General features: G+C 62.7%; 53 protein-coding genes (1 of these 53 cut by a window edge). 30 read left to right on the top strand and 23 right to left on the bottom strand.

The features are described 5' to 3' along the window. The 4 genes from CD932_RS06975 to CD932_RS06960 form a co-directional block, all read right to left on the bottom strand. Positions 1–883: the 5' portion of a cation:proton antiporter gene (locus tag CD932_RS06975; RefSeq protein ID WP_094441997.1), read on the bottom strand. The gene continues 305 nt to the left of window position 1, outside the view; only the first 883 of its 1,188 coding nucleotides appear in the window; the start codon lies at positions 881–883; its stop codon lies off the left edge, out of view. A 303-nt stretch (positions 884–1,186) separates the two neighbouring features. Then, entirely contained in the window at positions 1,187–2,356 is a 1,170-nt protein-coding gene (locus CD932_RS06970; RefSeq protein WP_094441996.1) for a VWA domain-containing protein, read from the bottom strand. After that, positions 2,350–2,973, bottom strand: a complete 624-nt coding sequence (locus CD932_RS06965; RefSeq protein WP_094441995.1) for a GNAT family N-acetyltransferase — start codon at positions 2,971–2,973, stop codon at positions 2,350–2,352. The genes CD932_RS06970 and CD932_RS06965 overlap by 7 nt, the downstream gene beginning before the upstream one ends. 9 nt (positions 2,974–2,982) lie before the next feature. Then, positions 2,983–3,852 (bottom strand): MoxR family ATPase, encoded by an 870-nt coding sequence (locus CD932_RS06960; RefSeq protein WP_094441994.1) that lies wholly within the window; start codon positions 3,850–3,852, stop codon positions 2,983–2,985. A 221-nt stretch (positions 3,853–4,073) separates the two neighbouring features. Here CD932_RS06960 and CD932_RS06955 point away from each other — a divergent pair, with 221 nt between their 5' ends. Further along, entirely contained in the window at positions 4,074–4,403 is a 330-nt protein-coding gene (locus CD932_RS06955; RefSeq protein WP_094441993.1) for a cytochrome c, read from the top strand. Between the two features lie 11 nt (positions 4,404–4,414). Next, the gene (locus CD932_RS06950) at positions 4,415–4,756 is read left to right on the top strand and encodes a cytochrome c (protein ID WP_094441992.1); all 342 of its coding nucleotides are present in this window, start codon (positions 4,415–4,417) and stop codon (positions 4,754–4,756) included. Here the strand turns inward: CD932_RS06950 and norR are convergent. After that, positions 4,753–6,297, bottom strand: a complete 1,545-nt coding sequence (norR, locus tag CD932_RS06945; RefSeq protein WP_094443505.1) for a nitric oxide reductase transcriptional regulator NorR — start codon at positions 6,295–6,297, stop codon at positions 4,753–4,755. The genes CD932_RS06950 and norR overlap by 4 nt on opposite strands. Before the next feature lie 149 nt (positions 6,298–6,446). Here norR and nirK point away from each other — a divergent pair, with 149 nt between their 5' ends. Genes nirK through CD932_RS06930 form a run of 3 tightly spaced genes read left to right on the top strand, consistent with a single transcriptional unit; the run spans position 6,447 to position 10,901 of the window. Next, positions 6,447–7,907: a copper-containing nitrite reductase gene (nirK, locus tag CD932_RS06940; protein WP_094441991.1), complete on the top strand. Its 1,461-nt coding sequence runs from the start codon at positions 6,447–6,449 to the stop codon at positions 7,905–7,907. A 26-nt stretch (positions 7,908–7,933) separates the two neighbouring features. Beyond that, positions 7,934–8,611, top strand: coding sequence for an iron-sulfur cluster repair protein YtfE (ytfE, locus tag CD932_RS06935; protein WP_094441990.1), 678 nt, complete (start codon positions 7,934–7,936; stop codon positions 8,609–8,611). 13 nt (positions 8,612–8,624) lie between these two features. Further along, positions 8,625–10,901, top strand: coding sequence for a nitric-oxide reductase large subunit (locus tag CD932_RS06930; RefSeq protein ID WP_094441989.1), 2,277 nt, complete (start codon positions 8,625–8,627; stop codon positions 10,899–10,901). Positions 10,902–10,909: 8 nt separating this feature from the next. On the opposite strand, the gene CD932_RS06925 is transcribed toward CD932_RS06930, so the two are convergent. Together CD932_RS06925 and CD932_RS06920 are read right to left on the bottom strand one after the other, a co-directional pair. After that, positions 10,910–11,332, bottom strand: coding sequence for a DUF1841 family protein (locus CD932_RS06925; RefSeq protein WP_094441988.1), 423 nt, complete (start codon positions 11,330–11,332; stop codon positions 10,910–10,912). Between the two features lie 60 nt (positions 11,333–11,392). Further along, positions 11,393–11,860: a DUF1203 domain-containing protein gene (locus CD932_RS06920; protein ID WP_094441987.1), complete on the bottom strand. Its 468-nt coding sequence runs from the start codon at positions 11,858–11,860 to the stop codon at positions 11,393–11,395. A 446-nt stretch (positions 11,861–12,306) separates the two neighbouring features. Between CD932_RS06920 and mqo the strand changes: the two genes are divergently transcribed. Continuing rightward, positions 12,307–13,911, top strand: coding sequence for a malate dehydrogenase (quinone) (mqo, locus tag CD932_RS06915; protein WP_094441986.1), 1,605 nt, complete (start codon positions 12,307–12,309; stop codon positions 13,909–13,911). A 323-nt stretch (positions 13,912–14,234) separates the two neighbouring features. Here mqo and CD932_RS06910 read toward each other — a convergent pair whose 3' ends face one another. After that, positions 14,235–14,867: an RNA pyrophosphohydrolase gene (locus CD932_RS06910; RefSeq protein WP_094441985.1), complete on the bottom strand. Its 633-nt coding sequence runs from the start codon at positions 14,865–14,867 to the stop codon at positions 14,235–14,237. A gap of 205 nt (positions 14,868–15,072) precedes the next feature. Here CD932_RS06910 and CD932_RS06905 point away from each other — a divergent pair, with 205 nt between their 5' ends. Beyond that, a complete protein-coding gene (locus CD932_RS06905; RefSeq protein WP_094441984.1) occupies positions 15,073–16,806 on the top strand; it encodes a proline--tRNA ligase in 1,734 nt (577 codons plus the stop codon). 14 nt (positions 16,807–16,820) lie between these two features. Then, positions 16,821–17,429 (top strand): lytic transglycosylase domain-containing protein, encoded by a 609-nt coding sequence (locus CD932_RS06900; RefSeq protein WP_094443504.1) that lies wholly within the window; start codon positions 16,821–16,823, stop codon positions 17,427–17,429. A gap of 72 nt (positions 17,430–17,501) precedes the next feature. Here the strand turns inward: CD932_RS06900 and CD932_RS06895 are convergent, their stop codons facing one another. Both CD932_RS06895 and ffh read right to left on the bottom strand, forming a co-directional pair. Then, the gene (locus tag CD932_RS06895) at positions 17,502–17,927 is read right to left on the bottom strand and encodes an SWIB/MDM2 domain-containing protein (protein WP_094441983.1); all 426 of its coding nucleotides are present in this window, start codon (positions 17,925–17,927) and stop codon (positions 17,502–17,504) included. 289 nt (positions 17,928–18,216) lie between these two features. Beyond that, positions 18,217–19,584, bottom strand: a complete 1,368-nt coding sequence (gene ffh, locus CD932_RS06890) for a signal recognition particle protein (RefSeq protein ID WP_094441982.1) — start codon at positions 19,582–19,584, stop codon at positions 18,217–18,219. Positions 19,585–19,773: 189 nt separating this feature from the next. Between ffh and CD932_RS06885 the strand changes: the two genes are divergently transcribed. From CD932_RS06885 to CD932_RS06850, 8 genes are all read left to right on the top strand, one after another. Then, entirely contained in the window at positions 19,774–20,283 is a 510-nt protein-coding gene (locus CD932_RS06885; RefSeq protein ID WP_094443503.1) for a sigma-70 family RNA polymerase sigma factor, read from the top strand. Next, positions 20,280–21,260: a FecR domain-containing protein gene (locus CD932_RS06880; protein ID WP_176460904.1), complete on the top strand. Its 981-nt coding sequence runs from the start codon at positions 20,280–20,282 to the stop codon at positions 21,258–21,260. Before CD932_RS06885 ends, CD932_RS06880 begins: the two co-directional genes overlap by 4 nt. A gap of 155 nt (positions 21,261–21,415) precedes the next feature. Beyond that, the gene (locus CD932_RS06875; protein WP_094441981.1) at positions 21,416–21,694 is read left to right on the top strand and encodes a hypothetical protein; all 279 of its coding nucleotides are present in this window, start codon (positions 21,416–21,418) and stop codon (positions 21,692–21,694) included. Beyond that, positions 21,691–23,397 (top strand): PepSY domain-containing protein, encoded by a 1,707-nt coding sequence (locus tag CD932_RS06870; RefSeq protein ID WP_254926492.1) that lies wholly within the window; start codon positions 21,691–21,693, stop codon positions 23,395–23,397. Before CD932_RS06875 ends, CD932_RS06870 begins: the two co-directional genes overlap by 4 nt. Then, a complete protein-coding gene (locus tag CD932_RS06865) occupies positions 23,394–23,732 on the top strand; it encodes a DUF3325 domain-containing protein (RefSeq protein ID WP_094441980.1) in 339 nt (112 codons plus the stop codon). Before CD932_RS06870 ends, CD932_RS06865 begins: the two co-directional genes overlap by 4 nt. A gap of 23 nt (positions 23,733–23,755) precedes the next feature. Then, positions 23,756–24,961 carry an efflux RND transporter periplasmic adaptor subunit gene (locus tag CD932_RS06860; RefSeq protein ID WP_094441979.1) on the top strand — a complete coding sequence of 402 codons (1,206 nt, stop codon included), beginning with the start codon at positions 23,756–23,758 and terminating at the stop codon, positions 24,959–24,961. Then, complete coding sequence (locus tag CD932_RS06855) at positions 24,958–26,925, top strand: MacB family efflux pump subunit (RefSeq protein ID WP_094441978.1); 1,968 nt, start codon at positions 24,958–24,960, stop codon at positions 26,923–26,925. The genes CD932_RS06860 and CD932_RS06855 overlap by 4 nt, the downstream gene beginning before the upstream one ends. Positions 26,926–27,036: 111 nt before the next feature. After that, positions 27,037–28,026 carry an ABC transporter substrate-binding protein gene (locus CD932_RS06850; RefSeq protein ID WP_094441977.1) on the top strand — a complete coding sequence of 330 codons (990 nt, stop codon included), beginning with the start codon at positions 27,037–27,039 and terminating at the stop codon, positions 28,024–28,026. Positions 28,027–28,085: 59 nt separating this feature from the next. On the opposite strand, the gene CD932_RS06845 is transcribed toward CD932_RS06850, so the two are convergent. Together CD932_RS06845 and CD932_RS06840 are read right to left on the bottom strand one after the other, a co-directional pair. Then, on the bottom strand, positions 28,086–28,862 hold the full coding sequence (locus CD932_RS06845) for an alpha/beta fold hydrolase (RefSeq protein WP_094441976.1): 777 nt from the start codon (positions 28,860–28,862) through the stop codon (positions 28,086–28,088). 183 nt (positions 28,863–29,045) lie between these two features. After that, on the bottom strand, positions 29,046–29,471 hold the full coding sequence (locus CD932_RS06840; protein ID WP_094441975.1) for a MarR family winged helix-turn-helix transcriptional regulator: 426 nt from the start codon (positions 29,469–29,471) through the stop codon (positions 29,046–29,048). Between the two features lie 269 nt (positions 29,472–29,740). Between CD932_RS06840 and CD932_RS06835 the strand changes: the two genes are divergently transcribed. From CD932_RS06835 to CD932_RS06815, 5 genes are all read left to right on the top strand, one after another. After that, the gene (locus CD932_RS06835; RefSeq protein ID WP_094441974.1) at positions 29,741–30,544 is read left to right on the top strand and encodes an inner membrane protein YpjD; all 804 of its coding nucleotides are present in this window, start codon (positions 29,741–29,743) and stop codon (positions 30,542–30,544) included. Continuing rightward, positions 30,541–30,798: a PP0621 family protein gene (locus CD932_RS06830; protein WP_094441973.1), complete on the top strand. Its 258-nt coding sequence runs from the start codon at positions 30,541–30,543 to the stop codon at positions 30,796–30,798. The genes CD932_RS06835 and CD932_RS06830 overlap by 4 nt, the downstream gene beginning before the upstream one ends. Before the next feature lie 132 nt (positions 30,799–30,930). After that, on the top strand, positions 30,931–31,977 hold the full coding sequence (locus CD932_RS06825; RefSeq protein WP_094441972.1) for a sigma-54-dependent Fis family transcriptional regulator: 1,047 nt from the start codon (positions 30,931–30,933) through the stop codon (positions 31,975–31,977). A gap of 647 nt (positions 31,978–32,624) precedes the next feature. Next, positions 32,625–35,585 (top strand): ribonucleoside-diphosphate reductase subunit alpha, encoded by a 2,961-nt coding sequence (locus CD932_RS06820; RefSeq protein ID WP_094441971.1) that lies wholly within the window; start codon positions 32,625–32,627, stop codon positions 35,583–35,585. A gap of 67 nt (positions 35,586–35,652) precedes the next feature. Next, complete coding sequence (locus tag CD932_RS06815) at positions 35,653–36,804, top strand: ribonucleotide-diphosphate reductase subunit beta (protein WP_094441970.1); 1,152 nt, start codon at positions 35,653–35,655, stop codon at positions 36,802–36,804. A 79-nt stretch (positions 36,805–36,883) separates the two neighbouring features. Here CD932_RS06815 and CD932_RS06810 read toward each other — a convergent pair whose 3' ends face one another. From CD932_RS06810 to CD932_RS28725, 3 genes are all read right to left on the bottom strand, one after another. Next, positions 36,884–37,264, bottom strand: coding sequence for a hypothetical protein (locus tag CD932_RS06810; RefSeq protein ID WP_094441969.1), 381 nt, complete (start codon positions 37,262–37,264; stop codon positions 36,884–36,886). A gap of 161 nt (positions 37,265–37,425) precedes the next feature. Then, a complete protein-coding gene (locus CD932_RS06805) occupies positions 37,426–38,307 on the bottom strand; it encodes a DMT family transporter (RefSeq protein ID WP_094441968.1) in 882 nt (293 codons plus the stop codon). 668 nt (positions 38,308–38,975) lie between these two features. Continuing rightward, positions 38,976–39,737, bottom strand: coding sequence for a hypothetical protein (locus tag CD932_RS28725; RefSeq protein ID WP_176460903.1), 762 nt, complete (start codon positions 39,735–39,737; stop codon positions 38,976–38,978). 28 nt (positions 39,738–39,765) lie between these two features. On the opposite strand from CD932_RS28725, the gene CD932_RS28720 reads away from it, so the two are divergent. Further along, positions 39,766–40,122 carry a hypothetical protein gene (locus CD932_RS28720; protein WP_176460902.1) on the top strand — a complete coding sequence of 119 codons (357 nt, stop codon included), beginning with the start codon at positions 39,766–39,768 and terminating at the stop codon, positions 40,120–40,122. An 83-nt stretch (positions 40,123–40,205) separates the two neighbouring features. Continuing rightward, positions 40,206–40,739, top strand: coding sequence for a YggT family protein (locus tag CD932_RS06795; protein ID WP_254926491.1), 534 nt, complete (start codon positions 40,206–40,208; stop codon positions 40,737–40,739). A gap of 113 nt (positions 40,740–40,852) precedes the next feature. Here CD932_RS06795 and CD932_RS06790 read toward each other — a convergent pair whose 3' ends face one another. The 8 genes from CD932_RS06790 to CD932_RS06755 all read right to left on the bottom strand — a co-directional run bounded on the left by CD932_RS06790 (position 40,853) and on the right by CD932_RS06755 (position 47,820). Continuing rightward, positions 40,853–41,791: a carbohydrate kinase family protein gene (locus tag CD932_RS06790; protein WP_094441965.1), complete on the bottom strand. Its 939-nt coding sequence runs from the start codon at positions 41,789–41,791 to the stop codon at positions 40,853–40,855. Positions 41,792–41,802: 11 nt separating this feature from the next. After that, on the bottom strand, positions 41,803–43,071 hold the full coding sequence (locus CD932_RS06785) for a DUF3426 domain-containing protein (protein ID WP_094441964.1): 1,269 nt from the start codon (positions 43,069–43,071) through the stop codon (positions 41,803–41,805). Between the two features lie 8 nt (positions 43,072–43,079). Continuing rightward, the gene (gene prmA, locus CD932_RS06780) at positions 43,080–44,024 is read right to left on the bottom strand and encodes a 50S ribosomal protein L11 methyltransferase (protein ID WP_094441963.1); all 945 of its coding nucleotides are present in this window, start codon (positions 44,022–44,024) and stop codon (positions 43,080–43,082) included. Then, positions 44,021–45,448 carry an acetyl-CoA carboxylase biotin carboxylase subunit gene (gene accC, locus CD932_RS06775; protein ID WP_094441962.1) on the bottom strand — a complete coding sequence of 476 codons (1,428 nt, stop codon included), beginning with the start codon at positions 45,446–45,448 and terminating at the stop codon, positions 44,021–44,023. The genes prmA and accC overlap by 4 nt, the downstream gene beginning before the upstream one ends. A 102-nt stretch (positions 45,449–45,550) precedes the next feature. Then, complete coding sequence (gene accB / locus CD932_RS06770; protein ID WP_094441961.1) at positions 45,551–46,012, bottom strand: acetyl-CoA carboxylase biotin carboxyl carrier protein; 462 nt, start codon at positions 46,010–46,012, stop codon at positions 45,551–45,553. 90 nt (positions 46,013–46,102) lie between these two features. Next, positions 46,103–46,540 carry a type II 3-dehydroquinate dehydratase gene (aroQ, locus tag CD932_RS06765; RefSeq protein WP_094441960.1) on the bottom strand — a complete coding sequence of 146 codons (438 nt, stop codon included), beginning with the start codon at positions 46,538–46,540 and terminating at the stop codon, positions 46,103–46,105. 83 nt (positions 46,541–46,623) lie between these two features. Further along, entirely contained in the window at positions 46,624–47,175 is a 552-nt protein-coding gene (locus CD932_RS06760) for a TlpA disulfide reductase family protein (protein WP_094441959.1), read from the bottom strand. A 21-nt stretch (positions 47,176–47,196) separates the two neighbouring features. Then, complete coding sequence (locus tag CD932_RS06755; protein WP_094441958.1) at positions 47,197–47,820, bottom strand: hypothetical protein; 624 nt, start codon at positions 47,818–47,820, stop codon at positions 47,197–47,199. A gap of 112 nt (positions 47,821–47,932) precedes the next feature. On the opposite strand from CD932_RS06755, the gene mpl reads away from it, so the two are divergent. The 7 genes from mpl to CD932_RS28715 all read left to right on the top strand — a co-directional run. Then, positions 47,933–49,321 carry a UDP-N-acetylmuramate:L-alanyl-gamma-D-glutamyl-meso-diaminopimelate ligase gene (gene mpl, locus CD932_RS06750; protein WP_094441957.1) on the top strand — a complete coding sequence of 463 codons (1,389 nt, stop codon included), beginning with the start codon at positions 47,933–47,935 and terminating at the stop codon, positions 49,319–49,321. Next, complete coding sequence (locus CD932_RS06745) at positions 49,318–49,902, top strand: YqiA/YcfP family alpha/beta fold hydrolase (RefSeq protein WP_094441956.1); 585 nt, start codon at positions 49,318–49,320, stop codon at positions 49,900–49,902. Before mpl ends, CD932_RS06745 begins: the two co-directional genes overlap by 4 nt. After that, entirely contained in the window at positions 49,899–50,504 is a 606-nt protein-coding gene (locus CD932_RS06740) for a chorismate lyase (protein ID WP_094441955.1), read from the top strand. Before CD932_RS06745 ends, CD932_RS06740 begins: the two co-directional genes overlap by 4 nt. 2 nt (positions 50,505–50,506) lie before the next feature. Beyond that, complete coding sequence (locus tag CD932_RS06735) at positions 50,507–52,564, top strand: ribonuclease catalytic domain-containing protein (protein WP_094441954.1); 2,058 nt, start codon at positions 50,507–50,509, stop codon at positions 52,562–52,564. Between the two features lie 303 nt (positions 52,565–52,867). Next, on the top strand, positions 52,868–54,382 hold the full coding sequence (locus tag CD932_RS06730) for a TolC family protein (protein WP_094441953.1): 1,515 nt from the start codon (positions 52,868–52,870) through the stop codon (positions 54,380–54,382). Continuing rightward, positions 54,379–55,167, top strand: coding sequence for an efflux RND transporter periplasmic adaptor subunit (locus tag CD932_RS06725; protein ID WP_369679813.1), 789 nt, complete (start codon positions 54,379–54,381; stop codon positions 55,165–55,167). The genes CD932_RS06730 and CD932_RS06725 overlap by 4 nt, the downstream gene beginning before the upstream one ends. A gap of 33 nt (positions 55,168–55,200) precedes the next feature. Next, positions 55,201–57,203 (top strand): DUF4347 domain-containing protein (locus CD932_RS28715; RefSeq protein WP_176460901.1); only part of this gene is annotated, 2,003 nt, incomplete at its 3' end.

Genomic DNA, 57,203 nt, shown 5'->3' with positions numbered 1-57,203 from the left:
CCGTCACGCTGGCCCATTCCAGGGTCGAGGCGGCGTAGACGAACAGCAGCACCGTCAACAGCTCGCCGAGCGCGCCGAAATTGCGCTGCGCCTGGCTGAAGGCCACGCGGCGGTGGCGCGCCACCAGGCCGAAGGTCAAGGTGGCCAACAGCGGCGACAAACTGGTGGTGTAGGTCAGGGCAACGAGCAGCATCACCGACAAGGCAAACGCCACGGTGGCGTCCTGCGCCATATTGCCCAGGCGGCGCAGCATGGCCGGCACGACGATGCCGAACACGGTGCCGGCGGCCACCGAGGCGGCCAGCACGGCGGCGCTGCTGCTGGTCGCTTCGATCAGGTCGGTCGAGCTGTGGAACATCCAGAAGCCGACGATGATATTGAAGGTGAACACCGCCAGCACGCAGTTGAGCGCCGTCAGGTGCACCAGGCGTTCGGTTACCTGGCCCGAGCTGCGCTCCTCGTTAATCACGCGCATGATGGTGGCGGGCGAGGTCGACATTGACAGGGAGGCGAGCAGCAGCGCCGTCATGCGCGAGGTATCGAATTCGAGGGCGATGAAATACACGATGGCAAAGGTGCCCAGCGCCTCGACCAGGCCGGCCACCGCGATCCACGGGTTGTTCTTCAGCCAGCGCAGGTTGATGCGGTAGCCGACCTCGAACAGGATCAGGCCGAAGGCCACGTCGGCCAGCACCAGCATGGGGCCGGCGTCCATCTGCGGCAGGATGCCGACCTGCGTCTGGGCCAGGATAAAGCCGATCACGCCATAAAAGCTGATGCGCGGCAGGCCCGTCCAGCGGTGGCCGAATTCGCCGACGACCCAGGCCAGCGTAATGGCGAACGGCCAGGACAGGTCGGCGGCGATAGCGAGGAGACTTTGCATGCTGATTCCTTTGTAGTAGCGCTGGCACCGGCCGGCAGCATCAAGGCTGGCGCGGCAAGAACATGGTGACGCGATAGTGCATGGTTGCGAGGGCGCTGTTGCGTGCTTCCTGATGCGCAGATTCTACCGGAGCGCAAGGCGCGCACGCTGTACACAATGTAGCCAATCGAACGGTGCGCCGGCAATGCCGGCCGCGCAGGGGTGTTGCATGGGCGGGTTGGTCCGCCCGGCGATGTCGTGCAGCAGTGTACGGCATGGCGGCCTGCCGCCGCCATGGACTTTTTGTTATACGCCCTTGCCTACTTATTTACTGAGCAGGCGCATGCCCCGTTCCAGGCCATCGATCGACAGCGGGAACATGCGCTCGTTCATCAACTGGCGCATCACGCCGATCGACTGGCGGTACTGCCACAGGCCTTCCTGCTCGGGATTGAGCCAGATGAATTTCGGGAAGGCCTGCGTAAAACGCGCCAGCCAGGTCGATCCCGCTTCCTCGTTGTTGTACTCGACCGAGCCGCCCGGGTGCAGGATTTCATAGGGGCTCATGGTGGCGTCGCCGACAAAAATAAGCTTGGTGTCGGCCGGGTATTTGCGCAGCACGTCCCAGGTGGCAAAACGCTCGGCGTTGCGGCGCCGGTTGTTCTTCCACAGGTAGTCGTAGACGCAGTTATGGAAGTAGAAAAACTCCATGTTCCTGAATTGCGTTTTCGCCGCCGAAAACAGTTCCTCGGTGCGCTCGATATGGTCGTCCATGCTGCCGCCCACGTCGAACAGCATCAGCACCTTGATGCGGTTCTTGCGCTCGGCGCGCATTCTGATGTCGAGGTAGCCGGCGTTGTTGGCGGTGGCGGCGATGGTGGCGTCGAGCGCCAGTTCGTCCTGCGCGCCTTCGCGCGCGAATTTGCGCAGTCGCCGCAAGGCCACTTTCAGGTTGCGCGTGCCCAGTTCGCGTTCGCCGTCGTAATCCTGGTAGCTGCGCGCCTCCCACACCTTGACGGCCGTGCGGTTGCCGCCCTTGCCGCCGATGCGGATGCCTTCCGGGTTGGTGCCGCCGTTGCCGAACGGCGAAGTGCCGCCGGTACCGATCCACTTGCCGCCGCCTTCGTGGCGCTCTTTTTGCTCCTTCAGCAGTTCGTTGAGGCGGTCCATCAGCTTGTCGTAGCCGAATTTTTCCAGCTGCGCCTTCTGCTCGTCGGTCAGTTCGCGCTGCATGCGTTTGAGCAGCCAGTCGAGGGGAATCGCCGCATTCGTGTCAAAAGCGGCGTTGACGCCCTTGAAGTACTGGCCAAAGGCGCGGTCGAACTTGTCGAAATGGGCTTCGTCCTTGACCAGGGTCAGGCGCGCCAGATAGTAAAAATCGTCCATCGACGCGTCGATCACGTTCTTTTGCAGCGCTTCCAAAAGGGTCAGGAATTCCTTGATGGAGACGGGAATCTTCGCATCCTTGAGCGTGAAAAAGAAGTCGATCAGCACGGCGTTTCTCCGGCACGCGGCAGCGCCACGATGGGCCGCTGCGCCAGCTTGTAGCGCAGGTGGGCGGCGATTTCGGGCCATTCGCCGCGCGTGATGCTGTACATGACGGTGTCGCGCACGGTGCCGTCGCGCCGCAGCGCATGGTGGCGCAGCACGCCATCCTTTTTCGCGCCCAGGCGCTCGATGGCCGCTTGCGAAGCATGGTTGAAGTTATCGGTACGCAGGCCCACCAGTGCGCAATCGAGGGTGTCGAAAGCGTGCGTGAGCAGCAGCAGCTTGGCGGTGGTATTGACATGGCTGCGCTGGCAGCGCCTGGCGTACCAGGTGTAGCCGATTTCCAGGCGGCCTATCTCGTGCAGCACGTCGTGGTAGCTGGTGGTGCCCAGCACGTCGCCGCTGGCGATATCGATTACCGCAAACGCAAGGCGCGAGGGGCGCATTTCGATGCCCTTGAAGATATACTGTTCCACCTGGTCCGGCTCGGGCACGGAGGTCACGCGCAACTGCCACAGCTGGCCGTCGGCCGCCGCCGCGCGCAGGCCTTCGGCGTGGTGGAGCGCCAGCGGTTCGAGGCGGATGCCGTTCAATTCAAGGCTGACCGGTGCAATGGCTTTCACGGCCCCTCCTTAGCGGTTGGTGCGCGACATGAACATCAGGCGCTCGAACAGGTTCACGTCCTGCTCGTTTTTCAGCAGCGCCCCGTGCAGTGGCGGCACCACGGTTTTCTGATCCTGACTGCGCAGCGCTTCGGCAGGAATGTCTTCGGCCAGCAGCAGTTTCAACCAGTCGAGAAATTCCGAGGTCGACGGCTTCTTTTTCAGCCCCGGCACGTCGCGCACGGCGTAAAAGGTTTGCAGCGCCTGCGCCAGCAACTCCTGTTTCAGGTGCGGGTAGTGGACGGCGACGATCTGCTCCATCGTGTCCTTGTCCGGGAATTTGATGTAATGGAAGAAGCAGCGGCGCAAAAAGGCGTCCGGCAGTTCCTTTTCGTTGTTCGAGGTGATGATGACGAGCGGGCGATGCAGCGCCGTGACCATCTGCCGCGTTTCATAGACATAGAATTCCATGCGGTCCAGCTCGCGCAGCAAGTCGTTGGGGAACTCGATATCGGCCTTGTCGATCTCGTCGATCAAGAGCACCACCGGTTCTGGCGCCGTGAAGGCCTGCCATAGTACGCCCTTGACGATGTAGTTCTGGATGTCGCGCACGCGCTCGTCGCCCAGTTGCGAGTCGCGCAGGCGCGACACGGCGTCGTATTCGTACAGGCCCTGCTGGGCCTTGGTGGTCGATTTGATATGCCACTGCATCAGGGGCATGTCCAGCGCCGCTGCCACTTCCTCGGCCAGCATGGTCTTGCCGGTGCCAGGCTCGCCCTTGATCAGCAGCGGGCGCTGCAGGGTCAAGGCGGCATTCACGGCCAGTTTCAGGTCGGCGGTGGCGACGTAGTTGTCGGAGCCTTCGAAGCGGTGGCCTTGCTGTGGGTGCTGTGCTTGCATGAGCGATCCTGCCAAAGTAGGGAAAGACCGAGTATAAACAGAACCGTGGCGCGCCGCCACGCCAGCGGCTTGTGCCCGTATGCGCACAAGCGATTTTATGTAGGTGGACTTGCAAGAATATCTTGGTTAGAATCGGCAAGGAACAGTTTCATTGTCAACATATAAAATCAAAAAAAACCAGCCTTCGCGTTTCTCCGATTACCTCTGCTCACTTTGCCACTATGAAAAAAATATTTGCACTTCTCGTGCTTGCCGGCATAGCAAATGCCGTCACAGCGGCTGATATCGTCGGAAACGCCAAGGCCGGGACAGCCAAGGTGGAAATGTGCATCGGCTGCCATGGCATCCCCGGGTACAAGGCCACGTTTCCTGAAGTTTTCCAGGTGCCGATGATCGGCGGCCAGAGCGCCAAATACATTGAAAACGCGCTCAAAGCCTACCAGAAGGGCGACCGCAAGCACCCCACCATGAAGGGCATCGCCGCCAGCCTGTCGGACCAGGATATCGCCGACGTGGCCGCCTATTATTCGCAACAAGCCAAGCCCAACTGAGGACCAGCCAGATGAAAAAAATACTCGCCGCCCTGTTGTGCTCGCTCGTTTCCTTCGGCGCTGTCGCCGCCGGCAATATCAATACGGGCAAGGTCCTGGCCGAAAAATACAGCTGCGCCACCTGCCACGGCAAGGATTACGCCTCGCCGATCGACCCGTCCTATCCCAAGCTGGCCGGTCAGCACCGCGACTACCTGGAGCATGCCCTGACCGCCTACAAGCGCGGCGACGCCCCCAATGGCCGCAACAACGCCATCATGACGGGCCAGGTCAAACCTTTGACCAACCAGGATATCAAGGACCTGGCGGCCTATCTCAACAGCCTGCCGAAAAGCCTGGTCATTCACCGCTAGGGTTTCAACCCCACCCGCTTCGCCAGTTTATGGAGATTGCTCGCGTCCAGGCCCAGCTGGCGCGCGCTGGCGGCCCAGTTGCCCTGATGCCGGTTCAATGCCTGGCGGATCGCCTGGCGCTGGCTCGCTTCCACAAGCTGCTGCATGGTGGCCGGTATCGCCTCTGACATCGGCGGCGCTGGCGCATCCGTATTGGCAGGCATGTCGACACCGTCGAGGTCCAGCATGTCACGCTCCAGCGTCATGATCTCTTTCCGGTCCGCGCCCCGTATCACGGCTTTGAGCGCGGCGCGGCTGATCACGTGTTCCAGTTCCCGCACATTGCCGGGCCAGCGGTAGTGGCGCAGCGCGTCTTCGGCTTGCGTTGACAGCCGCAGGCTGCGCAGGCCCAGGCGTGCGCGGTTCAGCTCCAGGAAGCGCCCGGCCAGGAGCAGCACGTCGTGACCGCGTTCGCGCAGCGGCGGAATCGGCACCGGGTAGACCGACAGCCGGTGATACAGGTCGGCGCGAAACGTGCCGTCGCGCACATGGTCGCGCAGGCTGCGGTTGGTGGCGGCAATCACCCGCACATTGACCCTGCGCGGCTGGTCGGCGCCCAGGCGCTGGATTTCGCCGTTTTGCAAGGTGCGCAGCAGCTTGGCCTGTATCGACAGCGGCAATTCGCCCACTTCATCGAGGAATAGCGTGCCGCCTTCGGCCGCTTCAAAACGCCCCGGCCGGTCGTTCACCGCCCCCGAAAACGCGCCGCGCGCATGGCCGAACAGTTCGCTCTCGGCCAGCGATTCGGGCAGTGCCGCGCAGTTGACGTGCACCAGCGGCTTGCCTGCCCTGCGCGATAGCCGGTGCAGCCGGTGCGCGCACAACTCCTTGCCCACGCCCGTCTCGCCCAGCAGCAGCACCGGCAGTTCCGAGTCGGCCACGACGTCGAGTTCATGCAGCAGCTGCGTGATGGCGTCGCTCTGGCCCAGGAAATCGCTGTCTTCGCGTGCTGCGCCGGTACTCGCCGCCTGGGCGGCGGCGCCCGACACGCGCAGGGCGCGGATCTCCGCTTCCAGCCGCGTCACGCGCACGGCCGCCTCGATGGCGCACGCCAGTTCGCCCAGTTCGCGCTGCGCCTGGCTGTCAAACGTGCCCACCTGCAGCGCATCGAGCGTCACCACGCCCCAGCGTTCTCCCTCCAGGTCCAGCGCCATGCCCATGCAGTCGTGCACCGGCAGCGGTTCGCCAGGGCGGTCGGCGATCAGGCCGTCGTAAGGGTCGGGCATGGCGCTGTCGTGATGGAAGCAGGTCACGCCGCGCCGGCGCAAAATGGTCGCCAGGCGCGGATGATCCTTGATCAGGAAGCGGCGCCCCAGGGTGTCGCTGACCAGGCCGTCCATGGCCACCGGGCGCAAATGCTCGCCGTCGAGTTTCAACAGGGCCACCGCGCCGCAGCCAAAGTGGGCGCGCAGGCTGACGACCAGGCGCTGCAGGCGCACGGCCACTGGCAGGTCGGCCACCAGGTCGGTGAGGAGTAAAAGATGGGTAGTGGTAATGGTCATGATGACCATGGAGGGTACGCGCTACCCGCTTTGGCAGGGTAGATATGACCTTGTATTTTTCAATCCCTTGATTTGAAACAGGTTTTTCCTGGCATGCGAGTTGCGTTATTACAACTGCCAACTCGGCATACAAGACCAAGGATCGCCTCATGAAACCAACTTTCCCCCTCGCCGGCATCGCCGCCGCACTGTGCCTGCTGTTCCTTGACGTGCCTGCGCCTGCGCTGGCCGCACCGGCCGCCAGGGCCGCCGCCGCGCCGACTGTGCGCCACCACGAACTGCAAACCAATATCGTTGACGGCAAGATGGTGTTTGTCGACGCCCGGGGCCAGGTCAATCCCGTGTTGACGGCCAATACGGGCGACACCATCGAGCTGGTATTGAAAAGCGGCGAGGGCGCCGAGCATGATCTGGTGATCCCCGAACTGAACGTCGCCTCCGCCAGGTTCAGCGCCGGCAGCGGCAAGATCACCGTGCGCTTCAAGGTGAGCCGCGCCGGCAGCTTTACCTACTATTGCTCGATTCCCGGCCACCGCCAGATCGGCATGGAAGGCAAGCTGCAGGTCAGCGGCCCGACCCTGGCCGACGCTGGTACCGCTGCCACGCCCGCCGCCAACAACGGCGGCGACGCCAGCTCGGCCGCGCTGGCGCTGTACACGCCGGCGTCGTCGCCGATGCGCGGACCGGACCCTGCGGCCGTCAGCGTGGCGGCCAATCCGGCGCAGGTGCCGCTGGCGATCGGCACGCGCGCACCACAGCTTCTCAAGTACCGCATGGAGACGGTGGAGTTGCCCGGCAAGCTCGACGACGGCACCACCTTCACTTACTGGACCTTCAACCGCCAGGTACCCGGCCCCATGCTGCGCGCGCGGGTGGGCGACACGGTCGAGCTGACCCTGTTCAACGCCGCCGACAGCAAGATGATCCATTCGATCGACCTGCATGCGGTGACCGGCGGCCATGGCGGCGGCCAGCATACCCAGGTCGCGCCGGGCCAGGAAAAAACCGTCACCTTCAAGGCGCTCAACCCCGGCCTGTATGTGTACCACTGTGCCACGCCCCTGGTGCCGCAGCATATCGCGGCCGGCATGTACGGCATGATCCTGGTGGAACCGGAAGGCGGCCTGTCGAAAGTCGACCGCGAGTACTACGTGATGCAGGGCGAGATGTACACGGGCCGCCCGCACGGCGCGCCCGTGCACCAGGAGGCGAACCTGGAAAAGATGGCCAACGAGCTGCCCGACTACTACGTCTTCAATGGCGAGGTGGGCGCGCTCAGCAAGACCCACAAGCTGCAGGCAAAAGTTGGCGAAACCGTGCGCATCTACTTTGGCGTGGGCGGCCCGAACAAGATTTCATCATTCCACATCATCGGCGAGATCTTCGACAAGGTCTACAGCGAAGGCTCGATCAGCAGCCCGAAACACGACGTGCAAACCACGCTGGTGGCACCAGGCGGCGCGACCATCGTCGAACTGAAAGTGCAGCATCCGGGCAGTTACCTGCTGGTCGACCATGCCCTGTCGCGGGCCGGCAAAGGCGCCGTCGGCGTGCTGGAAGTGACGGGCGAGCCTGTCCCCGGCGTTTTCCACGCCGGCGCCCATCAATAAACCTACCCTATCTTCAAGGAGCAATCATGGAATTCATCGACCAGTCCCTGGGCCAGCTGGCCCGCCGCATTCCGGGCGCCACGCGCCTGTTCGACGCCCACCATCTCGATTTCTGCTGCGGCGGCAACAAGACCTTGCGTGCGGCGGCGGCCGCCGCCGGCGTCGATACGCAGCCCATCGTCGACCAGTTGCAGGTGCTGCTGGGACGCAGCGATGCATCCGGCGAAGGCGAATGGCAGCACGCGACGGCCGGCGAGCTGGTGGCGCATGTGCTGGCGCGCTACCACGCCGTGCACCGCGAGCAGCTGCCCGAACTGATACGCCTGGCGCGCAAGGTCGAGCAGGTGCATGGCGACCGCGCCGACTGTCCGCACGGCCTGGCCGATCAATTGTCTAGCATGGCGCAGGAGCTGGAAAGCCATATGCGCAAGGAAGAAAACGTGCTGTTCCCGATGATCACGAGCGGCCAGGGGGCCATGGCGGGCGGGCCGATCAGCGTGATGCGCATGGAGCATGACGAGCATGGCGTGGCCTTGCGCGCGATCGAGCAACTGACGCACGGCATGGTGGCGCCAGGTGGCGCCTGCACCACCTGGCGCGCGCTGTACACCGGGCTGCGCACCTTCCGCGAAGACCTGATGGCGCATATCCACACTGAAAACAACATCCTGTTCGAGCGCTTTGCGCCGGCCATGGTGCATTGACGAAGGAAGACCAATGGGTCCCTATAAAAAACTGTGGTTCACCCTGATCGGCGTGCTGATCGTGACCTTTTCCCTGCTCGGCTACTACGGCGCCGAAGTGTACCGGCAGGCGCCGCCGATTCCTGCGCAAGTGAGCGCGCCGGGCGGCAAGCTCCTGTTCGACCGCGAGGGCATCCTCGACGGCCAGACGGCCTGGCAATCGGTGGGCGGCATGCAGCTCGGTTCCATCTGGGGCCATGGCGCCTACCAGGCGCCCGACTGGACGGCCGACTGGCTGCACCGCGAACTGACGGCCTGGCTGGAGCTGGCCGCGCAAGACCAGCATGGCCGCGCCTATGCGGCCCTGGACGGCCCGGCGCAGGCGGCGCTGCGCGAAGCGCTCAGGCTTGAATACCGCGGCAACGGCGTCGATGCAGCGCAGCAGCTGCATCTGTCGGCGCGCCGGGTCGAGGCGGTACGCATGACTGCCAACTACTACGACCAGCTGTTCTCGGACGCGCCCGCATTGCGCACCACCCGCGAACACTACGCCATGAAGGAAAACACCCTGCCGAGCAGCGAGCGGCGCCGCCAGATGACGCAGTTCTTCTTCTGGACCGCCTGGGCCGCCGCCACCGAGCGCCCCGGCCATGACGTCACTTACACCAACAACTGGCCGCATGAACCGTTGATCGGCAATCACCCGAGCGGCGAAAACGTGATCTGGTCGGTCGCCAGCGTGGTGGTGCTGCTGGCTGGCGTCGGCTTCCTGGTCTGGGGCTGGGCCTTCCTGCGCGACCATGACGAACCCTTGCCGGTTCCCGGCGCGCGCGACCCGCTGACGACATTTGCCCTGACGCCCTCGCAGCGCGGGCTGGGCAAATACCTGTTCCTGGTCGTCGCCTTGTTTATCTTCCAGGTGTTTATCGGCGGCTTTACGGCCCACTACACGGTGGAAGGACAAACCTTCTACGGCATCGACGTGTCGCGCTGGTTCCCGTATTCCCTGACGCGCACCTGGCATATCCAGGCGGCGCTGTTCTGGATCGCCACCGGTTTCCTGGCCGCCGGCCTGTTCCTGGCGCCCCTGATCAATGGCGGCAAGGACCCAAAATGGCAGCGCTTTGGGGTCGACGTGCTGTTCTGGGCGCTGGTGGTGGTGGTGGTCGGCTCGTTTACGGGCAACTACCTGGCCATTGCGCAGGTGATGCCGCCCGAATGGAATTTCTGGCTCGGCCACCAGGGTTATGAATACGTGGACCTGGGCCGCCTGTGGCAGATCGGCAAATATGTCGGCATCCTGCTGTGGCTGGCCCTGATGCTGCGCGGCGTGGTGCCGGCGCTGCGGGTCAAAGGCGGCGACAAGAATCTGCTGGCGCTGCTGACCGCCTCGGTGGGCGCGATTGGCCTGTTCTATGGCGCCGGCCTGTTCTACGGCGAGCGCACGCATCTGTCGGTAATGGAATACTGGCGCTGGTGGGTGGTGCACCTGTGGGTCGAAGGTTTTTTTGAAGTGTTCGCCACCACGGCGCTGGCCTTTATCTTTTCGACCCTGGGCCTGGTGTCGGTGCGCATGGCCACCGCCGCCAGCCTGGCCTCGGCCTCGCTGTTCATGCTGGGCGGCATACCGGGTACCTTCCATCACCTGTACTTTGCCGGCACCACCACGCCGGTGATGGCCATCGGCGCGAGCTTCAGCGCGCTCGAAGTGGTGCCGCTGATTGTGCTCGGTCACGAAGCATGGGAAAACTGGCGCCTGAAGGACCGCGCCGCGTGGATGGAAAACCTGCGCTGGCCCTTGATGTGCTTTGTCGCGGTGGCGTTCTGGAACATGCTGGGCGCGGGCGTGTTCGGCTTCATGATCAATCCGCCGATGGCGCTGTATTACATCCAGGGCCTCAACACCACCCCTGTCCATGCCCATGCGGCGCTGTTCGGCGTGTACGGCTTCCTGGCGCTGGGCTTTACACTGCTGGTGCTGCGCTACCTGCGGCCCGATTACCGCTTCAGCAAGGGGTTGATGATGACGGCGTTCTGGGGCCTGAACGCGGGCCTGGTGCTGATGATCTTTACCAGCCTGCTGCCGATCGGCATCATCCAGTTCCACGCCAGCGTGACCGAAGGCCTCTGGTATGCGCGCAGCGAGGAGTTCATGCAGCAGCCGCTGCTGCAAAACCTGCGCTGGGTGCGCACCTTTGGCGATGTGGTATTCATCGTTGGCGCGCTGGCCATGGCGCTGCAGGTGGTGCTGGGATTGCTGGGCAAGGCGAAGGCGGCCACATTGCAGCCGCAAGCGGTGCAGGCTGGCTGATCAACCGATCAGCGGCGCCGCACGCAGTCGATATACGCATCCGTATCGGGCGGCAGGCTTGACCGCTGCGAGGCCCAGATCATCTGGCCCAGGCATTCCATCACTTCGTGGTGGGCCGCGTGGGCCGAATCGAGACGCTGGGCCAGTTGCTGGACGGCCGTGCGGATGCCGCGCGGCTGATCCACCTGCACCTGTTCCGTGATCGACAGATGCATGGACAGGTGCAAAAACGGATTGGCCTGGCCGCCTTCGACCGAATAGTCGCGCGCCAGCGCCGCTTCCACGTCCGACAGTTCGTTTTCATACTCGGGATGCTCGAGGATCCAGTCGATCGCGATCGCTTCCATCGGCGACAGGATTTCGCGGGCGCGGTGCTTGCGCAAGGTATCGCAAAAGAAGCGGCGCACATCGTCGGAAGAAGGATTGAACATCGTTTTGGCAGAGGGCTGAAAAGGGCAGGCGATATTGTACCGCGTCGCCGCAATAAGTTCTCAGGCCCGGTCGATGCGTCCGGCGTAGCAGCCCCGCTTGGCATTGTGCACGTGGATATAGCTCACAGTCGGATCCTCGAACAGCCTTGCGATCAGGGTTTCGATGGCCGTGCCATCGACCACATCGGCGTCGACCATCATCCCGTCTTGCGTATAGCCGCGCAGCGACAACAAGCGAATACGCATCGATGCCGGCACCTGGTCGACGGCGTCATAGGTTTGCGTGGCGCCCTCGCGGATAAAAATGGCGTGCGCGGCGCGGTAGGGTGTGTTGGCATCCTGGCAGACATGGTTCAGCAGCAGCACCGTGTCGCCGATCGCGGCGTCGCGCAGCGCGATGCGGTCGGGGTAGCCGGGGGCGCTGTCGACCAGGTAGCGGATGATGCCGAGTGCTGCCAGTTCGGCGTCGGGCAGGCCGAAATACGGCAGGAAAGGGGTGGACGACAGGCCGCGGATACGGAAATGCATGGTCAGGCTCCGGTGTGCTCAAAGCGTGATCAGACCATGGCCCAAGCGGATCCGCCATCCGTTTCTTGCTCTCTGCATTGCCCTTGCCATCAGGGCATCAGCTGGGTTTTTGATGCCCGGTTACTGACAATTTAATACTCCAAAGTAAGTGTTATCCACGATCCGGGCGGCCCGGCAAGCGCAAATAACGGTGATAAAATCGCCGCTCTTGATATTTGCTATGGACAATCGCCGTCCTTTATTGCCAGTTTGGCCCCGCGCGAGGGCCAAAACAGCAGCGGCGCCGTGTTTTCCTTGTCCGCATCACGCTACCCGGCGGCGGCAGCATGCTTCATCACCATCGATCTCCGACGATCCGGCCTGCGCTGGAGGGATGACTGTTTGCCGATGGTCTTTGCGCCGCCCGGTGGCCTGGAAGAGCCAACCCATTCATAACGGAGTTACCCATGCGTAAATCGCTAATACTTTTGATGTCGTGCCTGATCCTGGCCGCATGTGACAAGACGCCGCCGGCGTCGACGGACAAGCCGCTCGACGTGCTGCTGGTGGGCGCCGGCACCATGAGCGCCACCCTGGGCAGCATGCTCAAGGAACTCGACCCGTCGCTGACGATGGAAATGTTTGAACGCATGGATGCCGTGTCGGCCGAAAGCTCGGACGCGATGAACAATGCAGGCACCGGCCACTCGGCGTTTGCCGAACTGAACTACACGCCGGAAGCGGCCGACGGCAGCATCGACACCAAAAAGGCCGTCGCCATCAACGAGCAGTTCGAAGTATCGAAGCAGTTCTGGGCCTACCAGGTGGCCAACAAGCACCTGGGCGCGCCGCAGACCTTCATCAACAATGTGCCGCACATGAGCTTTGTGTGGGGCGACGACAATATCGCCTTCCTGAAAAAGCGCTACGCCGCGCTGCAGCAGGAAAACCTGTTCAAGGGCATGCTGTTCTCGGAAGATTTCAAGCAGATCGCACAGTGGGCGCCGCTGGTCATGCAAGGCCGTGACAAGAGCCAGAAAGTGGCCGCCACGCGCATGGATATCGGTACCGACGTCAACTTCGGCAACCTCACGCGCGCCCTGGTCAAATACCTGACCGACAGCCATGGCATGACCTTGCACCTGCGTCACCAGGTCGAAGACATCAAGCGCGGCGCCGATGGCGTGTGGAACGTCACCGTCAAGAACCTGGCCGATGGCACCGAGAAAAACGTGCGCGCCAAGTTCGTCTTCATCGGCGCTGGCGGCGGTTCGCTGCCGCTGCTGGAAAAATCGGGCATCCCTGAAGCCAGGGGCTTCGGCGGCGTGCCGGTCGGCGGCCAATGGCTGGTCACTACCAATCCCGAACTGGTCGCGGCGCATGCGGCCAAGGTCTATGGCATGGCCTCGGTCGGCTCGCCGCCAATGTCGGTGCCGCACCTGGATACCCGCATTATCGATGGCAAGAAAGCGCTGCTGTTTGGCCCGTTTGCCACCTTTTCGACCAAGTTCCTGAAAAACGGTTCGTGGATCGACCTGCCGGCGTCTATCGGCACTGGCAATATCAAGCCGATGCTGCAGGCCGGCTACGACAATATTCCGCTGACCAAATACCTGGTGCAGCAAGTGATGAATTCGCCGGAAGACCGCCTGGCCACCCTGCGAGAGTACCTGCCGACGGCGAAGATGGAAGACTGGACCTTGCAGAACGCCGGCCAGCGCGTGCAGATCGTCAAGGATGATCCGGTCAAAGGTGGCCTGCTGCAGTTCGGCACCGAAGTCGTCGGCGCCGCCGATGGCAGCATCGTGGCCCTGCTGGGCGCCTCGCCAGGCGCCTCGACCGCGCCGCCGATCATGATCAAGGTGCTGCAAACAGCCTTCAAGGACCGCCTGGCCACGCCGCAATGGCAAGCCAAGATGCTGGAAATGGTGCCCTCGTATGGCCAGAAGCTCAATGGCGACCCGGCGCTGGCGAACAAGATCCGCCACTACAGCAGCGATATCCTGGGCCTGAAAGCGTTTACGCTGGACGTGCCAGGTACAGCTGCGGCGCCAGCGGTAGCGGCAAACTAAGTAAGTACCAAGAAGTTATTGTGAAATTATGACGAACAGAACCGGATGGCGGAGCAGGGAATTCGCGGGACCTGTCCCGCGCCTGCGCAACGGTATCGCCTTGCAAGGCGATACTCCCGCAAGGCGCTCGGTGCGACGCAGTGCGAGCACTGCTAGCAGCGGGCAAGCCTCGTCGGCCACCTTGCAGAGCGCCGGTTATGGAAGTCAGAATTCACAAGAATTTATGCGTACTTGCTTAGGCGCCAGACGGTTAATCAGTCGGCAATAAAAAAGGGCAGCCTTCGCAGGCTGCCCTTTTTGCATGGACGCGGGATGGATGCCGCTTACTGCTTGCCAGGCAAAATCAATTCCGGCGTGCAGTCGTCACGCATGCCTTCCTCGCCGCTCTTGGCCGGTACGCCGGCCTCTTGCACACGGGGCGCATGGGGCTGGCGCAAATAGCGCGAGGTATGGCGGTGCGGCTGCTGTGCGTTGCCATGCACGGGCCAGGTCAGGAAGCGGGACAGCTCCTGCAAGGCGCGCTGGTAGACATCACGCTTGAATTCAATCACGACATCGAGCGGGACCCAGTACTCATGCCAGCGCCAGGCGTCGAACTCGGGATGGTCGGTCAGGCGCAGGTTGACGTCGTTATCGCGCGCGCACATTCTCAGCAGAAACCAAATCTGCTTCTGACCACGGTAATGGCCACGAATCTCGCGCTTGATGAAGTGATCCGGCACTTCATAGCGCAGCCAGTCGCGGGTGCGGCCGACAATCTTGACATGTTCCTGTCTGAGTCCGATTTCCTCTTCAAGTTCGCGAAACATGGCTTGTTCCGGTGTTTCGCCATATTTGATACCGCCTTGCGGAAACTGCCATGAGTGCTCGCGCACCCGCTTGCCCCACCACACCTCGTTCTGGGCGTTTAGCAGGATGATGCCGACGTTGGGCCGAAACCCTTCACGGTCGAGCATAAAACACCTCAAACTTTCTGCGACAGCGCGTCTTTTTTTTACATAAATGCCCACAACTCCGCGTGCCAACCGTCTTTTCGGGGTGCGAAAAGGGCTGGAATCGCACCAATTGAGCGCATTTGTATAAAGTATGGACGCATCAGCCAGCTAATCCTTTAAAATTAGGTTGATTATAACCCTCTCTTTTTAAAAAGAATTCACCGTTATGCGCGCCTCCCGTTTTTTTATCTCGACTCTCAAAGATGCTCCTTCTGACGCGGAAATCGTCAGCCACCAATTGATGATGCGTGCAGGCATGATCAAACGCCTCGGTTCCGGCATCTATACCTACATGCCGATGGGCCTGCGCGTGATCCGCAAAGTGGAAGCCATCGTGCGCGAGGAGATGAACCAGGCCGCCGCCATCGAGTTGCTGATGCCGCTCGTGCAGCCGGCCGAACTGTGGCAGGAAACGGGCCGCTGGGACAAGATGGGCGCCGAACTGATGCGCGTGAAAGACCGCCATGGCCGCGAATACGCGATCCAGCCGACCTCGGAAGAAGTCATCACCGACGTCGTGCGCACGGAAATCAAGTCCTACCGCCAGCTGCCGCTGAACTTCTATCATATCCAGACCAAGTTCCGCGACGAGCGCCGTCCGCGCTTCGGCCTGATGCGCGGCCGCGAATTCACCATGAAGGACGCCTACTCGTTCGACCGCGACCTGGCCGGCATGCAGGCCTCGTACAAGGTCATGTTCGACGCCTACACCCGCATCTTTACGCGCTTCGGCCTGAAGTTCCGCGCGGTGGCGGCCGACAACGGCGCCATCGGCGGCTCCGGCTCGCACGAATTCCACGTCGTCGCCCATACCGGCGAAGACGCGCTGGTGTACTGCCCGACCTCCGACTACGCGGCCAACATGGAAGCGGCCGAAGCGTTGCCTTTGAGCGGCGAGCGCCCGGCCGCCACCGAGGAACTGACGAAAACCTCGACCCCTGGCACCGTCAAGTGCGAAACCGTGGCCGCCTTGCTGGGCATCGATCTGGCGCGCACCGTGAAAACCATGGCGCTGACGACGGAAACGGAAAAAGACGGCAAGGTCACGAAACAGCACTTCATGCTGCTGCTGCGCGGCGACCACGAGATGAACGAAATCAAGGTCGGCAAGGTCGCAGGCCTGGCCGGGCACCGTTTCACCAGCGAAGAAGAGCTGCTGGAAGTGTATGGCTCGATTCCCGGCTACCTGGGCCCGATCGGCACCAAATTGCCGGTCACCGTGGTGGCCGACCGCACCGTCGACAAGATGAGCGACTTTGTCTGTGGTGCCAATGACGCCGGTTTCCATTACACGGGCGCCAACTGGGGCCGCGACCTGCCGGAAGCGGCCATCGTGGCCGACCTGCGCAATGTGGTGGCCGGCGACGCGTCGCCGGACGGCAAGGGCGTGCTGGCCATCGAGCGCGGCATCGAAGTCGGTCACGTGTTCCAGCTGGGCACCTCCTACTCGGAAAGCATGAAGGCGACCTTCCTCGACGAAAACGGCAAGCCTGCGCCGCTGCAGATGGGGTGCTACGGCATCGGCATCACGCGCATCCTGGGCGCGGCCATCGAACAGAACTTCGACGACAAGGGCATTATCTGGCCGGCGTCGATCGCGCCCTTCGAGGTGGTGCTGTGCCCGATGGGCATGGACCGCAGTGAACTGGTCAAGGAACAGACGGAACAGCTCTACGCGGCCCTGCAAGGCGCTGGCGTCGACGTGATCGTCGATGACCGCGGCCTGCGCCCTGGCGCCATGTTCGCCGACTGGGAGCTGATCGGCGTGCCACACCGCGTCGTCATCGGCGAACGTGGCCTGAAAGAAGGCAAGCTGGAATACCAGGGCCGCCGCGATACCGAAGCCACTGGCGTGGCACCAAGCGACATCGTCGCCTTTATCCAGGCCAAAATGGCATAGTGAGCGTGTTGTTCATGAAAACGGCCGGCGCGCTCGCGCTGGCCGCCTGCCTGGCTTGCGCCCCCCTTGCGCAGGCCGGCAACCAGAAGGAAGAGGCGCTGGCCGACTCGGTGCGCCTGGCCCTGTCGCAGGCGATCCGCGACGAGCGAGCGCCACAGCCCACGTTCCCCCATCCTGCGGATCTGGAGCGCTACCGGCAATGGCTGGCGCAGATGTCGCAACGGCTGCAGCGCAAACTCCCGGACGCCCAGCTGCGCACGGAATTTCTGGAAACCGTCTGGTACGAAGCGCGCCGCGCGGGGCTGGAGCCGGCGCTGGTGCTGGGCCTGATACAGGTCGAGTCCAACTACCGCAAATACGCCGTCTCGCTGGCCGGCGCGCGCGGCTACATGCAGGTGATGCCGTTCTGGACCGGCGTGATCGGTGACCATGACCGCAGCAAGCTGTTTCACATGCAGACCAATCTGCGCTATGGCTGCGCGATTTTGCGCATGTACCTGGATATGGAAAAGGGCGATTTGTACCTGGCGCTGGGGCGGTATAACGGCAGCCGGGGCAGGCCCGAGTATCCGAATGCGGTGCGCGCGGCGTGGGTGCAGTGGGAGCTCAAGCCGGCGGGTTGACGGCAAAAAAATACCCCGCTCGCAATGAAGCGGCGGGGCACTCGCTCGGCCAAATGGCCGGCGGGTCGCTGACTATTTCAAATGATCGGAGATGAGTTTCGTCATTTCAAACATGGAGACTTGGGCCTTGCCGCCAAAAACGGCTTTCAGTTTGTCGTCGGCATTGATCATGCGGCGGTTGGCCGGATCTTGCAGGTCGAGTTTTTTGATGTAATCCCAGACCTTCTTGGTCACTTCGGTGCGTGGCAACGGTGCTGCGCCAACGACGGCCGCCAGTTCGGTGGACGGCGTCATTTCTTTCATGAAGGCTGCGTTTGGCTTGCGTGGGGTTGCCGGTGCTGCCGCTTTCTTCGCCGCTGCCGGTTTCGCAGCCGGCTTGGCTGCGGTTTTTGCCGCTGGCGCGGCTTTGGCTACGGGTGCTGCTTTCTTGGCGGCTGCAGGCTTGGCTGCTGCCGCCTTGGCTGGCGCTGCTACTGGGGTTTTTTTGGCTGTTGCCATCTTCGAGCCTCCTTAACAAACACATGGGAAATTGCGCAATTAATCGCACGGCTAATATTGGTGGGGATTTCCACAGTATGCAAGCGATTTTCACGTTTTCAAGAGGAAAAAGTAGCGAAATCCGCCCTCTGTCGCCCGGGGGCAGCGTGGAAGGGCTTGCAAGGGTGTTTTTGCCTGAAAACGGCATGGTTGCTGGCTATGCGGGGAGGGGGAAATGCCGGGCTGAGGAAAATGCTGCCCGGCATTATTTAACATACTGTTTTACCGCTTTTTGCGGCGCCTGAAGGCCTTACTTCAGACCGGGCATCATGCCCTTCATGGAGCGCATCATCTTCATCATGCCGCCGCCCGACAGTTTTTTCATCATCGTCTGCATCTGCTCGAACTGGTTCAGCATGCGATTGACTTCCTGCACCTGCACGCCGGCGCCGGCGGCGATGCGGCGCTTGCGGGTGGCCTTGATCAGTTCAGGCTTGGCGCGTTCCTGCGGCGTCATCGAGTCGATGATGCCGCACATGCGGCGCACCTGCTTGTCCGCCTGGTCCATGTTCTTGCCGCCGGCCGCCTGCTGGAACTGCGCCGGCAGCTTGTCCATCAGATTGGCCATGCCGCCCATTTTCTTCATCTGCCCCAGCTGCGCCTTGAAGTCGTTCATGTCGAACTTGCCGCCGACCTTCATCTTCTGCGCCAGGTCGGCCGCCGCCTTGCTGTCGACGCCCTTGCGCGCTTCTTCGACCAGCGCCAGGATGTCGCCCATGCCGAGGATGCGGTTGGCCATGCGGGTCGGGTCGAACGCTTCGAGGCCGTCGAGTTTTTCCGAGACACCGGCAAACTTGATCGGTTTGCCCGTGATATGGCGCACCGACAGGGCGGCGCCGCCGCGCGCATCGCCATCGAGCTTGGTCAGCACGATACCGGTCAGCGGCAGCGCGTCATTGAAGGCCTTGGCCGTGTTGATGGCGTCCTGGCCCAGCATGGCGTCGACCACGAACAGGGTTTCGATCGGCTTGACGGCGGCGTGGACGGCGGCGATTTCGCGCATCATCTCTTCGTCGATGCCGAGACGGCCGGCCGTATCGATGATCAGCACGTCGTGATAGTGCTTCTTGGCCCAGTCCAGTGCGGCCAGGGCGATATCGACCGGCTTGTCATTGACCGTCGACGGGAAGAAGTCGGCGCCGACCTGGCTGGTCACCGATTGCAGCTGGGCGATCGCGGCGGGACGATACACGTCGGCCGAAACGGTCAGCACTTTCTTCTTCTTTTCTTCCTTCAGGTATTTCGCCAGCTTGCCGACGGTGGTGGTTTTACCCACACCCTGCAGGCCGGCCATCAGGATGATGGCGGGCGGCTGCTGCGCAAAGCTCAGTTGCGACGCTTCGGGACCGAGGTCGGCGCCCATGATGGCGGCCAGCTCGCGCTGCACCACGCCCACCAGGGCCTGGCCGGGCGACAGCGAGGAAAGCACTTCCTCGCCCATCGATTTTTCTTTGACGCGGGCGATGAATTCACGCACGGCGGGCAGGGCGACGTCGGCTTCGAGCAGCGCCAGGCGCACTTCGCGCAGCATTTCGGCGGTATTGGCTTCAGTCAGGCGCGCCTCGCCGCGCATGGTCTTGACGACTTTGGCAAGCCGTTGGGTAAGATTATCTAGCATGATCAACCTGCAGTGGAAAGCTTGGGAGTGGGCGGCGCTAAGCCGGACGATGGGCGCCATTTTACTCTATCGCGTGGCCGCCACGGTCCGGCGCCGGCATCGATAATTTGGCGTTTATGGCAATACCCTGATTGCATGCAAGGGCATTTCAGGTTTAAAATGAGAATAATTCTTATTTACATGGATGTCATGGCCGCCGCCGATTTTTCCCAGCAACAGCAACTGCATGTGCTCTACAGCAACCATCACGGCTGGCTGCAGGGCTGGCTGCGGCACAAGCTGGGCAATGCCTTTGATGCGGCCGACCTGGCGCAGGACACTTTTGTCAGCGTACTGACCGGCGGCGGCGCGCCGCAGATCCGCGAAGCGCGGCCGTTTCTGGCCACCGTCGCGCGCCGGCTGGTGGCCCACCGCTACCGCCGGCAGGTGCTGGAAGAGGCCTACCTGGCCGCGCTGGCCTGCCTGCCGCCGGCCGTGGCGCCGGCACCCGAGGAGCGCTTGCTGGCGCTGGAGGCCTTGCAGGAAATCGATGCGGCCCTTGACGGCTTGCCGTTCCCCGTGCGCACGGCGTTTTTGCTGGCCCAGCTTGAAGGCCTCAGCTACGCCGAGATCGCCGCGCGGCTCGATGTATCGGCCAGCTCGGTCAAACAGTATCTGACGCGCGCCAACCGGCACGTGTTCTTTGCGCTGCCGGCATGAGCAGGGCGCGGCATCCTGCCATCAACGAGGCGGTGGCGCAGCAGGCCGCCGACTGGCTGACCGTGCTGATGTCGGACGAGGCGGGCGAAGCCGAGCTGCGCGACTGGCGGCGCTGGCGCGAGCTGGACCCTGAACATGCACGGGCCTGGGCCCATATCGAGGCGTTTTCGCAGCGTTTTGGCAGCGTGCACAAGGGCGCGGCCACGCAGGCGCTGGCCAGCGCAAGCGTGCGTCCGGCCAGTGGCAAGCGCCGCCGCTTGCTGGCATGGCTGGGGGTGGCCGGAGGTGCCGGCATGCTGGCCGCGCAGAACGGCATGTGGGAGCGGGCGCAGGCCTTGCGCGCCGACTACCAGACGGCCACCGGCGAGCGTCGCGCTATCCTTTTGAGCGATGGCAGCGTCCTCAAGCTCAATACCGCCAGCGCCGTCAATGTACGCATCGATGGCGATGAGCGCCTGATCGAGCTGCTGGCGGGCGAAATCATGGTCGTCAGCGGCCATGGCGCCGGCAGCGATGCACCGCTGCTGGTGGCCACCCACGAAGGCCGGGTGCGCGCGCTCGGCACGCGCTTTTCCGTGCGCCAGCGCGATGGCGTGAGCCATGTGGCCGTGTTTGAAAGCGCGGTCGAAATCCGCCCGCTGGACGGTGTGGGCGCGCCCTTGCTGCTGCCGGCCGGGCGCAGCGCGACTTTTACGCGCCAGCGTCCCGAGGCGCCCCAGGCGATCGACGCCCATCTTGACGCCTGGTCGCGCGGGCAGATGATCGTCGACGACGTGACCCTGGGCGAGTTCCTGGCCGACCTGTCGCGCTACCGTCCCGGCCTGATCCACTGCGCGCCCGAAGTGGCCCAGCTGCGTCTGTCGGGGGTGTTTCTGCTGTTCGACACGGACCGCATCCTGAACCTGCTGCCCGATTCGCTGCCGGTGCAGGTGCGCAGCCGCACGCGCTACTGGGTGTCGGTCGAACCGGCCCCCTAGCCGCCCCGTCCCTCCCCCAAAAAATATTTTGTGGCAGGACTGCCCGATCCGGATGCTCGCGGCACCTGTATGTGAAGGATGCCGTTTTCATCATCCATTTGACGGAGAGACGCAGTGATGCAACAAAAACAAACAACCGGCCCGGCAGCACAGCCATGAAGCCGGCCCACCTGATGCTGTTGTCGCGCGTGCTGGCGGCCGTCTTTGGCGGCTATGCCCTCACTTCCGGCGTGGCGGTACTGCTGTCATCGATCTTGCCGCTGTCGCGCGTCGAAGCCGTGCAGACGGCCACCCTCAGCGCTTTCGCGGTCTATACCTGCGCCGTGATCTGGGTGTTTGCGGTGCCGGGCCTGCGCCGCGCGTGGCTGGGCATGCTGCTGCCGGCGATTGCCTGTGGCGGCCTGGGCCTGCTGCTGTCGCGGGGTGCCGCATGAGTGCGAAGCTGGAAAAAAACGTCAGGACGCCGCAGTCGGGCCGCTTGCGCCAGGCCATGGCCTGGCTGCATACCTGGAGCGGGCTGTGGATTTCCTGGCTGCTGTTCGCCATTTTCCTGACCGGCACCTTGTCGGTGTTCGAAGAGCCGATCGGTCACTGGATGCAGCCCGAGCATGCTTTGGTCGAGGCGGCGCACGCCAGCGAGCCGCCGCCGCCCAAGGTCACCGACCGCGCGCAGCGCCTGCAACTGGCGCTGGCCTTCATGGCCAGGGCCCATCCGAAGGCCGACATGTGGGAAATCTGGCCCGTGCAGCGGCCGGGTCAAGGCTTGTCGGCCTACTGGTTCCAGCCACAGGGCGGCTACGGTGCGGCCGATCTCGACCCGGTGACGGGCAAGGAAATCAGGCATGCGCCAGGCGGCGAACAGCACGCCAGCCAGCGCGCGACCCACGGCGGCCATCATTTCGTCGATTTTCACTATGAGCTCCATGCGGGGCGCATCGGTGTGTGGATCGTCGGCATCACCACCATGATCATGCTCGTTGCCCTGGTCAGCGGCGTGATCACGCACAAGCGCATCTTCAAGGATTTTTTTACGTTCCGCCCGGCCAAGGGCCAGCGCTCCTGGCTCGACGCGCACAACGCGGTGGCCGTCTTGACCTTGCCGTTCCAGTGCATGATCGCCTACACGGGGCTGGTGTTTTTCGCCGACGACTATGTGCCGGCGCCGGTGGTGGCGCAATATGGTGTGCAGAATACGAAAAAATCCTTCCTCGCCGAATGGAATGAGGCGGGCAAACCGGCGCGCACGGGCCAGCCGCTGGCCATCCCCGACCTGGAACCGTTTGCGCGGCGCGCCGAGCAGGCCATCGGCCAGGAGATCCGCGCGGTGGTGCTTGACAATCCGAACGACGGCTCCATGCGCGTGTGCATGTATGGCTGGAACGAAGAGCGCGAACTGATCGAACGCATCAGCCCCAGTACGGGCCGCGCCTGCTATGCGCTGGCCAGCGGCCTGGAAACGGCCGTGCGCCAGCCTGGCGGCTCGGACACGGGGGGCGCCGCGCTGACGCGCAATGTCATGGCCAGCCTGCACATGGCGAGCTTTGGCGGCCTGCCCATGCGCTGGCTGTATTTCGTCTGCGGCCTGGCCGGCACCGCCATGATGGGCACCGGTGCGATCCTGTTCCTGGTCAAGCGGCGCCAGAAGTCGCTCGGCGAATTCGGCGCCGCCACGCCGCGCGTCTATCGCCTGGTGGCGCGCCTGAATATCGCCGCGCTTGCCGGCCTGTCGATCGCCTGCATCGCCTACCTGTGGGCCAACCGCCTGATCCCCGTCGGCCTGGAACTGCGTGCGAGCTGGGAAGTGCGGGCCTTTTTCGGCGTCTGGTTATTGACCTTGCTGCACGCCTGCCTGCGCGGCGAGAAGCGCGCGTGGCTCGAGCAACTGGGCCTGCTGGCGGCGCTATGCCTGCTGCTGCCGCTATTGAATCTGCTGACGACGGGCGACCATCTGGCGGCGCAATGTGCGCGCGGAGACTGGGAAAGCGCCGGCGTCGAATTGTGCGCGCTGGCGTTCGGCCTGCTGGCCGCCTGGGCCGCCTGGAAGACCAATACGCGCAAGGAGAAGTGCGCCGCAGCGGCAAGGACGGCCCCCTTGTGCAATGCAAGCCGATCAAGCACCCTGGAGCACAACGCATGATCAATACCATCCTGTGCGCACTGGGCCTGTCGTATGCGGGCATGGCCAGCCTGTCGCTGGCGATGGACCGCCATCACGGCCAGGTATTCGGGCGCGATGCGGCCGTCCCTGTGCGGCGCGCGCTGCAACTGGCCGGCAGCGCGCTGCTGGCGCTGGCCATCTGGCCCTGCGTGGCCGGCTGGAGCGCCTCGGTCGGCGTGCTCGCCTGGCTGGGATTTTTGTCGGCCGGCGCGCTGGGCGTGGCCCTGCTGCTGCCGTATGCCCCCAAACTGCTGTTGCGTAGTTCCCTGCTGGCAGCCGTCGCCGCGCTGGCAGGGCTGGTAACCCTTCTTTAGTAATCCTCTTCAAGGACAGACCGATGCACGTTGCACCGAAGGCGACACCGTTTTATGCTTCCCGCCGCGCGGCCATTCTTGCTGGCGTGGCGCTGCTGGCGCTGGCAGGGACCGGCGCCCTGTGGGCCACGCGTGGCCCGGCCACGATTTTCGAGACCATGCCTGTCAAGCGCGGCAGCATCGAAGCGAGCGTGACGGCGATCGGCACCCTGCAGCCGCAAACCTATGTCGACGTGGGCGCCCAGGTATCGGGCCAGATCACGCGCTTGCATGTGCAGCCCGGCAGCGCCGTGGAAAAAGGCCAGCTGCTGGCCGAGATCGACCCCAGCGTGCAGCAGGCCACCGTCGACGCGGGCCGCGCCGCGCTGGCCGGCTTGAGGGCACAGCTGGCCGATCAAAAGGCGCAGCACCGCCTGGCTGGCCAGCAGCATGTGCGCCAGCAGCAGATGGCCAAATCCGATGCCACCCCGCTGGCCGAGCTGGAGCTGGCGGTAGCCACGCTGGCCTCGGCCGCCGCCAGAATCGACCATCTGAAGGCGCAGATAGACCAGACCCAGGCCAGCCTGAAAGCCGATGAAGCGCGCCTGGGCTATACGCGCATCTACGCGCCGATGGCCGGCAGCGTGGTGGGCCTGGACGCCAAGGAAGGGCAGACCCTGAACGCCACCTACCAGACGCCGACTATTTTGCGCATCGCCGATTTATCCGCCATGACGGTGTGGACGGAAGTGTCGGAAGCGGACGTGCGCCGCGTGCGCGCCGGCATGCCCGTGTATTTCACGACCCTCGGTGGCGACCAGCGCCGCTGGCGCGGCAAGGTACGGCAGGTGCTGCCGGCGCCGCCGGTCCCGGGCGGCGCCAGCGCCGGCACGGCGCTGGCGCCATCGACCAGCAAGGTAGTCCTGTACACCGTGCTGTTCGACGTCGACAACGCCGACGGCGAACTGATGCCGCAGATGACGGCGCAAGTGGTGTTCGTCACGGCGGCCGCCGACAATGTGCTGGCCGTGCCGCTGCCGGCGCTCAAACCGTCCACCGCTGAAGGCGCCAGGGCAGGCGAGTTTACTGCCCGCGTGATGGCGCCAGACGGCAAGGTCGATGAGCGCGAGGTGACGGTGGGCGTGCGCAATCGCTTGAGCGCCGAAGTGCTGCAAGGGTTGAAAGAGGGCGAACTGCTGGTGACGGGCGAACAGCCGGCCGTCAATGGACCGAGCCGGTTCCAGTTATGAACGAGATTGACAAAACTGCGCCCTTGATCGAGCTGCACGGCATTCGCAAACGCTACGGTGGCCATGACGGCGCGCCGGCCGTCGAGGTGCTGCGCGGCGTGAGCCTGTTGATCGGCGCCGGTGAATTCGTCGCCGTCGTCGGCGCCTCCGGTTCCGGCAAGTCGACCCTGATGCATCTGCTGGGCTGCCTGGACCGCCCCAGCGACGGCACGTATCACTTTGCCGGCCAGGACGTGGCAAGTTTGACTCCCGACGAGCTGGCCTGGCTGCGGCGCGAGGCCTTCGGCTTCGTGTTCCAGGGCTATCATTTGATCGCCACCGAATCGGCGCGCGAAAATGTCGAAGTACCGGCCCTGTATGCGGGCATGCCGGCGGCGCAGCGCCACGCCCGCTCGGCTGCGCTGCTGCAGCGCCTGGGGCTGGCCGAGCGCCTCGACCATCGCCCCAATCAGTTGTCGGGCGGGCAGCAGCAGCGCGTGTCGATCGCGCGCGCCTTGATGAATGGCGGACGCATTATCCTGGCCGATGAACCGACCGGGGCGCTCGACAGTACCAGCGGCGCCGAGGTGATGGCGCTGTTGGGCGAGCTGGCCGACGCCGGCCACACCATCATATTGATTACCCATGACCGCAAGGTGGCGGCCCAGGCCCGGCGCGTGATCGAGATCCGCGACGGCGAAATCATCGAAGACTCGGGCGCGGTGGCCATTCCCGCCACGGCGGCCACGCTGGCGCCGCTCGACATGGCGCGCGCAGCCAATGACAGCGGGGCGTCGCTGGGCACGGAACTGCTGGACGCCGCGCGCGCCGCCTGGCGCGTCATGTGGATCAACCGCTTCCGCACCGGGCTCACCTTGCTCGGCATCGTGATCGGTGTCGCTTCCGTGATCGTGATGCTGGCCATCGGCCTCGGTACGCGCCAGCAGGTGATGGCGCAGCTGGGCGCGTTCGGCTCTAACCTGCTGTACATGTCCTCGCGCGGCGAAAGCTCGCGTATTCCGGGGCGCAGCATCACCCTGGGCGACCTGGAGGCGTTGAAGGATGTGCCGGGCATTTCGCATGTGCTGCCCAACGTCACCGGCAACAAGGTGATCCGCCACGGCAATATCGACGTGCAGACCTATGTGCGCGGCACGGGGCCGGCGCTGCCGCAGATCCAGACCTGGCCGGTGGCCAAAGGGGGCTTCTTTACCGAGCAGGACGAACGCGAGATGGCCACCGTGGCCGTGCTGGGCGCGCGCCTGGCCGACAAGCTGATGCCCGACGTGGCCAATCCGGTGGGGCAGAGCATTTTGATCGGCAACGTGCCGTTCCAGGTGATCGGCGTGATGAGCGCCAAGGGCGCGCTGACGGGCGAAAAGGACGAGGACGACGTGCTGCTGCTGCCGTTTTCCACGGCCGGCATCCGTGTCTTCGGCCAGCGCGAACCGACCTACACCGTGCTGGCGGCGTTTGACGTGAAACGCGTGGCGCAAGTCGAGGCGGCGGTTGACGCCACCCTGTTCGAGCGCCACCGCATCCGCGACTACGGCATCAGCAACGCGGCCGCCTCGATCGCGGCGGAAGCGAAAACGCAGGACAACATGACCATGATGCTCAGCCTGATCGCCGCCGTGTCGCTGGTGGTGGGCGGCATCGGCGTCATGAACGTGATGCTGATGACGGTGCGCGAGCGCACGCGCGAAATCGGCATCCGCATGGCGACCGGCGCGCGCCGCCGCGACATCCTGCGCCAGTTCCTGACCGAAGCGGTGCTGGTGTCGGTGGTCGGTGGCGTGGCCGGCATCGTGGTTGGCATCGCATTCGCCGGCCTGCTGCTGGCGTGGCAAGTGCCGGTGATCTTTTCGCTCAGCGCCATCGGCGGCGCCTTTGCCTGCGCCGTGGCGACGGGGCTGGTGTTCGGCTTTATGCCGGCCCGCAAGGCGTCAGGGCTCGATCCGGTGGTGGCGCTGGCGGGGCAATAAAAAAATTGTTGCTCCTGCTTTAACACACGGTACTATCTCTGCATAATAAAAAAGCAGTGTTTCCTTGCCTGCAAGGCAGGCATTCCCATCACCGTGAGACAGGAGCAGCAGATGCGTCATTCCAGTATTTTCAAAACCACCATCGCCGCCGCCGTCATGCTGAGCTTCAGCATGGGCGCTGCACAGGTACAGGCCCAGGAGGTGGTTCGCCTGGGCAATCTGAAATTTGCCCACTACGGCGCCGTGTCGTATATCAAGGAAATCGCGCCCAAGTGCGGCATCAAGGTCGAAGAGCATATCTTCGCCAAGGGCCTGGACGTGATGCAGGCGATTATTGCCGGCGAGCTGGACGTGGGCGCGACGGCGTCCGAAGCGGCCATTTCGGGCCGCGCCGGCGGCGCGCCTATCTATGTGGTGGCCGGCTTTGCCAAGGGCGGCGCGCGGCTGGTGGGCGGCACGGGGCAGAAGATTGCCAGCGTCAAGGATTTGAAAGGCAAGCGCGTGGGCGTGACGCGTGGCGGCATCCAGGAAGTGCTGCTGCTGGCCGAGCTGTCGCAGGCGGGGCTGACGTATTCGGAAACCAAGGGCAAGGACGTGCAATTGGTGTTCCTCGCGTATGCCGACCTGAACCAGGCGCTGATGGGCAAGAATATCGACGCCATGATGCAGTCGGAGCCGCAATCGTCGCAGGCCATCAACAAGGGCTTCGGCACCGAAGTGATCAAACCGTACGACACGCCGATCGGCGAGCCGGTGCGCACCATGGTGATGACGGAAAAATTCTACAAGGAACGCCGTCCGGTGGCCGAGAAGTTCATGCGCTGCTTCGTCGAGGCCACCAAGACCTTTATCGACAACAAGCCGACGGCGGAAAAATACGTGCGTGAAGTGGTGTTCCGTGGCCAGATTACCAAGGATGACTTCGACGACGCGATCAGCAATTCACCGTATTCCTACGACATCACGCCCGAACATATCCAGACCACCACCGACGTGATGGTGAAAACGGGCGTGGGCCGCATGAGCAAACCGCCGGTGGCCAGGGACTGGGTCAAGACCGATCTGCTCGACCAGGCCAAGAAAAGCCTGAATGTGAAGTAAAAGTCAGGAAAAATCGGGGAAAAGCCTGCGCGCCACGGCTGGCGCGCAGGGATAGCTGCTTATCGCCTGGCCGCCGCCAGTATCACCTCGGCCACCTGTTTCGGCTGCGACAGCATCGGCACATGGCTTGTTTGCAGCACGGTGCTGGTGGCCTTGATTTTGCTGGCAAACGCCTGCTGCAGTTCCGGCGCGATCATGCGATCCTTGCCGGCCACGATGTAGTAGCTGGGCTTGTTCTTCCAGGCGGCGACGGTGGTCTTGTCGGCAAACGCCTTGCCCTGGATCGGGCCTTGCGTGGCGGCCATCAAACGCGTTTGCGCGGCCGGCAGGTCCTGGGCGAAATTGACCCTGAGCGATTCCGCCGGCAGATACAGGAAACCTGCCGCGTCCGCCGTCAGGGTGGCGATGCCCGGTGGCGTCGGGTAGTCCTTGCCCAGTTCGCCCGAGGCTTCGCCTTCGGATGGCGCAAAGGCCGCCACATACACCAGCGCCTTGACCTTGTCGCTGGTGCCCGCTTCCGTGATCACGGTGCCACCCCAGGAGTGGCCGACCAGGACCACGCGGCCGGTCTGTGCATCGATCACGCGCTGGGCGGCGGCGACATCGTCAGCCAGGGAAGTCAGCGGATTTTGCACGGCCACCACTTTCAAGCCTTTTGCCTGCAGCAGCGGGATCACCTTGTCCCAGCTGGAACCGTCGGCAAAGGCGCCATGCACCAGCACCACGGTGGTATCAAGCTTCTGTTCAACTGGCGTAGCCGCCTGGGCTGGTGCAAGCGTGACGCCGGAAGCGATGGCGGCGGCGATCAGGGAAGCTTTGAAAGGGATGGACGACATGGCAGGACTCCTTGAGTTTATGGCTGGCTATTAATTAGCGCGCTAATTATTAATTAAAAATGGCGGTCGGTAGTGAACTTGCCCTGCTATCAGCAGCACCATCGGGCAGTCAGTGAAATAAGAATAGCGCACTAATCATTAGTGTGCAATATATTTTTGAGGAAATTCGACGCGGCTGGTCCATCAGGCGCCCAGCCTGGCGTTCAGCTTGCGCAAGCCTTCCATCATGACCTCGAATTCCGGCGCGATCACGCTGCAGTTGTTGGCAATCGCCTGGTCGATGGCGGTGCTGGCCTGGCGCAAGTCGCGTCCGGCCGCAGTCAAGGTCAGCACGCGGTTGCGTTCGTCGCGCGGATCGCGTGCGCGCAGCAGATAGCCTTCCGCTTCGAGCCGCTTGACCAGCGGCGTGATCGAGCCGGAATCTTGCTGCAAGCGCTCGGCCAGGTCCTTGATGCCCAGGCCTTCCTGGTCCCACAGTACCAGCATCACCAGGTACTGCGGATAGGTCAGCTTGATGGCGGCCAGCATCGGCTTGTACAGCTGGGTCATTTTCAGCGAGGTGGCGTAGAGCTGGAAACACAATTTGTCGTCGAGGCTGGAAGCGGGCATGGCATGGCAGTCAGAAAGCGGTGATGGCGCCAGCCTAACGATAATCGGCGCCTTAAGCAATATCCTGCAATATTCCGCAATATCCTGAAATGACGGGCAAGCTTGCCGTGCGGCAGGAAAGATTCGCGAAATCTTGAGGGCGGGCCACCGGCGCGGCCTCAGGCGCGATATCATGGCAGGCTCTTTCGCATTGCGCGCGGCACAGTATCGGGCAGCCACGCGTGCCGCTGCGCGATTCGCGCTGGCCGGCTATGGTGTAAACTTAAAACATGCAGACCTATTTTTTCTTCCTTGCCGCCATGGCGTATGCGGTGTGCGCGTTTCTTCCCTCGTCGCAAGGCAGGCTGATCGCCGCGCTGACCGGCGTCGCCTGGCTGTCGCACGCGGCCACCTTGTGGTTCGACCTGATGGCGCCGGGCACCTTGCGCTTCGGGTTTTCCGCCATGCTGTCGGCCGCGCTGTGGGTGTCGGTGGGCGCCTACTGGATAGAAAACCGCAATTTCAGCCTCGATGGCCTGCGCCGCATGGTCATGCCCTGCGCCGTGCTGGCGATCGGCCTGGCCTGGGCCTTTCCCGGCAATCAGGTGGTGCTGGAAGGCAAGTCCGCCGTGTTCGGCTGGCATATCACGGTGGCCGTGCTGGCCTACAGCACCTTGACGATCGCCGCTTTTCACGCCGTGCTGATGGCGCTGCAGGAATCGCGCCTGCACACGCGCAGCGAGCGGCGCGGCTTCTTGTCCGGGGCGCTGGACCAGCTGCCGGCCTTGCTGACGATGGAAAAGCTGCTGTTTCGCATGATCGGCCTGGGTTTCATTTTGCTGAGCCTGACCGTGTTGTCGGGCATTGTGTTTTCTGAACAATTATTTGGCAAGGCCCTGACCTGGGATCACAAGTCGGTATTTACCCTGCTGTCGTGGCTGCTGTTTGCCGTGCTGCTGGCCGGACGCCGCTTTCGCGGCTGGCGCGGCAAGACGGCGCTGACATTTACCCTGGCCGGCTTTGCCACCTTGCTGCTGGCCTATGTCGGCAGCCGTTTTGTACTGGAAGTGGTTTTGCACCGAGGATATTTATGACCCGTATTTTGTTCTGGCTGGCGCTGGTGTTCCTGGTGGTGTTCGCGATCCGCAGCAAGATCCGCGGCCTGCAGCAGCGTCAGCAACAACGCCAGCAGCAAGCTAATCCCCATGCAGCACCCGGCCGCGTGGCCGAATTGCCCGATGCCGAGCTGATGCTGTGCTGCGCCCACTGCGGCGTGTACTACCCGGCCTCCGAAAACGTGCAGGCCAAGGGCCACGACTACTGCAGTCACGCGCACGCCACTGTGTAACGACCGCCTGCCGCCTTCCTCAGCAATTTCTCATCCGTATCGTGACGCCATGCTCCGCCGGGCAGGCGTAGCATGGGCCTGACACTGACACCCTGATGTGTCCGATCGCAGTCCTTGTCGAAAGGATAGCTCATGCCCAGCTCGCGTATCCAGGCCGTCGGCAGCCACGTCGCGCCCCTCGCTAAAGATTCTGTCCCACAACTGAGCGGCAGTTCGGCCGCCATGCAGGCGCTGCGCGCGCAAATTGCGCGCATCGCCGCGTCCTGCGCGCCGGTGGCGATCCGCGGCGAATCGGGCAGCGGCAAGGAGCTGGTGGCGCGCGCCATCCATGCCCAGGGCGCGCGCGCCGCCGGTCCGTTTATTGCCGTCAATTGCGGCGCTATCCCCGAGACCCTGATGGAAGCCGAACTGTTCGGCTGCCGCCCCGGCGCCTACACGGGCGCGTTGCACGAGCGGCAAGGTCTGTTCCAGGCGGCACACGGTGGCAGCCTGCTGCTCGATGAGGTCGATGACCTGCCTTTGGTGATGCAGGTCAAGCTGTTGCGCGCGCTGCAGGAGCGCCGCGTGCGCAAACTGGGCGGCAGCGCCGACGAGGCCGTCGACGTGCGCATTCTGTGCGCCAGCCAGCACGGCCTGGCGCGCGGCGTGGCGGCCGGCAGCTTTCGCCAGGACCTGTATTACCGCCTGAACGTGATCGAACTGGCGGTGCCGCCCCTGCGCGAACGGCTGGGCGACTTGCCGGCCCTGTGCGAGGCCATCCTGGCGCGCCTGGCGCCACGGCAAGTCGTACATCTGGCGCCGGCGGTGCTGGCGGCGCTGGAGCGCCATGCTTTTCCCGGCAATGTGCGCGAACTGGAAAACCTGCTGGAACGCGCCCTGGCTTTTGCCGATGGCGGCGTGATCACGGCCGATGGGCTGGGTTTGGCTGTGACTGCGCCGGTGACGGCCCTGAACCCCGGCTTGCCGGGCCGGCAATTGCCGCTGCCCGGCATGGCGCATGGCGGCGCACCGATCATTCCGCTACAGTTGTTCCTGCTGCAAACCGAGCGCGAAATGATCCTGCAGGCGTTGGTGCAAACGCGCTACCACCGCGCGCGGGCGGCGCGGCAGCTGGGCATCAGCGTGCGCCAGTTGCGCTACCGCATGCAAAAATTGCAATTGCGCGAGCCGCCGGGCTGAGCCAACAGGACGCGGCCAGGACCGAAACGGCGCGGTAGATTATAATGCCGGTCCCGCTTTCGCCAGCGGCGGCTGCTCGCTGGTTCAGTAGTTGCATTGACGTAAATAATTGCTGCTACGGCAAGCACAAACCAGGCTGAAATTGATTTGGATTAATATCGGGAACCGGGTGCGCAGCGCTCTGCGGCGGCCTGCGTTAGTGCTCACTGCGCGGGTGCCGGGCCTGTGATCCATGCCCTGAAAAGTCAATTGAATTCGTGCATGAAATCGTAAAAATTAAGCGGGATCCAGGCGGGGAAAAGTATTGCGCCTGCCATCGATGGGTACTACAATTAGTGCATAAATTCGATATACTTACTAAATGTAGTGCCATCACAGATGTTTTCAGAATTAGTGTCAAGCCAGCGCCAACACCGTTTGCGTGCTTACCTGGCAAGCTGGCACTGGCGGTTTATCACCCATCGAGACAGGTTTCACGCCAGCCATGGCCGTGATGGCACGCTATTTTCATTCGTATCATCTGATGCCTTAAAAATGTAGTTTTTAATACTAAATACCGGAAGAAGCCCGGACCATCGGGCGTTCTATTCAACAACACACGCGGCAGCAAAACTGCAGGCTGACTTTAGCTGACAACGGGAGCTTCAATGCAATCACCTCAAGATATTTCTATCCATCCAACGCCAGTACCGCCAGCGCCAGGCGCGGCGCACAGCGTGGCAAGCATCGGCGTGGCCATGGGCGACTATCGCATCATCCGCCGCAACGGCGCGGTGGTGGCATTTGAGCCGTCGAAAATCGCCATCGCGATGACCAAGGCGTTTCTGGCCGTGGGCGGTGGCCAGGGCGCCGCTTCCGCCCGCGTGCGTGAACTGGTCGAGCAACTGACCAGCTCGGTCGTGGCCGCGCTGGTGCGCCGCCAGCCCGGCGGCGGCACCTTCCATATCGAAGACGTGCAAGACCAGGTGGAACTGTCGCTGATGCGTTCGGGCGAACACGATGTGGCGCGCGCCTACGTGCTGTACCGCGCCAAGCACATGGAAGAGCGCCGCCTGCAGAAGGAGGCGCTGGGCGCCTCCGCGCACGTGGCCGCACCGCAATTGAACGTGCTCGACAACGGCGTGCGCCGCCCGCTCGACATGCAGCAAGTGCGCGACCTGATCAACGCCGCCTGTGCCGGCCTGGAAAAGCATGTCGACGCCGACGCCATCCTCGCTGAAACCGTGAAAAACCTGTACGACGGCGTGCCGGTCGAAGAACTGCACAAGTCGGCCATCCTGGCAGCGCGCGCGCTGATGGAAAAAGACCCGGCCTACAGCCAGGTCACGGCCCGCATCCTGCTGCATACGGTGCGCAAGGAAGTGTTCGGCAAGGAAGTGCCGCAAGCGGCCGCAGCCGCCGAATACCTGACGTATTTCCCGGCCTATATCGCCAAGGGCATCGCTGCCGAGCTGCTCAACCCGGTACTGGCCACGTTCGACCTGGAACGCCTGGCCAAGGCCATCGTCGCCGACCGCGACCTGCAATTTGGCTATATCGGCCTGCAAACCCTGTACGACCGCTATTTCCTGCATATCCAGGACGTGCGCATCGAAATGCCGCAAGCGTTCTACATGCGCGTGGCGATGGGCCTGGCACTGAACGAGTCGGACCGCGAAGCGCGCGCCATCGAGTTCTACAGCCTGCTGTCTTCGTTCGACTTCATGAGCTCGACGCCGACCCTGTTCAACTCGGGTACCTTGCGCTCGCAGCTGTCGTCGTGCTACCTGAGCACGGTGTCCGATGACCTCGAAGGCATCTACGACGCCATCAAGGACAACGCGCTGCTGGCCAAGTATGCCGGCGGCCTGGGCAACGACTGGACGCCAGTGCGTGCCCTGGGTGCCCATATCAAGGGCACCAACGGCAAGTCGCAAGGCGTGGTGCCGTTCCTGAAAGTGGTCAACGACACCGCCGTGGCCGTCAACCAGGGCGGCAAGCGCAAGGGCGCCGTTTGCGCCTACCTGGAAACCTGGCACATGGACATCGAGGAATTTCTCGACCTGCGCAAGAACACGGGCGACGACCGCCGCCGCACCCACGACATGAACACGGCCAACTGGATTCCCGACATGTTCATGAAGCGCGTGATGGAAAAAGGCGAATGGACCCTGTTCTCGCCATCGGAAACGCCGGACCTGCACGACAAGGTCGGCAAGGCCTTTGAAACGGCTTACCTGGGCTACGAAGCGAAGGCCGCCGCCGGCGAAATGCGCTCGTTCAAGAAAATTGCCGCGCTCGACCTGTGGCGCAAGATGCTGTCGATGCTGTTTGAAACCGGCCACCCATGGATCACCTTCAAGGACCCGTGCAATATCCGCAGCCCGCAGTCGCATGTCGGCGTGGTGCACAGCTCGAACCTGTGCACGGAAATCACGCTGAACACCAGCGCCGACGAAATCGCCGTCTGCAACCTGGGTTCCGTCAACATGCCGGCGCACATGAAAGAAGGCAAGCTCGACCACGTCAAGCTGGCGAAGACCGTGCGCACCGCCATGCGCATGCTCGATAACGTCATCGACATCAACTACTACGCCGTCGACAAGGCGCGCAATTCGAACATGCGCCACCGTCCGGTCGGCATGGGCGTCATGGGCTTCCAGGATTGCCTGCACATGATGCGCATCCCGTTTGCCTCCGACGCCGCCGTGTCGTTTGCCGATACCTCGATGGAAGCGGTGTGCTACTACGCCTACCTGGCCTCGACCGAACTGGCCGAAGAGCGCGGCCGCTACGAGTCGTACGCAGGTTCCCTGTGGGACCGCGGCATCCTGCCACAGGATTCCGTCAAACTGCTGCTTGAAGAGCGCGGCGGCTACCTGGAAGTCGATACTTCGTCGGCGATGGACTGGACCCCGGTGCGCGAACGCATCGCCAAATTCGGCATGCGCAACTCGAACTGCGTGGCGATCGCGCCGACGGCCACCATTTCGAACATCATCGGCGTGTCGGCCTGTATCGAGCCGACGTTCCAGAACCTGTACGTGAAATCGAACCTGTCGGGCGAATTCACCGAAATCAACGGCTACCTGGTGCGCGACCTGAAGGCGCGCGACCTGTGGGATGAAGTGATGATCTCGGACCTGAAATACTTCGACGGTTCCTTGGTGAAGATCGACCGCATCCCGCAAGACCTGCGCGACATCTACGCCACCGCCTTTGAAGTGTCGCCGAGCTGGCTGGTGGAAGCGGCATCGCGCCGTCAGAAGTGGATCGACCAGGCGCAGTCGCTGAACATCTACATGGCCGGCGCCTCGGGCAAGAAACTCGACGAGACGTATAAACTGGCGTGGCTGCGCGGCCTGAAAACGACGTATTACCTGCGCACCATCGCCGCCACCCACATGGAGAAATCGACCTCCAGGACCGGCGCCCTGAACGCGGTGGCGGTCGATGGCGGCATGTCGGCCAGCGCCCAGAGCGCGCAGGCCGCCAGCGTGGCTGCAGCCGCCGCCGTGGCCGTCGCGCCAGCAGCGGTTGCCGTAGCGGCAGCGGACGACGCCGATGGCGAAGCCTGCTACCTGCGTCCCGGTGATGATGGCTTCGAAGAGTGCGAAGCCTGCCAATAATTTAAAGTGCTCAGCCCGGCATCGCCGGGCTGATTGTGAATATCCGCATTTCAAGAGAGAAATAATTATGTCCTTATCCTGGGATGATGAAACCACGACGGCAGCAGTGCCGCGTCCGGCGCAGCAGGCGCCACTGGGCAATACCGAATTGAACCTGTCGGCCGGCGCCGAACCGTCCGAAGCGAACGCCGAGCAGGTGGCGCGCCGCGTCAACGCCGACGACAAGCGCATCATCAATGGCAAGACCGACGTCAACCAGCTGGTGCCGTTCAAGTACAAATGGGCATGGGACAAATACCTGGCCGGCTGCGCCAACCACTGGATGCCGCAGGAAGTGAACATGCAGCGCGATATCGAGCTGTGGAAGAATCCGAACGGCCTGACGGAAGACGAACGCCGCCTGGTCAAGCGCAACCTGGGCTTTTTCGTGACCGCCGACTCGCTGGCCGCCAACAACATCGTGCTGGGCACCTACCGCCACATCACGGCCCCCGAGTGCCGCCAGTACCTGCTGCGCCAGGCTTTCGAGGAAGCGATCCACACGCACGCCTACCAGTACATCGTGGAGTCCCTGGGCCTGGACGAAGGCGAGATCTTCAACGCCTACAACGAAGTCAAGTCGATCCGCGACAAGGATGAATTCCTGATCCCGTTCATCGACATGCTGACCGACCCGGCGTTTACCACCGGCACCACCGAAAACGACCAGAAGCTGCTCAAGTCCCTGATCGTCTTTGCCTGCCTGATGGAGGGTTTGTTCTTCTACGTCGGCTTCACGCAGATCCTGGCGCTGGGCCGCCAGAACAAGATGATGGGCGCGGCCGAGCAGTACCAGTACATCCTGCGCGACGAGTCGATGCACTGCAACTTCGGCATCGACCTGATCAACACCATCAAAATGGAAAACCCGCAGCTGTGGACGGCCGAGTTCCGCGAAGAGATCAAGGTGCTGTTCCTGCGCGCCGTCGACCTGGAATATGCGTATGCCGAAGACACCATGCCGCGCGGCGTACTGGGCCTGAACGCGCCGATGTTCAAGGGCTACCTGCGCTTTATCGCCAACCGCCGCGCCCAGCAGATCGGCCTCGAGCCGCTGTTCGCGCAAGAGGAAAACCCCTTCCCGTGGATGAGCGAAATGATCGACATGAAGAAGGAACGCAACTTCTTCGAAACGCGCGTGACGGAATACCAGACCGGTGGCGCGTTGAACTGGGAGTAATTGAAACAGGCTGCTTTACCTTGAAAAAAACCCCGCGAGCTGAAACCAGCTGGCGGGGTTTTTTCATGGGCTTTGATTTTTACTGCAAGCCGCCGGCGCTGATGAAATGCTGGCGCGCAAACGACAGCAGCTGGCTGTCGGACGGGTGATCGACCGTTTCCACGGCCTTGACTTTATCGGCGATGGCCGTTGCGTTGGCGGTCAGGTGTTTCATAAAGGCGGTCTTTTCGCCGGCCGGTCCGACCACCAGGATTTGCTGGCTGTCTTTCAGGGTCGCCGCGATCTCGTTGTAGAAGCGCGTGTTGTCGTCTTCGCTGGCATGGCTGTCGCCGTGCTTGACGTGCGGGTGCGGATGCGTGGAGTGGGTTTTCAGCGACTCGGATTCGGCAGCGTCCTTGTCGAAATGGATGACATGGGCTTTGACATGGTCGAGCCAGACGACGGCGTTATTCAATGACATGGGGTACTTTCGTGGGAATGCGTGAGGACGCATGAGCGCCGCGGGGAGAAGCATGTCGCCCGGATGCATCCGGGCGACTCGGCAACGGCTCCATGGTAGGCGCATTGCCGCTGCTGATCGGTGCGGTAGCACACTGAATCAGGCTGTCCCTGCTCGTTTTCCTACCCTGGCAAGGGCAGCGCCGGCTCGCGCTTGCCGCGCTGCGCCGTCACCGAACTGCCGACCGATGCCGCCATGATCAGCGCGATGGCCAACCACTGGGTGGCGCTCAGGTATTCATTGAGCAGGGCCAAAGCCAGCAAGGCCGCCACGGCCGGCTCCATGCTGGCCATGATGCCGAAGGCTTGTGGCGACAGGCGTTTGAGCGCCACCATCTCGAGCGAGATGGGAATCGCGCTCGAGATCAGCGCCACGCCCAGTCCCGTGATCAGTAGCTGCGGTGACAGCAGCGCGCTGCCGGCATGCGCCACGCCGACCGGCACCACCACCAGCGCCGCCACGAACAAGCCCAGCGACACCGAATGGCCCGCATGCAGATGGCTGGCGCGCTTGCCGAAGAGGACGTAGGTGGCCCAGAAGACGGCGGCGGCCAGCGCGAACATCATGCCGGCCGGGTCCAGCGTGGACATGTCATGACCGAGCGGCAGCAGCAGCGCCAGGCCGGCGGCGGCCAGCAGCACCCAGAGGAAGTCGAGCGGGCGGCGCGAGGAGAGCAGGGCGACGGACAGTGGTCCGGCAAACTCGATCGCCACCGCGATGCCGAAGGGGATGGTGCGCAGCGACATGTAGAAGCACAAATTCATCGCGCCCAGCGCGGCGCCATACAGGGCCACCGTGCGCGCGTCCTGGCGGCTCAGGGTCCAGCGCCAGGGACGCCAGAACAACAGCAGCAGCAAGGCGGAAAAGCCGACGCGCACGGCCGTCGTGCCCTGCGCGCCGACCAGCGGAAACAGGGCGTGCTTGGCCCAGGAGGTGCCGATGCCCAGTGCGGTGACTGCGCCCAGGATGGACAGGATCGGAATGAAGGAAGCGTGGCGCGACATGGTGTATGGAGGCAGGCTAGAGAGGGTGACATTCTATGGTGTTTGCGCCGGCCTGTGGAGACGGTTGTCCTGATCGGTGATGGCGCGCGGTGCGCGTGCGCATCGGCATGCGCGCAGGGGGAATTGGCCATTTGCCGCGCGTTTGTACGTTAGCGCGCGTATCGCTGTAAAAAAGCCCGCGAAAACGTATCGTGCCGGTTGCGCATCGACAAGGTTTTCGTGTACTTTAGGAGATTGCAAATGCGAGTGGTAGTATGCGGGGTTTTTTGACCAGCGCGAAGCCAGAAAAAGCTCGCAAAACAGGGATACAGATTTACACGGATATGCACAACACCACCCCGTTTTCGTCTGCCGCCGTGCCCGAATTTTTTCAGGCTTGGCGGTTTTTTATTTGACGATTCCTGGTGGCGGCGAGCGCGATGCGAGGAGCGGAAAAAACGCACGGCATCGAAAACGAAACAACCGAATTCAGACTTTGCCACCAGCTGCGAGATAAAGCACGGTGGCACCGACGATGGCTGAAGTGCTGCAAACGTGAGGAGTTGCAGCAGTTCAGCTGGTGCCGAATTCATTAGCGCAAACAAGCGTTTGTGCCGATGAATAATTCGCCTGGCCTATCCCTGTGGTGGGTTGGACGGGTTTAAATCTTGTAGCTTAAATTTCTCATCTCAGATGAAGGAGAGACAAATGGCAACAGCCGCTAAGAAATCAGAAGTAAAGAAACCAGCCGCAAAAGCTGCTCCTGCCGCGAAGAAGCCGGCCGCCGCAGCCAAACCGGTTGTCGCCAAACCTGCTGCCAAAGCCGCAGCCAAACCCGTTGCCGCCAAGGCGGTAGCCAAGGCGGTAGTCAAACCGGCCGCCAAGCCAGCCGTGAAAGCGGCAGCAGCGAAACCTGCGGCGAAAGCAGTAGCCAAGCCAGTGGCAGCAGCGAAACCTGCGGCAAAAGCAGCAGCCAAGCCAGCGGCAGCAGCGAAACCTGTGGCAAAAGCAGCAGCCAAGCCAGCGGCCAAAGCGGCGGCAAAACCGGCAGCCAAGCCCGCAGCGAAAGCGGCAGCCAAACCTGCGGCGAAGGCAGCGGCCAAACCAGCCGCCAAGCCAGTAGCCAAAGCGGCGGCCAAGCCTGCGGCCAAAGCGGCAGCCAAGGCTGTGGCAAAACCTGCGGCCAAGCCAGCGGTAAAAGCAGCAGCCAAGCCTGCCGCAAAAGCAGCGGCGAAACCTGCGGCCAAGGCGGCAGCGAAACCAGTGGCTACAGCGGCAGCCAAACCTGCTGCAAAAGCAGCGGCGAAACCTGCAGCCAAGGCTGTGGCGAAACCGGCGGCCAAGCCAGCGGCAAAAGCAGCAGCCAAGGCTGTGGCAACACCAGCGGCAAAAGCAGCAGCCAAGCCAGCGGTCAAAGCAGCAGCCAAGCCAGCGGTCAAAGCGGCAGCCAAGCCAGCGGTCAAAGCGGCAGCCAAGGCTGTGGCGAAACCTGCAGCCAAGCCTGCGGTCAAAGCAGCAGCGGTCAAAGCGCCAGCGGCCAAGCCAGCAGTAAAAGCGGCAGCGGCCAAGCCAGCGGCCAAGGTCGCGGCGAAACCCGCAGCCAAGCCTGCGGCAAAAGCAGCGGCCAAGCCAGCAGCGGCGGCAGCACCGGTAGCGGCGCCAGTGGCGGCACCCGCCGCCGCGCCAGCCGCAGCGAAAAAGGCCGCGCCTAAAAAGGCCGCGCCGAAAAAAGCCGAAGCAGTCAAGCCCGCGGCGCCTGTCGCTCCGGTAGCAAAAACCGTGTTGGCGCCGGCCGCCGCCTGGCCGTTCCCGACCAGCACCACCCGCCCATCGTAAGCTGGATGAATCGGGTGCCTGCATGAGGCAACACGCCGCTGTGTGACGCAATCACACAGCGGTTTTTTTTTGGAGAATTTGTTGTGCTGAACACTATCCTTACATTGATCGTTGATACCATTGCCACGCTGCTGGGCGGCGTTCTGCTGCTGCGTTTCTGGATGCAGGCCGTGCGCGTGCGTCCGCCGTCGTCGGTGGCGCAATTCACCTTTCAATTGACCGACTGGCTGGTGCGCCCGCTGCGCCGCGTTGTGCCGGGCGTGGGCGGCTACGACTGGGCCAGCCTGATCGGCGCCTTCCTGATCGTGCTGCTGGCCACCTGCGTCTGGTTTATCGCCGGCCTGCCAGTCGAAGCGGTCCTGCTCAAAGCCCTGCAGCGCTTTTTGCAATGGATACTGTACGGTTTCATGGCGCTCCTGATCATCGAAGCGATCTTCAGCTGGGTCAACCCGCATGCGCCGCTGGCACCGTTCGTACGCGCCCTGAACGAGCCGCTGCTGCGTCCGATCCGCAAGGTCGTGCCGTTGGTGGGGAGCCTCGATTTGTCGCTGCTGGTGGCGCTGATACTGCTGCAGATTGCGCAGATGCTGGTGGGGATGATTTTTGTGATGGGATAGCCTTGCAACGCAATGCCTGGTAGTACTGGGGTCAGACCCTCGTCAGCATTGGCGCAAAGCTCAGCGCCAACGGGCGTGGGGGGCTGACCCCGGCCTTAACCGGGTTCGCGGGTTTAATAACGGTAACCGAAGGCCGCTTCAAACTGATCGGCAATGCTCTCGGCCGTAAATACATGGTTCTGTGCGCCCTGGGTGGCGATCTTGATGGCGCCCAGCAGGCTGGCCAGGCGGCCGCTGGTTTCCCAGCCCAGGTCGTTGGTGATGCCGAACAGCAGGCCGGCGCGGTAGGCGTCGCCGCAGCCGGTCGGGTCCAATACGTCCTTGGCGGCGACGGCAGGAATGTCGATGCGCTTGCCATCCGTATAAATCTCCGAACCCTTTTCGCCGCGCGTGACGATCAGCGCTTCGAGGCGGCTGGCGATGTCCTGCAGGGTCAAGCCCGTGCGCTCCATCAACATTTCCATTTCATAATCGTTGGCCGACACATAGGTGGCTTTGTTGATGAAGTCGATCAACTGCTCGCCATTGAACATCGGCAATTGCTGGCCCGGATCGAACATGAAGGGAATGCCCAGTTCGGCCAGGTCGGCGGCATGCTTGAGCATGCCCTGGTCGCCGTCCGGCGAAATGATGGCGACGCGGGCCGGGCCGGCGTTGGCGATCGGGTTTTCATGCGCGAACGACATGGCGCCCGGGTGGAAGGCGTTGATCTGGTTGTTGTCGCTGTCGGCGGTCACAAAACACTGCGCGTTGTAGCTGTCGGCCTTGATCAGGATATTGGCGGTGGAAATGCCCAGCTTTTGCAGGCGCTCCAGGTAGGCGGCGCTGTCCTGGCCCATCACGCCGACGATGCGCGGATCGCCGCCCAGCATTTTCAGGCTGTAGGCGATATTGCCGGAGCAGCCGCCGAACTCGGTGCGCATGGTTGGCACCAGGAACGAAACGTTCACCTTGTGCAGCTGGTCGGCCAGCAGCGATTCGCCGAAACGGCCCGGGAATTGCATGATGGTGTCGGTAGCGAGCGAGCCGCAGATCAATGAAGTTTTGGTCATGGTAGTGTCAGTCAAGGGTAAAAGATGGCGATATGGTAGCCGGATGCCGCAAGCCGGTCCAAGCTGAAATACAGTTTGATGTTCTGTTCCGAGCGCGGTGCGAAGCCTTTGCCGATATCGGTGCCGGCCGGCAGATAGTCGCGTGGCGCAACCACGCGGCGCAGCACCGGCTTGCCATCGTCATCATTGAGGATCAGCTCGATGTTCGGCCAGGCTTGCACGCTGCGGCCCAGGTTGCGCAGCTGCGATACATAGGAAAAACGGTTCGGCGCCAGGGTTTGCAATTCGCCTTGTTCGATGGACAGCGCTTCGATCTGCGCGGGCAGCTCGACCTGGCAGCCGCTCAGCGAACACAGTGCGGCCAGGGCCGGCTTGAACTGCGGAAACTGGGCGGCCAGCGGATTGCGGAAGGTGGTCATCACTTGCAGCAGCAGCAACAGCAACAGGGCGATGGAACCGGCCAGCATGGCCACGCGCAGGGCCTTGCCGCTCTGTTCGCGGCGCCGGCCCTGGGTCACGAAGGCGGGCTCTTCAACCGGAGGCAAGTCGTCCAGCACATGCAGCTCGGCAGCTGGCGGCGCGCTGCCTGGCGGCAGGTCGAAGGAGTGATCGGTCAGCGTTGGTTCCTGGCGCGCGCCTGCCGGAGCCGGCTGCACAGGTTTGTCCAGGCTGACTTTATACGGTTCAATGTCAGTTTTTTGTGCCGCTTCATCTGCCTCGAACTTCGGCTCGAGCCGGCTGTCGCGCAGATATGTGACAAAGGCGGGTGCTTCCTCGATCTCGCGGCGGCGGAAGGGCGCCATCGGCACGGCTGGCGTGGCCATCGCCGGCGCAGGCTCCGGCTCGGCTTCAGGTTCGGGTTCGGCGGCGAATTGGGGCGCCTGGCCGATATCGAGGTCGAGCTCGATTGCTTCTTCGGCGGCGCGCGCGTCGTCCTGGTCGGCCTTCGGTTGCGCCGTTTCAGGCAGGATGCCGAAGGGATCGAACGAGGTGTCGAAGTCGAGCGTATAGAGCGGCTCTTCATCGCCGCTGGTGCAGGAAGGCGTGTCTTCGGGAATATCGAGCGCCAGCACCGGCGGCAACGATGGCGCGGCCGGTAGTGGCGCTGGGGCCGGGGAGGCCGATGGCAGCAATGCCGCGTCCGGATCGACCAGCGCGGCATTGCCGTCAAATACTTCCTTGCATGTGCCACAGCGCACGATGCCCCCACGTAATTTCAACTGGTCAGCGGCGACCCGAAATATCGTGTTGCAATGGGGGCATTTGGTGGCGAGGGCCATTGCTGTGCTTATGCACCTTCCGCGCGTGGCGCCGGAGCGCTGGACGCACCCAGGCGGCCGTGCAGGGCTACCCAGCCGTCTTGCTCAGCCCATACGCCAAGCTGAATGAAGGGGGCGTAGGCGGCCGCCACTTCTTCCGCCTGGCGCGCCAGCACGCCCGACAAAATCAAGGCGCCGCCGTCGGCAACACGGCCCGACAACATCGGCGCCATCAGTTTCAATGGGCTCGACAGGATATTGGCGACGACGATATCGAACCTGGCGGCGGCATGGGCCGAGGTGGCAAAGGTGTCTGGCAGAAAGTATTCGATCTCGCACTGGTTGCGCTCGGCATTGTCGCGCGCCGATTCGATCGCCTGCGGGTCGATATCGACGCCGGCCACCGCTTGCGCACCCAGTTTTTTGGCCACCATGGCCAGGATGCCGGAGCCGCAGCCATAGTCGAGCACGCTCTTGCCGGGCGCCGGATGGGCTTCCAGCCATTCCATGCACAGGCGCGTGGTCGGGTGGCTGCCGGTGCCGAACGCCAGGCCCGGGTCCAGTTCCAGGATCAGGCCGTCAGGGTCCGGTGCCTCGTGCCAGCTCGGCACGACCCAGATGTTCTTGCCGATGTGGATGGGCGCGAACTGCGACTGCGTCAGGCGCACCCAATCCTGCTCTTCCACGGCGCGCACGGTAAACGCGGGCGCCCCGGCCATGCCGATAGCGGCTGCGGCGGTCGCCACGATGGCGGCCTGGTCGGCGTCGACATCGGTCAGCGCCACCACGCGGCTGCGTTCCCACGCCGCTTCCTTTGGCTCCATGCCGGGCTCGCCAAACAGCGGCTGCTCGGCTTCGGTGCCTTCGTCGGCGTCTTCCACCGACACCGACAGGGCGCCCGCTTCCATCAGGGCGTCGGACATGGCCTCGGCGTTGTCGCGCGCAATTTCAATGACGATTTCAGTCCAGCTCATGCTCCCGCCTTGGCGTCCGCCTTGATTTCCGATTTCTTGGCGATGCTCGGGGTGTCGCCATGAATGTGCTTGCCCAGGTCCGGCATGTCGGCCAGCTTCTGTTCCAGGTAATGGATGTTGGTGCCGCCTTCGATAAAGCGCGCATCGATCATCAGTTCGCGGTGCAGGGCGATATTGGTGTTGATGCCTTCGACCACCATTTCGGACAGGGCGATCTGCATGCGGCGTATCGCTTGCTCGCGCGTAGCGCCGTAAGCGATCACTTTGCCGATCATCGAGTCGTAGTGGGGCGGTACATAGTAGCCGGCGTAGGCATGCGAATCGACGCGGATGCCGGGACCGCCCGGTGCGTGCCAGGACACGATCTTGCCTGGCGAAGGCGTAAATTTGAACGGATCTTCGGCATTGATGCGGCACTCGATGGCGTGGCCCGACAGCAGCACGTCGCGCTGGCGGAAACGCAGTTTTTCGCCGGCGGCGATGCGGATCTGTTCCTGCACGATATCGATGCCGGTGATCATCTCGGTGACCGGGTGTTCGACCTGCACGCGGGTGTTCATTTCGATGAAATAGAACTCGCCGTTCTCGTACAGGAATTCAAACGTGCCGGCGCCGCGGTAGCCGATCTTGCGGCAGGCCTCGGCGCAACGGTCGCCGATCTTTTCGATCAGTTTGCGCGGGATGCCCGGCGCCGGTGCTTCTTCGATCACCTTCTGGTGGCGGCGCTGCATCGAGCAGTCGCGCTCGCCCAGCCAGACGGCGTTCTTGTGTTCGTCGGCGAGGATCTGGATTTCCACGTGGCGCGGATTTTCCAGGTACTTCTCCATATAGACTTCAGGGTTGCCGAATGCGGTGCCCGCTTCGGTCTTGGTCATCGCCACGGCGTTGATCAGGGCCGCTTCGGTGTGTACCACGCGCATGCCGCGTCCGCCACCGCCACCGGCCGCCTTGATGATGACCGGGTAGCCGACCTTGCGCGCAATTTGCACAATCGCTTTCGGATCGTCCGGCAACGCGCCTTCCGAGCCTGGCACGCACGGCACGCCGGCCTTGATCATGGTCTGCTTGGCCGAGACCTTGTCGCCCATCAGGCGGATCGATTCGGAACGGGGGCCGATAAAGACGAAGCCCGATTTTTCGACGCGTTCGGCGAAGTCGGCGTTTTCCGACAGGAAGCCGTAGCCAGGGTGGATCGCTTGCGCGTCCGTCACTTCAGCGGCGCTGATAATGGCCGGCATGTTCAGGTAGCTCAGGGCCGACTGTGCCGGCCCGATGCAAACGGATTCGTCGGCCAGCTTGACGTATTTCGCGTCCTTGTCGGCTTCAGAGTGAACTACAACCGTTTTGATGCCCATTTCGCGGCAGGCGCGCTGAATACGGAGGGCGATTTCACCACGGTTGGCAATCAGGATTTTTTCAAACATGGTAGGTTCGCGTATGTCTGTGAGAGCCGGCTAGCCGGCGGAACAACAAGTGTGAGGGGCGTGAAACTGCAAACGGCCGTTGCCGGCCGTGTGGACAGGGGGTCAGCCGATCACGAACAGGGGTTGGCCGAATTCGACCGGCTGGCCGTTTTCCACCAGGATCTGGGTGACGACGCCGGCTTTGTCGGTATCGATTTCATTCAACAGCTTCATCGCTTCGATGATGCACAGGGTGTCGCCTTCCTTGACGGTGGAACCGACTTCGACGTACGCGGCGCTGCCAGGAGCGGAGGAACGGTAGAAGGTGCCGACCATCGGCGACTTGACCACGTAGCCGGTAGGCTCGGCGGCCACCACGACGGGCGCCGCGGCTGGCGCAGGTGCCGCTTGCGGGGCGGTTTGGTAAGGGGCTTGCATGCCTGGCTGCATCATGACCATCTGGTTTTGCGGCATGGCCGACGATTTGACGATGCGAACCTTGCTTTCGCCTTCGGTCACTTCCAGCTCTGCGATATCCGATTCGGCGACCAGGTCGATCAAGGTCTTGAGTTTTCGTAGATCCATGTAAAACCCCTAGGAATGTAATTTGTTTTGTAAGTGGTGCGGCGCGGTCGAAAGCCCGTTGCCGCGCTAATGGCGTGCAGATCGCGTAGATTAACGTTCTTTAAGTGCAAAGTCGATGGCAAACCGATATCCATCGATACCCAGTCCGCAGATCGTCCCTTGCGCGATCGCGCTCAGGAATGAGTGATGACGAAACGTTTCGCGTTGGTAAATATTCGAGATATGAACTTCCACAAACGGGATGGCCACCCCCGCCAGCGCATCGCGCAAGGCCACGCTGGTATGGGTCAGGCCGCCCGGATTGATGATGATCGCGTCTACCCCTTCCGCTCGCGCGGCATGGATACGGTCGATCAGCGCACCTTCATGGTTACTCTGGAAGCATACCAGATCGGCGCCGGCCGCCAGTGCTTGCGCCATCGCCGCCTGCTCGATATCGGCCAGGGTGCTGGCACCGTAGACCTCAGGCTCGCGCGTCCCCAGCAAATTCAAGTTGGGGCCGTTGAGCAGAAGGAGGTTTTTTGCCATGTATGGAAGACCGTTTTAGCGAAAGTTCCGCATTTTGCCGCCAAAGATACGCATTGGCAAGAGAAAAAAGCACGCTGTCGAATTTACAATTTTCCCAGGTCGGCACGCAATTGATCGAATTTCAGCCGGCCCAGATAGGTCTTTTTGACTTCGCCATCGGCGCCGATCAGCACGGTAAATGGCAAGCCGCCCGTGGTATTGCCGAAATGGCGCGACAGGTCGGTGCCGCTCATGCCCGAGACATACACGGGGTAGGCGATCTTGACCTTCTCGGCGAAGGCGGCAATATTGCTGGCAGAATCGATGCCGATGCCGATGACCTGCAGGTTTTTGCCGGCAAAGTCACCTTGTATTGCCGACAATTCCGGCATTTCCTGCACGCAGGGCGGGCACCACGGCGCCCAGAAATTGACCAGCAAGTTCTTGCCTTTCCATTGAGACAGGGCTTGCGTGGCGCCGGCCGCGTCCGGCAGCGACAGCGCATACAGTTCAGTGACAGGGCTGCTGCCGCCAGGCGCCATGGTGGTGGTCACGGGCGCGGCCGCTTGCTTGTTCTTGCTGAGGCCAACATAAGCGCCCATGGCGCCGAACAGCAGGGCGACGATGGTGCAGGCAATAATATTCTTTTTGGTCATATTGATTTGAATAAAGGTTTTTCATGATATTGCCTGGGACTGGCTCAGCAAGGTACGCAGGCCGGCGATATCGGTACGCAGCACTTTGCCGTCCGCCCTGGGCTTGAGCGCGCCGCGCATGTCGTCGAGTTCGTACATGGCCGCATGTACGCCTTCGTTGTTCCACAGGAAACTGGCGGTCTCGACAGCATCATAACGCGGCCCCTTGAAATGCGGGGTTTCCGACATGTCCAGCACCACGTTTTTATTGAGCAGGAAAATATGGATGTCCTTGGCGCTCTCGGCAAACAGCTGCAGATAGATTTCATCGTGGGGGCCGGCCGTGCCGTTGAGCACGGGGCCGCTGAGCAGTGGATGAAATTGCTGCAACGCTTCCATGACCTGCAGCGCGATCGTGCGCAGCTGGAACAGGCGCGCCGGCTGGCTGTCGGCCAGGAACAGCGCATTGTACAGGCGCAATTGCTCCTCGATCAGTTCGTTATCGGGCAGCACACTGGCCCCGCCCGGCGCGTCGCCGAGGATTTGCCGTGCCGCCTTGCGCTTGGCGCTGCCATAGTCGGCGCCGTCCTGCGCCACCAGGCGGGCGGCGGCGGCGGCAATTTCCAGCCGTAGTTGCCGGTTGTCATCAAAAGCATCAGTCGTCATTCCCCGATCATACTCTGAAGCGGAAAAAACCATGGCGTCGGTTAAAATCCCATACTTGACCTTCGTTCCTTACATTAACAAGCGCGCCTTGCGCGTCTTACGCACTGATCACATGCATATTCATATCCTCGGCATTTGCGGTACCTTCATGGGCGGCCTGGCTGTCCTGGCCAAGGAAGCCGGCCATAAAGTCACCGGCTGCGACGCCAACGTCTACCCACCGATGAGTACCCAGCTGGAAGCACAGGGCATCGAACTGATACAGGGTTTCGACCCGAAGCAGACCGAACTGAACCCGGATTTATATGTGATCGGTAATGTCGTCTCGCGCGGCAACCCGCTGGTCGAGGAAATCCTCAACCGCAGCCTGCCGTATGTGTCTGGCCCGCAATGGATAGGCGAACATATCCTGCGTAACAAATGGGTGCTGGCCGTGGCCGGCACGCACGGCAAGACGACGACGTCGGCCATGCTGGCGTGGATACTGGAAGACGCAGGCTACGCGCCGGGCTTCCTGATCGGCGGCGTGCCGATGAACTTCGGCATTTCCGCGCGCCTCTCGGGCACGATCGACGGCAAAAGCGCGGAGTCGGACTTCTTCGTGATCGAAGCCGATGAATACGACACGGCGTTTTTCGACAAGCGCAGCAAGTTTGTCCATTACCACGCGAAAACCGCCGTGATGAACAACCTGGAATACGATCACGCCGATATCTTCCCCGATCTGCATGCCATCGAGACCCAATTCCACCATCTGGTGCGCACCGTGCCCGGTATCGGCCGGCTGATCGTCAATCGCGATGAAGCATCGTTGCAGCGCGTGCTGGCGCGCGGCTGCTGGAGCGAACAGGAAAGTTTTGGCCAGGACGCCAACTGGCAGTTGACCGAACAGGACAACGGCAGTTTCGATGTATTGTTCAATGGCCGGCAGGAAGGCCATGTGGCGTGGTCGCTCACCGGCAAGCACAACCGCAGCAATGCGCTGGCGGCGATTGCTTGCGCGCGCCATGTGGGCGTGCCGATTGCCCAGGCCTGCGCTTCGCTGGCCAGCTTCGAGAGCGTCAAGCGGCGCATGGAAGTGCGCGGCGTGGTCGACAATATTACCGTTTACGACGATTTTGCCCACCATCCGACGGCGATCGCCACCACCGTGGGCGGGCTGCGCCAAAAAATAGGTAAAAGCGCAGGCAACACCGGCCGCATCCTCGCCGTGCTGGAACCGCGCTCGAACACCATGAAGCTGGGCGCCATGAAGGATGCGCTGCCAGCCAGCCTGAAGGATGCCGACCTGGTATTTGGTTTTGGCAGCCAGCAGGCGCTGGGCTGGAGCCTGGCTGACGCGCTGGCGCCGCTGGGCAAGATTGCCAGCGCTTATGAAGAGATCGATGCGCTGGTGGCGGCCGTGGCCGCTGCGGCGCGCCCGGGTGACCAGATCATCGTGATGAGCAATGGCGGCTTTGGCGGCGTGCACCAGAAATTGCTGGAGGCCCTGGGCCGATGATTCTGTACCTGCATGGATTTCGCTCGTCGCCGCTGTCGATGAAGTCGCGCCTGCTGGCCGCGCGGATGCAGGCGCTGGGGCGCAGCCAGGAATGGCTGTGTCCGCAACTGCCTGCTTCACCGAAGTTGGCGATCGAACTGGCCTTGTCGCTGGTCAAGGACGTGCCAGCACGGGAGCTGATCATTATCGGCTCGTCGCTGGGCGGCTATTACGCCACCTGGCTGGCCGAACAGCTGGGTTGCCGCGCCGTGCTGCTCAATCCCGCCATCGTGCCGCTGCTGGACCTGGAACAGCATGTGGGCGTAACGACGGCGTTTCATTCCGACGAGCCGTTCGAATTCAAGCGCGGCCATATTGACGAATTGCGCGGTTTTGCCGTGCCGGCCGTCAGCCAGCCCGAGCGTTATTTCCTGATCGCCGCCACCGGCGACGAAGTACTCGACTACCGCCACATGGTGGCGCATTATGCAGGGGCGCGGCAGACCATCATCAACGGCAGCGACCATGGCATCAGCGAGTTTGCCGACTATCTGGCGCCGGTACTGCAATTTTGCGGGATCGATACGAAAGCGGGTCAGTGAGGCCGGGCTCGCTGCGGCAGGCGCAATGGCATGCGCATGTGACTGCCGTCCATGCGCCGCCATCCATGCGCCACTGGCTCGCGGCCGGCGGCTCGCTGACGGCCAAGCTGAAAGCCCACAGCCGCGCGTTTCGCGTGCAGTGCTTGCATCAGGAAACTGCACGCTGTTTGACGGACGAGGCGGCCATTATCGGCTTGCACCGGGCGGGCAGGGTGTGGGAGCGCGACGTGCTGCTGCGCTGTGATAACAGGCCTGCGGTATATGGCCATACTGTCGTGCCGATGCAGGCCACGGCCACTGACTGGCCGCTGTTTTCAGGGCTGGGCGAACGCTCGCTGGGCACGACCTTGTTTGGCGACCGCATGGTGCGCCGCAGTGGACTGGAATTTGCGCGGCTGCGCGCCGGCCATCCATTGGTGCGGCGGGCGCAAGCGGCACTGGCGCTGGAGGGGCGGGCCGCGCCGGAACAGGCGCTGTTCTTTGCGCGCCGCTGCCTGTATCGGCGTCATCAGGGCTTGCTGCTGGTCACGGAAGTATTTCTGCCGGCGGTGCTGGAACTGGCACCTGTCGTTGCAACTGACACATTAATCAATAAAGCATAATAATGAATCTATTTTTTGAAGAATCCGGCGATTTCAAGGTCGGCACGGTCCTGTCGCAGGCAGGCGAGGCATACCAGGTCGAAATGGCCAGCGGCAAGCGCACCAAGGTCAAGGTCAAGGATGTGCTGTTGCAATATGAGAAGCCGGCGCCGGGCGAACTGCTGGAGCAGGCCAGGAACGTCGCCGCCGAAATCGACCTCGATTTCCTGTGGGAAGTAGCAGGCGAAGAGGAATTCGGCTTTGCCGAACTGGGTGCCGAATACTTTGGCCACGCGCCGTTGCCGTTTGAAGCGGCCGGCCTGATCTTGTCGCTGCATTCGGCGCCCGTGTATTTCTACAAGAAGGGCCGGGGCCACTACAAGGCCGCGCCGGAAGCGTCCTTGAAGGCCGCGCTGGCCGGCATCGAAAAGAAAAAGCAGCAGGCGCTGGTGCAGGCCGGCTATGTGGACGAGCTCCGGCAGAACCGCTTGCCGGCCGCGATGCAGGCCATGGTGCTGCAACTGCTGTTCAAGCCCGACAAGAACACCATCGAATACAAGGCGCTCGAAGCGGCCTGCAATGAATTGCACACCAGCGCGCCGCGTTTGATGCTGGCCACCGGCGGCGTGGCCACGCCGAAAGAGCTGCATTTGTCGAAGTTTTTGTTTGAGAACTTCCCGAAAGGCGCCGGTTTTCCGAATGTGCCGGTGCCGTCCGTTACCGCCAGGCTGCCGCTGGCCGACGTGGCCGCATTTTCCATCGATGACGTGACCACCACCGAGATCGACGATGCCTTCTCGGTGCAGCCTTTGCCCGACGGCAACGTCAAGGTCGGCATCCATATCGCCGCGCCGGGCCTGGGCATACGCCCGGACGACGCGATCGACAAGATGGCGCGCCAGCGCATGTCGACCGTCTACATGCCGGGCGACAAGATCACCATGCTGCCCGACGAAATCGTCAACGCCTTTACCCTGGCTGAAGGAACGACCTGCCCGGCGCTGTCGCTGTACGCCACACTGGACCCGAAAGCCGACTGGGCTGTGGTCAGCACGGAAACGCGCGCCGAGCTGGTGCCGATCGCCAGCAACCTGCGCCATAACCAGCTCGACGACGTGGTCAACGAGGAAACCCTGGCCAGCGGCGAGGGCGAGTATCCGCACAAGGCCGACTTTGCCGTGCTGTGGCAGTGGGCGCAGCAGCTCGAACAGGGCCGCATGAAAAAGCGCGAAGGGTTTGGCCTGAAGCCCGAGCAGAACAACCGTGTCGATTTCAATTTCTATGTGGAAAACGATATCGTCAGCGTGGTGCGCCGCAAGCGTGGCGCGCCGCTCGACAAGATCGTCGCCGAACTGATGATCTTTGCCAACAGCACCTGGGGCAAGATGCTGCACGATCATGGCGTGCCCGGCATCTACCGCAGCCAAGGTGGCGGCACCGGCAATGGCTGGGCGGCCAAGATGCAGGTGCGCATGGTGACCCATGCGGCGCCGCACCAGGGCCTGGGTGTCGATCAATATGCGTGGAGCACCTCGCCGCTGCGCCGTTACACCGACCTGGTCAATCAATGGCAGATCATCGCCTGCGCCGAGCATGGCGTGACCGCCCCGCTGGTGGCCCCGTTCAAGCCGCGCGACGCCAATCTGTTCGCCATCGTCTCGGCCTTTGATGCGGCCTATGCCGCCTACGGCGACTTCCAGTCGAACATGGAACGCTACTGGTGCTTGCGCTGGCTGGCGCAGGAAGACGCGCGCCAGGTCGATGCGGTGGTCCTGAAAGACGAAATCCTGCGCCTGGTCGACATTCCGCTGGTCATCAAGCTGCCGGGCATGCCGGCCGTGGCGCGCGGCGCGCAAGTGAAACTGGACTTGCTGCGCTGGGATGAAGTCGATCTCAGCATCGAAGCGCGCCTGCTGGAAATCGCCGCCAGCGACGACGATGCCGCAGCGACCGGCGAGTATGAGGAGGAGGAAGAGGGGGCCGCCGCCGAAGTCGAAGGCGATGCTGTCGAGCCCGCCAATCCGGCCGCCGAGGTAGACATGGCCGAAGTCACGGCGGAAGAACCAGCCGCGCCAAAATAAAAACGCTGTCACATAAATCTGCAGCAATGCCCGGGGTAGTTAACCGGGTTTTTTTTCGTCCATTGTCGGTGAAAAACGCCATTTGATATGATAAACAGGAAAGTATTTCAGTATTGATATGTAAATGTTATTTTATGTATTGATAATGAAATTTTCATATGAAAATTTGCATAAATATCATCTTCGAGTCTAGGCAGAAATGTTTGCATAAAATATAATTGACCAAGGTCAATATCTCCAAATAAAAAATAGTAGTTGCAAATCAATAACTCCATCGATAACCCTTCTGTCCGCCTAGATCCCATGCAAAAAAAATTCATCGTCCAAGCTGTAGCAGCTTGCGTCACCGTCATGCTGACGGCGTGCGGCACCGTTCAAGTACAACCGTTGGCCAGTACCGAGCTGACGACCCAGACCGCCCTGGATCGCCAGGAGGCGATGGAAAACGTGCCGCCGGTGGTGGGCGCCTTGACCATGGATGAGGCGATCGCGCGGGCGCTGAAGTACAACCTCGAGCGCCGCACGCGCGTGATGGAAGAGGCACTGGCGATGAACCAGCTTGACAGCGCCAACTGGGACATGCTGCCGCAGTTGATGGCCAACGCCGGTTACACCACGCGCGACCAGGAATTGATCACGCGCAGCGTCGATTCCGTGACCGGCAAGCCTTCGCTGGCCAATCCCTATATTTCATCCGCGCGCAACCATTCCTCCGACGACCTGGGCCTGACCTGGAATGCGCTGGATTTCGGCATGAGCTACATCACGGCCAAACAGACCGCCGACCGCGTCAATATCGCCGCCGAGCGCCGCCGCAAGGCCATGCACGTGCTGATCCAGGATGTGCGCACGGCTTTCTGGCGCATGGCCAGCGCGCAAAAGCTGCGTGTGGAAGTACAGGAAACGATCGACCTGGCCGAAGAGGCGCTGAAGGATGCACGCAAGGCCGAAGCCGAGCGCCTGCGCTCGCCCGTCGACGCGCTGCGCTACCAGCGCCAGTTGCTGGAAAACCTGCGCCTGCTTGAAAGCATCGAGCAGGAATTGTCGTCGGGCCGGGTGGAACTGGCGCACCTGATCAACGCGCCGTTGAGCCAGCTCATGGAAGTGAGCGATCCCGGCGCGCAAGTCGATGCAGCCTTGCTCGACATGCCCATCGAGCGCATGGAAGAACTGGCGGTGATGCAGAACGCCGATATCCGCGAACAGTTTTACAACGCCCGCATCGCCACCGAGGAAACGCGCCGTGTCATGCTGCGCCTGTTCCCGAACCTGTCGTTCAATTACAACCTGCGCTACGACAGCGACCGCTACATGATCAACAACCGCTGGAACGACGCCGGCGTGCACCTGTCGTACAACCTGTTCAATCTGTTCTCGGGGCCGGCGCAAAAACGCTTGGCCGAAGCCGGCGTGAAACTGGCCGACCAGCGCCGCATCACGGCGCAGATGACGGTGCTGACGCAGGTACACCTGTCGCGCCTGCAATACCAGATCGCTTACAAGCAATATACGCGCGCCGATGAAATCTGGCAGGCCGACGCCAAGATCGCCATGCATATCAAGAATCGCGGCACGGCTGAAACGCAGGGCAAGCTGGAACAGGTTGCCAACAGCACCACCGCCATTTTGAGCCTGTTGCGCCGCTATCAGTCGCTGGCGCAACTGCAGGCGTCGGCCAGCAAGGTGCAAGCGACCCTGGGTCTGGAGCCGGTGCTGGGCAGCGTCTCCAACATGCCTTTGGATCAGTTGACCCGCGAAGTGGGTGCTTCGATGGCTGGCTGGAACAAGGGCGTGCAGGCGCCGGCGGTGGCCAAATGATGGACGTCAAGCCTTTGCTGCTGGCGGCGCTGGTTGCGGCCGTCGCCGCGCCGGTGCTGGCGGCGCCGTCGGTGGTGCCTGCGCCCGCGCCGGCTGCGCCACGCGCGGCCATGGAGCGCCAGGAAGTGCGCGCCCAGCTGGCGCCGCGCCGCTACACCACCGTCGCCGCCGAAGTCGGCGCCAAGATCAGCCGCATCGCGGTCACCGAAGGCGGCAGTTTCCGCGCCGGACAGACCCTGATTTCGCTCGACTGCTCGCTGCAGCAGGCGCAGCGCGAAAAGGCCAAGGCCATGCTGTCGGCGGCCGAGCACACCTATAACGCCAACCGCCGCCTGGAAGAGCTGCGTTCGATCGGCAAGGTCGAGCTGGAAGTGTCGGAAGCCGAAGTGGGCAAGGCCAAGGCCGAACTGGCCTATGGCGCGGCGGTGATCGGCAAATGCAGCGTGCAAGCGCCATTTTCCGGCCGCGTGACCGAGCAGAAGGTGCGCGAGCAGCAATACGTGCAGCCCGGCCAGGCTTTGCTGGAAATTATCGATGACTCCGCGCTGGAGCTTGAATTCATCGTGCCGTCGCGCTGGCTGGCCTGGCTCAAGCCAGGCTACGCCTTCCAGGTGGCGATCGATGAAACGGGCAAGACGTATCCGGCCAAGGTGCAGCGCATCGGCGCGCGCGTCGACCCGGTCAGCCAGTCGGTCAAGCTGTCGGCCGCCATCGATGGACGCTTCCCCGATTTGATCGCAGGCATGAGTGGGCGGGTCGCCCTGAATCCGCCCACAGGCAAATAATCCATCGCAAAAAACTACTGATAAAAATACGCCATGAAAAATCCATACCGCATCGTCATTGAAGCTTCCACCACGCCAACCGCACCAGCCCGCCGCGCGCTCAAGCGCCGCATGCCGGCGCCGCTGGTGTTAGAACAGCGCATCATGTTTGACGGTGCGGCGGTCGATACCGCCGTCGGCGCCAAGGTGGCCGCCGAGCACGCCGCAGCCGACAACGCAGCGGCCGAGCGCGCCGCCGCCGAAAAAGCCGCCGCCGTGGTCAAGGCGCCGGCGGCGGTGGTGGCGCCTGGCGAGCAGGCGCGTCATGAAATCGTCTTTATCGAAGACAATGTGACCAATCTGCAGCAACTGGTGGCCGGCGTGCGCGATGGCGTTGAAGTGGTGGTGCTCGACCATACCCGCGACGGCTTGCAGCAAATGCTGGCGGCCCTGAAAGGCCATGCGCCGGTCGATGCGATCCACCTGGTCACGCACGGCTCCGCCGGCCAGATCGAACTGGGCGCCACCATTTCAGGCGCCAATATCGAACAGTACCGCGACCAGTTCGCGCAGCTGGGCCAGTCGCTGACGGCCAATGGCGATCTGCTGATCTATGGTTGCGACGTGGCCGAAGGCAAGGCCGGCCTGGCCTTTGTCGACCGCCTGGCCGAACTGACCCACGCCGACGTGGCCGCCTCGACCGATATCACAGGTTCCGCCGCCTTCCATGGCAACTGGACCCTGGAAGCACAGCATGGTGCCATTGAAACCGCCGCCCTGGCGCTGGACCGCGCCGGCTGGCAGGGCGAACTGGCGGTGCAGACCGTGTATGACGCCAACTGGCAGACGCTGGACTTCAACGGCGCTACCAGCGTCAGCGGCAGTGGCAGTGGCAAATCGACCGGCGACGTGATGCGCTTTGGCAATGTCATTACCATCAACGGCCAGGCCATCGATGCGATCGTGACCACCACGGTGGACCGGGCCACTATCGACATCTATGATGACGCCAGTGGAAAGCCGTCGACTGAAACCAAATATTTCCAGCCGAACCTGAACGTGGCGTCGGCTGGCGGCGGCGCCACGTTCACGGTCGCCTTCTACAAGGCGGGCACCTACACCGGCGCTGGCACCGGCACGGCGGTGACCTTGCAAAAGGTGGCGATCAACTCGTATGACATCGATACCTCGGGCAATAGTACGGATCGCCAGTATCAGGTTTTCAGCGGCTTTTCCAGGTATGAATTGTCTACCGCCACCCAATTGGTGCCGACCGTGCAGGCGGACGGCTCGGTCATCTTCGTGTACACGACCAACAGTCCTGCACCCAATCCCAATATTTATGCCGATGGTTTCCGGGTCAAGGTGTATTACGATTCCCTCAGTTCCATCAATATCAAGTCGGGTGTGAATGGCGCCGGTGGTTTCGCGCAGTTCGCGTATGATTTCAGCATCACACAGCCATGGACCGGTTCTACCACCATCGTTGACACCCCGGCACCCAAGCTCAGCTACAGCACCACCAACTTCGTCGAAGCGACCGCCAATGATGGATCGTTTACGATGACGTCGACCATTACACTCGCCAATAGCGGCAGTAATACGTTCAGCGGCAGCGATGGCGCGTTGCTGTCCGGCGTCACTTTTTCCAATAATTTGCCAGCCGGCCTGACAGCCGAATTGACGCGCACCAGCGCCACCACCGCCACCTTGAGATTCACCGGCAACGCCAGCGCGCACGCCAACGCGAATGACATCAGCAACTTCGGCGTCACCTTCGGCGCTGGGGCGTTCAGCGGCTTGGCTGCCAGCGCCGTGACCGGCGCTGCGCGTGCCGATATCGTGCTCGATTTTAAGGACAATAACGCGCCCACCGCGTCCGCCACTGCCTTCACGACAGCGGAAGATATCGCCAAATCGGGCAGCCTGCCGGCAGCGACCGATATCGATGGCGATGCCGTCACCTACGCGAAGGCGAGCGATCCTGCACACGGCACGGTAGTGGTCAACTCCAATGGCACCTATACCTACACGCCAGCGGCCAACTACAACGGCGC

It is taken from the genome of Janthinobacterium sp. PC23-8 (assembly GCF_002250505.1).
Classification (GTDB): domain Bacteria; phylum Pseudomonadota; class Gammaproteobacteria; order Burkholderiales; family Burkholderiaceae_D; genus Janthinobacterium.
This window is presented reverse-complemented; position numbering and strand designations above follow the sequence as displayed.

Excerpts from the sequence above, each read along its gene's own strand:
- CD932_RS06960 (WP_094441994.1), bottom strand. The coding sequence starts at position 3,852 with ATGCAAGCACAGCACCCACAGCAAGGCCACCGCTTCGAAGGCTCCGAC.
- CD932_RS06955 (WP_094441993.1), top strand. The coding sequence starts at position 4,074 with ATGAAAAAAATATTTGCACTTCTCGTGCTTGCCGGCATAGCAAATGCC.
- CD932_RS06950 (WP_094441992.1), top strand. The coding sequence starts at position 4,415 with ATGAAAAAAATACTCGCCGCCCTGTTGTGCTCGCTCGTTTCCTTCGGC.
- norR (WP_094443505.1), bottom strand. The coding sequence starts at position 6,297 with ATGACCATTACCACTACCCATCTTTTACTCCTCACCGACCTGGTGGCC.
- nirK (WP_094441991.1), top strand. The coding sequence starts at position 6,447 with ATGAAACCAACTTTCCCCCTCGCCGGCATCGCCGCCGCACTGTGCCTG.
- ytfE (WP_094441990.1), top strand. The coding sequence starts at position 7,934 with ATGGAATTCATCGACCAGTCCCTGGGCCAGCTGGCCCGCCGCATTCCG.
- CD932_RS06930 (WP_094441989.1), top strand. The coding sequence starts at position 8,625 with ATGGGTCCCTATAAAAAACTGTGGTTCACCCTGATCGGCGTGCTGATC.
- CD932_RS06925 (WP_094441988.1), bottom strand. The coding sequence starts at position 11,332 with ATGTTCAATCCTTCTTCCGACGATGTGCGCCGCTTCTTTTGCGATACC.
- CD932_RS06920 (WP_094441987.1), bottom strand. The coding sequence starts at position 11,860 with ATGCATTTCCGTATCCGCGGCCTGTCGTCCACCCCTTTCCTGCCGTAT.
- mqo (WP_094441986.1), top strand. The coding sequence starts at position 12,307 with ATGCGTAAATCGCTAATACTTTTGATGTCGTGCCTGATCCTGGCCGCA.
- CD932_RS06910 (WP_094441985.1), bottom strand. The coding sequence starts at position 14,867 with ATGCTCGACCGTGAAGGGTTTCGGCCCAACGTCGGCATCATCCTGCTA.
- CD932_RS06905 (WP_094441984.1), top strand. The coding sequence starts at position 15,073 with ATGCGCGCCTCCCGTTTTTTTATCTCGACTCTCAAAGATGCTCCTTCT.
- CD932_RS06900 (WP_094443504.1), top strand. The coding sequence starts at position 16,821 with ATGAAAACGGCCGGCGCGCTCGCGCTGGCCGCCTGCCTGGCTTGCGCC.
- CD932_RS06895 (WP_094441983.1), bottom strand. The coding sequence starts at position 17,927 with ATGGCAACAGCCAAAAAAACCCCAGTAGCAGCGCCAGCCAAGGCGGCA.
- ffh (WP_094441982.1), bottom strand. The coding sequence starts at position 19,584 with ATGCTAGATAATCTTACCCAACGGCTTGCCAAAGTCGTCAAGACCATG.
- CD932_RS06885 (WP_094443503.1), top strand. The coding sequence starts at position 19,774 with ATGGCCGCCGCCGATTTTTCCCAGCAACAGCAACTGCATGTGCTCTAC.
- CD932_RS06880 (WP_176460904.1), top strand. The coding sequence starts at position 20,280 with ATGAGCAGGGCGCGGCATCCTGCCATCAACGAGGCGGTGGCGCAGCAG.
- CD932_RS06875 (WP_094441981.1), top strand. The coding sequence starts at position 21,416 with ATGAAGCCGGCCCACCTGATGCTGTTGTCGCGCGTGCTGGCGGCCGTC.
- CD932_RS06870 (WP_254926492.1), top strand. The coding sequence starts at position 21,691 with ATGAGTGCGAAGCTGGAAAAAAACGTCAGGACGCCGCAGTCGGGCCGC.
- CD932_RS06865 (WP_094441980.1), top strand. The coding sequence starts at position 23,394 with ATGATCAATACCATCCTGTGCGCACTGGGCCTGTCGTATGCGGGCATG.
- CD932_RS06860 (WP_094441979.1), top strand. The coding sequence starts at position 23,756 with ATGCACGTTGCACCGAAGGCGACACCGTTTTATGCTTCCCGCCGCGCG.
- CD932_RS06855 (WP_094441978.1), top strand. The coding sequence starts at position 24,958 with ATGAACGAGATTGACAAAACTGCGCCCTTGATCGAGCTGCACGGCATT.
- CD932_RS06850 (WP_094441977.1), top strand. The coding sequence starts at position 27,037 with ATGCGTCATTCCAGTATTTTCAAAACCACCATCGCCGCCGCCGTCATG.
- CD932_RS06845 (WP_094441976.1), bottom strand. The coding sequence starts at position 28,862 with ATGTCGTCCATCCCTTTCAAAGCTTCCCTGATCGCCGCCGCCATCGCT.
- CD932_RS06840 (WP_094441975.1), bottom strand. The coding sequence starts at position 29,471 with ATGCCCGCTTCCAGCCTCGACGACAAATTGTGTTTCCAGCTCTACGCC.
- CD932_RS06835 (WP_094441974.1), top strand. The coding sequence starts at position 29,741 with ATGCAGACCTATTTTTTCTTCCTTGCCGCCATGGCGTATGCGGTGTGC.
- CD932_RS06830 (WP_094441973.1), top strand. The coding sequence starts at position 30,541 with ATGACCCGTATTTTGTTCTGGCTGGCGCTGGTGTTCCTGGTGGTGTTC.
- CD932_RS06825 (WP_094441972.1), top strand. The coding sequence starts at position 30,931 with ATGCCCAGCTCGCGTATCCAGGCCGTCGGCAGCCACGTCGCGCCCCTC.
- CD932_RS06820 (WP_094441971.1), top strand. The coding sequence starts at position 32,625 with ATGCAATCACCTCAAGATATTTCTATCCATCCAACGCCAGTACCGCCA.
- CD932_RS06815 (WP_094441970.1), top strand. The coding sequence starts at position 35,653 with ATGTCCTTATCCTGGGATGATGAAACCACGACGGCAGCAGTGCCGCGT.
- CD932_RS06810 (WP_094441969.1), bottom strand. The coding sequence starts at position 37,264 with ATGTCATTGAATAACGCCGTCGTCTGGCTCGACCATGTCAAAGCCCAT.
- CD932_RS06805 (WP_094441968.1), bottom strand. The coding sequence starts at position 38,307 with ATGTCGCGCCACGCTTCCTTCATTCCGATCCTGTCCATCCTGGGCGCA.
- CD932_RS06790 (WP_094441965.1), bottom strand. The coding sequence starts at position 41,791 with ATGACCAAAACTTCATTGATCTGCGGCTCGCTCGCTACCGACACCATC.
- CD932_RS06785 (WP_094441964.1), bottom strand. The coding sequence starts at position 43,071 with ATGGCCCTCGCCACCAAATGCCCCCATTGCAACACGATATTTCGGGTC.
- prmA (WP_094441963.1), bottom strand. The coding sequence starts at position 44,024 with ATGAGCTGGACTGAAATCGTCATTGAAATTGCGCGCGACAACGCCGAG.
- accC (WP_094441962.1), bottom strand. The coding sequence starts at position 45,448 with ATGTTTGAAAAAATCCTGATTGCCAACCGTGGTGAAATCGCCCTCCGT.
- accB (WP_094441961.1), bottom strand. The coding sequence starts at position 46,012 with ATGGATCTACGAAAACTCAAGACCTTGATCGACCTGGTCGCCGAATCG.
- aroQ (WP_094441960.1), bottom strand. The coding sequence starts at position 46,540 with ATGGCAAAAAACCTCCTTCTGCTCAACGGCCCCAACTTGAATTTGCTG.
- CD932_RS06760 (WP_094441959.1), bottom strand. The coding sequence starts at position 47,175 with ATGACCAAAAAGAATATTATTGCCTGCACCATCGTCGCCCTGCTGTTC.
- CD932_RS06755 (WP_094441958.1), bottom strand. The coding sequence starts at position 47,820 with ATGACGACTGATGCTTTTGATGACAACCGGCAACTACGGCTGGAAATT.
- mpl (WP_094441957.1), top strand. The coding sequence starts at position 47,933 with ATGCATATTCATATCCTCGGCATTTGCGGTACCTTCATGGGCGGCCTG.
- CD932_RS06745 (WP_094441956.1), top strand. The coding sequence starts at position 49,318 with ATGATTCTGTACCTGCATGGATTTCGCTCGTCGCCGCTGTCGATGAAG.
- CD932_RS06735 (WP_094441954.1), top strand. The coding sequence starts at position 50,507 with ATGAATCTATTTTTTGAAGAATCCGGCGATTTCAAGGTCGGCACGGTC.
- CD932_RS06730 (WP_094441953.1), top strand. The coding sequence starts at position 52,868 with ATGCAAAAAAAATTCATCGTCCAAGCTGTAGCAGCTTGCGTCACCGTC.
- CD932_RS06725 (WP_369679813.1), top strand. The coding sequence starts at position 54,379 with ATGATGGACGTCAAGCCTTTGCTGCTGGCGGCGCTGGTTGCGGCCGTC.